The sequence below is a fragment of the Bariatricus sp. SGI.154 genome (genome assembly GCF_050313795.1).
In the GTDB taxonomy this organism is placed as follows: Bacteria; Bacillota; Clostridia; order Lachnospirales; family Lachnospiraceae; genus CAMBRQ01.
The window spans coordinates 1-56,164 of sequence record NZ_JBNPMC010000023.1 but is presented as its reverse complement, the minus strand read 5'-3'; the positions used below and the strand labels follow the sequence as shown (position 1 = coordinate 56,164).

General features: G+C 44.3%; 52 protein-coding genes, 3 tRNA genes and 1 pseudogene. 45 read left to right on the top strand and 11 right to left on the bottom strand.

Annotated features, from left to right (window positions below):
• The first annotated feature begins 24 nt into the window (after positions 1-24).
• The 3 genes from modA (at position 25) to ACQRBN_RS11285 (ending at position 2,843) form a co-directional block, all read left to right on the top strand.
• Positions 25-918: a molybdate ABC transporter substrate-binding protein gene (gene modA / locus ACQRBN_RS11295; protein WP_427739096.1), complete on the top strand. Its 894-nt coding sequence runs from the start codon at positions 25-27 to the stop codon at positions 916-918.
• A gap of 101 nt (positions 919-1,019) precedes the next feature.
• Entirely contained in the window at positions 1,020-1,715 is a 696-nt protein-coding gene (gene modB, locus ACQRBN_RS11290; protein WP_427739095.1) for a molybdate ABC transporter permease subunit, read from the top strand.
• 15 nt (positions 1,716-1,730) lie between these two features.
• Positions 1,731-2,843, top strand: a complete 1,113-nt coding sequence (locus ACQRBN_RS11285; protein WP_427739094.1) for a sulfate/molybdate ABC transporter ATP-binding protein — start codon at positions 1,731-1,733, stop codon at positions 2,841-2,843.
• Positions 2,844-2,975: 132 nt separating this feature from the next.
• Here ACQRBN_RS11285 and mgrA read toward each other — a convergent pair whose 3' ends face one another.
• Positions 2,976-3,965, bottom strand: a complete 990-nt coding sequence (mgrA, locus tag ACQRBN_RS11280) for an L-glyceraldehyde 3-phosphate reductase (protein WP_427739093.1) — start codon at positions 3,963-3,965, stop codon at positions 2,976-2,978.
• 433 nt (positions 3,966-4,398) lie between these two features.
• Between mgrA and ACQRBN_RS11275 the strand changes: the two genes are divergently transcribed.
• From ACQRBN_RS11275 to ACQRBN_RS11265, 3 genes are all read left to right on the top strand, one after another.
• A complete protein-coding gene (locus ACQRBN_RS11275; RefSeq protein WP_427739092.1) occupies positions 4,399-4,623 on the top strand; it encodes a CNNM domain-containing protein in 225 nt (74 codons plus the stop codon).
• 64 nt (positions 4,624-4,687) lie between these two features.
• Positions 4,688-5,104, top strand: a complete 417-nt coding sequence (locus ACQRBN_RS11270) for a prepilin peptidase (RefSeq protein ID WP_427739091.1) — start codon at positions 4,688-4,690, stop codon at positions 5,102-5,104.
• A gap of 212 nt (positions 5,105-5,316) precedes the next feature.
• Positions 5,317-5,913: a nicotinate-nucleotide adenylyltransferase gene (locus tag ACQRBN_RS11265; protein ID WP_427739090.1), complete on the top strand. Its 597-nt coding sequence runs from the start codon at positions 5,317-5,319 to the stop codon at positions 5,911-5,913.
• Between the two features lie 136 nt (positions 5,914-6,049).
• Here the strand turns inward: ACQRBN_RS11265 and ACQRBN_RS11260 are convergent, their stop codons facing one another.
• Both ACQRBN_RS11260 and dapB read right to left on the bottom strand, forming a co-directional pair.
• A complete protein-coding gene (locus ACQRBN_RS11260) occupies positions 6,050-6,364 on the bottom strand; it encodes a YbjQ family protein (protein WP_427739089.1) in 315 nt (104 codons plus the stop codon).
• 27 nt (positions 6,365-6,391) lie between these two features.
• Positions 6,392-7,189, bottom strand: a complete 798-nt coding sequence (gene dapB / locus ACQRBN_RS11255) for a 4-hydroxy-tetrahydrodipicolinate reductase (protein ID WP_427739088.1) — start codon at positions 7,187-7,189, stop codon at positions 6,392-6,394.
• A 216-nt stretch (positions 7,190-7,405) separates the two neighbouring features.
• Between dapB and ACQRBN_RS11250 the strand changes: the two genes are divergently transcribed.
• The 9 genes from ACQRBN_RS11250 (at position 7,406) to ACQRBN_RS11210 (ending at position 13,549) form a co-directional block, all read left to right on the top strand.
• Positions 7,406-8,362, top strand: coding sequence for a D-2-hydroxyacid dehydrogenase (locus tag ACQRBN_RS11250; RefSeq protein ID WP_427739087.1), 957 nt, complete (start codon positions 7,406-7,408; stop codon positions 8,360-8,362).
• A gap of 56 nt (positions 8,363-8,418) precedes the next feature.
• Positions 8,419-8,493: transfer RNA gene (locus tag ACQRBN_RS11245), tRNA-Pro, on the top strand.
• 264 nt (positions 8,494-8,757) lie between these two features.
• Positions 8,758-9,681 (top strand): alpha/beta fold hydrolase, encoded by a 924-nt coding sequence (locus tag ACQRBN_RS11240; protein ID WP_427739086.1) that lies wholly within the window; start codon positions 8,758-8,760, stop codon positions 9,679-9,681.
• 127 nt (positions 9,682-9,808) lie between these two features.
• Positions 9,809-10,738: a carbamate kinase gene (gene arcC, locus ACQRBN_RS11235; RefSeq protein ID WP_427739085.1), complete on the top strand. Its 930-nt coding sequence runs from the start codon at positions 9,809-9,811 to the stop codon at positions 10,736-10,738.
• Between the two features lie 120 nt (positions 10,739-10,858).
• Positions 10,859-11,044 carry a ferredoxin gene (locus ACQRBN_RS11230; protein ID WP_427739084.1) on the top strand — a complete coding sequence of 62 codons (186 nt, stop codon included), beginning with the start codon at positions 10,859-10,861 and terminating at the stop codon, positions 11,042-11,044.
• An 87-nt stretch (positions 11,045-11,131) separates the two neighbouring features.
• Positions 11,132-11,374 (top strand): YlmC/YmxH family sporulation protein, encoded by a 243-nt coding sequence (locus ACQRBN_RS11225; protein WP_427739083.1) that lies wholly within the window; start codon positions 11,132-11,134, stop codon positions 11,372-11,374.
• Positions 11,375-11,444: 70 nt separating this feature from the next.
• Entirely contained in the window at positions 11,445-11,894 is a 450-nt protein-coding gene (gene nrdR, locus ACQRBN_RS11220) for a transcriptional regulator NrdR (protein WP_427739082.1), read from the top strand.
• Between the two features lie 122 nt (positions 11,895-12,016).
• A complete protein-coding gene (gene truA / locus ACQRBN_RS11215; protein WP_427739081.1) occupies positions 12,017-12,751 on the top strand; it encodes a tRNA pseudouridine(38-40) synthase TruA in 735 nt (244 codons plus the stop codon).
• A 42-nt stretch (positions 12,752-12,793) separates the two neighbouring features.
• Positions 12,794-13,549, top strand: coding sequence for an exodeoxyribonuclease III (locus ACQRBN_RS11210; RefSeq protein WP_427739080.1), 756 nt, complete (start codon positions 12,794-12,796; stop codon positions 13,547-13,549).
• Between the two features lie 78 nt (positions 13,550-13,627).
• Here ACQRBN_RS11210 and ACQRBN_RS11205 read toward each other — a convergent pair whose 3' ends face one another.
• From ACQRBN_RS11205 to ACQRBN_RS11195, 3 genes are all read right to left on the bottom strand, one after another.
• Entirely contained in the window at positions 13,628-14,563 is a 936-nt protein-coding gene (locus ACQRBN_RS11205) for a D-2-hydroxyacid dehydrogenase (protein WP_427739079.1), read from the bottom strand.
• 78 nt (positions 14,564-14,641) lie between these two features.
• Positions 14,642-14,712 (bottom strand) — tRNA-Gly (locus tag ACQRBN_RS11200).
• An 8-nt stretch (positions 14,713-14,720) separates the two neighbouring features.
• Positions 14,721-14,795: transfer RNA gene (locus ACQRBN_RS11195), tRNA-Pro, on the bottom strand.
• 424 nt (positions 14,796-15,219) lie between these two features.
• Between ACQRBN_RS11195 and ACQRBN_RS11190 the strand changes: the two genes are divergently transcribed.
• A complete protein-coding gene (locus ACQRBN_RS11190) occupies positions 15,220-16,086 on the top strand; it encodes a C39 family peptidase (RefSeq protein ID WP_427739078.1) in 867 nt (288 codons plus the stop codon).
• A 96-nt stretch (positions 16,087-16,182) separates the two neighbouring features.
• On the opposite strand, the gene ACQRBN_RS11185 is transcribed toward ACQRBN_RS11190, so the two are convergent.
• Complete coding sequence (locus ACQRBN_RS11185) at positions 16,183-17,640, bottom strand: RyR domain-containing protein (RefSeq protein WP_427739077.1); 1,458 nt, start codon at positions 17,638-17,640, stop codon at positions 16,183-16,185.
• Positions 17,641-17,791: 151 nt separating this feature from the next.
• Between ACQRBN_RS11185 and ACQRBN_RS11180 the strand changes: the two genes are divergently transcribed.
• The 6 genes from ACQRBN_RS11180 (at position 17,792) to ACQRBN_RS11155 (ending at position 28,178) form a co-directional block, all read left to right on the top strand.
• Entirely contained in the window at positions 17,792-22,015 is a 4,224-nt protein-coding gene (locus ACQRBN_RS11180) for an SNF2 helicase associated domain-containing protein (protein ID WP_427739076.1), read from the top strand.
• 43 nt (positions 22,016-22,058) lie between these two features.
• The gene (locus ACQRBN_RS11175) at positions 22,059-22,208 is read left to right on the top strand and encodes a CD1871A family CXXC motif-containing protein (RefSeq protein ID WP_427739075.1); all 150 of its coding nucleotides are present in this window, start codon (positions 22,059-22,061) and stop codon (positions 22,206-22,208) included.
• A 7-nt stretch (positions 22,209-22,215) separates the two neighbouring features.
• A complete protein-coding gene (locus ACQRBN_RS11170) occupies positions 22,216-23,061 on the top strand; it encodes a 4Fe-4S binding protein (protein WP_427739074.1) in 846 nt (281 codons plus the stop codon).
• A 223-nt stretch (positions 23,062-23,284) separates the two neighbouring features.
• Positions 23,285-25,864: an ATP-dependent chaperone ClpB gene (clpB, locus tag ACQRBN_RS11165; RefSeq protein ID WP_427739073.1), complete on the top strand. Its 2,580-nt coding sequence runs from the start codon at positions 23,285-23,287 to the stop codon at positions 25,862-25,864.
• 7 nt (positions 25,865-25,871) lie between these two features.
• On the top strand, positions 25,872-27,071 hold the full coding sequence (locus ACQRBN_RS11160; RefSeq protein ID WP_427739072.1) for a Y-family DNA polymerase: 1,200 nt from the start codon (positions 25,872-25,874) through the stop codon (positions 27,069-27,071).
• Between the two features lie 243 nt (positions 27,072-27,314).
• On the top strand, positions 27,315-28,178 hold the full coding sequence (locus ACQRBN_RS11155) for a YitT family protein (protein ID WP_427739071.1): 864 nt from the start codon (positions 27,315-27,317) through the stop codon (positions 28,176-28,178).
• A 268-nt stretch (positions 28,179-28,446) separates the two neighbouring features.
• Here ACQRBN_RS11155 and pepT read toward each other — a convergent pair whose 3' ends face one another.
• Positions 28,447-29,667 (bottom strand): peptidase T, encoded by a 1,221-nt coding sequence (gene pepT, locus ACQRBN_RS11150; protein WP_427739069.1) that lies wholly within the window; start codon positions 29,665-29,667, stop codon positions 28,447-28,449.
• Between the two features lie 126 nt (positions 29,668-29,793).
• Here pepT and ACQRBN_RS11145 point away from each other — a divergent pair, with 126 nt between their 5' ends.
• From ACQRBN_RS11145 to lgt, 14 genes and pseudogenes are all read left to right on the top strand, one after another.
• On the top strand, positions 29,794-31,260 hold the full coding sequence (locus ACQRBN_RS11145) for a UDP-N-acetylmuramoyl-L-alanyl-D-glutamate--2,6-diaminopimelate ligase (protein WP_427739068.1): 1,467 nt from the start codon (positions 29,794-29,796) through the stop codon (positions 31,258-31,260).
• On the top strand, positions 31,250-33,478 hold the full coding sequence (priA, locus tag ACQRBN_RS11140) for a replication restart helicase PriA (RefSeq protein ID WP_427739067.1): 2,229 nt from the start codon (positions 31,250-31,252) through the stop codon (positions 33,476-33,478). The genes ACQRBN_RS11145 and priA overlap by 11 nt, the downstream gene beginning before the upstream one ends.
• A gap of 18 nt (positions 33,479-33,496) precedes the next feature.
• Entirely contained in the window at positions 33,497-33,970 is a 474-nt protein-coding gene (def, locus tag ACQRBN_RS11135; RefSeq protein WP_427739066.1) for a peptide deformylase, read from the top strand.
• Positions 33,971-34,909, top strand: a complete 939-nt coding sequence (gene fmt / locus ACQRBN_RS11130) for a methionyl-tRNA formyltransferase (RefSeq protein WP_427739065.1) — start codon at positions 33,971-33,973, stop codon at positions 34,907-34,909.
• 308 nt (positions 34,910-35,217) lie between these two features.
• Entirely contained in the window at positions 35,218-35,925 is a 708-nt protein-coding gene (locus ACQRBN_RS11125) for a zinc metallopeptidase (protein ID WP_427739064.1), read from the top strand.
• 15 nt (positions 35,926-35,940) lie between these two features.
• The gene (rsmB, locus tag ACQRBN_RS11120) at positions 35,941-37,254 is read left to right on the top strand and encodes a 16S rRNA (cytosine(967)-C(5))-methyltransferase RsmB (RefSeq protein ID WP_427739063.1); all 1,314 of its coding nucleotides are present in this window, start codon (positions 35,941-35,943) and stop codon (positions 37,252-37,254) included.
• 60 nt (positions 37,255-37,314) lie between these two features.
• A pseudogene (gene rlmN, locus ACQRBN_RS11115) lies at positions 37,315-38,386 on the top strand (23S rRNA (adenine(2503)-C(2))-methyltransferase RlmN).
• Complete coding sequence (locus tag ACQRBN_RS11110) at positions 38,364-39,107, top strand: Stp1/IreP family PP2C-type Ser/Thr phosphatase (RefSeq protein ID WP_427739062.1); 744 nt, start codon at positions 38,364-38,366, stop codon at positions 39,105-39,107. The pseudogene rlmN and the gene ACQRBN_RS11110 overlap by 23 nt, the downstream one beginning before the upstream one ends.
• Positions 39,101-41,206 (top strand): Stk1 family PASTA domain-containing Ser/Thr kinase, encoded by a 2,106-nt coding sequence (gene pknB / locus ACQRBN_RS11105; protein ID WP_427739061.1) that lies wholly within the window; start codon positions 39,101-39,103, stop codon positions 41,204-41,206. Before ACQRBN_RS11110 ends, pknB begins: the two co-directional genes overlap by 7 nt.
• A gap of 51 nt (positions 41,207-41,257) precedes the next feature.
• The gene (gene rsgA / locus ACQRBN_RS11100) at positions 41,258-42,136 is read left to right on the top strand and encodes a ribosome small subunit-dependent GTPase A (protein ID WP_427739060.1); all 879 of its coding nucleotides are present in this window, start codon (positions 41,258-41,260) and stop codon (positions 42,134-42,136) included.
• Positions 42,137-42,138: 2 nt separating this feature from the next.
• Positions 42,139-42,801: a ribulose-phosphate 3-epimerase gene (rpe, locus tag ACQRBN_RS11095; protein ID WP_427739059.1), complete on the top strand. Its 663-nt coding sequence runs from the start codon at positions 42,139-42,141 to the stop codon at positions 42,799-42,801.
• Positions 42,794-43,462 carry a thiamine diphosphokinase gene (locus ACQRBN_RS11090; RefSeq protein ID WP_427739058.1) on the top strand — a complete coding sequence of 223 codons (669 nt, stop codon included), beginning with the start codon at positions 42,794-42,796 and terminating at the stop codon, positions 43,460-43,462. Before rpe ends, ACQRBN_RS11090 begins: the two co-directional genes overlap by 8 nt.
• Positions 43,463-43,566: 104 nt before the next feature.
• Positions 43,567-44,667, top strand: coding sequence for a redox-regulated ATPase YchF (gene ychF / locus ACQRBN_RS11085; RefSeq protein ID WP_427739057.1), 1,101 nt, complete (start codon positions 43,567-43,569; stop codon positions 44,665-44,667).
• A 17-nt stretch (positions 44,668-44,684) separates the two neighbouring features.
• The gene (lgt, locus tag ACQRBN_RS11080; protein WP_427739056.1) at positions 44,685-45,557 is read left to right on the top strand and encodes a prolipoprotein diacylglyceryl transferase; all 873 of its coding nucleotides are present in this window, start codon (positions 44,685-44,687) and stop codon (positions 45,555-45,557) included.
• Between the two features lie 274 nt (positions 45,558-45,831).
• Here the strand turns inward: lgt and nagB are convergent, their stop codons facing one another.
• Positions 45,832-46,557: a glucosamine-6-phosphate deaminase gene (nagB, locus tag ACQRBN_RS11075; RefSeq protein WP_427739055.1), complete on the bottom strand. Its 726-nt coding sequence runs from the start codon at positions 46,555-46,557 to the stop codon at positions 45,832-45,834.
• Between the two features lie 293 nt (positions 46,558-46,850).
• Between nagB and ACQRBN_RS11070 the strand changes: the two genes are divergently transcribed.
• From ACQRBN_RS11070 to ACQRBN_RS11030, 9 genes are all read left to right on the top strand, one after another.
• A complete protein-coding gene (locus ACQRBN_RS11070) occupies positions 46,851-47,537 on the top strand; it encodes an N-acetylmannosamine-6-phosphate 2-epimerase (protein WP_427739054.1) in 687 nt (228 codons plus the stop codon).
• A 126-nt stretch (positions 47,538-47,663) separates the two neighbouring features.
• Positions 47,664-48,584 (top strand): dihydrodipicolinate synthase family protein, encoded by a 921-nt coding sequence (locus ACQRBN_RS11065; protein ID WP_427739053.1) that lies wholly within the window; start codon positions 47,664-47,666, stop codon positions 48,582-48,584.
• 36 nt (positions 48,585-48,620) lie between these two features.
• Positions 48,621-50,126: a sodium:solute symporter gene (locus tag ACQRBN_RS11060; RefSeq protein ID WP_427739098.1), complete on the top strand. Its 1,506-nt coding sequence runs from the start codon at positions 48,621-48,623 to the stop codon at positions 50,124-50,126.
• Between the two features lie 40 nt (positions 50,127-50,166).
• Positions 50,167-50,616 carry a YhcH/YjgK/YiaL family protein gene (locus ACQRBN_RS11055; protein WP_427739052.1) on the top strand — a complete coding sequence of 150 codons (450 nt, stop codon included), beginning with the start codon at positions 50,167-50,169 and terminating at the stop codon, positions 50,614-50,616.
• A gap of 82 nt (positions 50,617-50,698) precedes the next feature.
• Complete coding sequence (locus ACQRBN_RS11050) at positions 50,699-51,493, top strand: sialate O-acetylesterase (protein ID WP_427739051.1); 795 nt, start codon at positions 50,699-50,701, stop codon at positions 51,491-51,493.
• A gap of 2 nt (positions 51,494-51,495) precedes the next feature.
• Positions 51,496-52,383, top strand: a complete 888-nt coding sequence (locus tag ACQRBN_RS11045) for an ROK family protein (protein ID WP_427739097.1) — start codon at positions 51,496-51,498, stop codon at positions 52,381-52,383.
• Positions 52,384-52,386: 3 nt separating this feature from the next.
• Complete coding sequence (locus ACQRBN_RS11040) at positions 52,387-53,229, top strand: MurR/RpiR family transcriptional regulator (protein WP_427739050.1); 843 nt, start codon at positions 52,387-52,389, stop codon at positions 53,227-53,229.
• 147 nt (positions 53,230-53,376) lie between these two features.
• Entirely contained in the window at positions 53,377-54,543 is a 1,167-nt protein-coding gene (nagA, locus tag ACQRBN_RS11035; RefSeq protein WP_427739049.1) for an N-acetylglucosamine-6-phosphate deacetylase, read from the top strand.
• Between the two features lie 136 nt (positions 54,544-54,679).
• Entirely contained in the window at positions 54,680-55,432 is a 753-nt protein-coding gene (locus tag ACQRBN_RS11030) for a DUF5714 domain-containing protein (RefSeq protein ID WP_427739048.1), read from the top strand.
• Positions 55,433-55,506: 74 nt separating this feature from the next.
• Here ACQRBN_RS11030 and ACQRBN_RS11025 read toward each other — a convergent pair whose 3' ends face one another.
• Entirely contained in the window at positions 55,507-55,716 is a 210-nt protein-coding gene (locus ACQRBN_RS11025; protein WP_427739047.1) for a zinc ribbon domain-containing protein, read from the bottom strand.
• Between the two features lie 63 nt (positions 55,717-55,779).
• Positions 55,780-56,139 (bottom strand): YccF domain-containing protein, encoded by a 360-nt coding sequence (locus ACQRBN_RS11020; RefSeq protein WP_427739046.1) that lies wholly within the window; start codon positions 56,137-56,139, stop codon positions 55,780-55,782.
• Positions 56,140-56,164 lie beyond the last annotated feature (25 nt).

The following is a 56,164-nucleotide window of genomic DNA, read 5'->3' as shown; positions in this document are numbered from 1 at the left end:
AAGGAATAAAAGGAGGACAAGACGATGTTCAAAAAAGTAGTGAGCAGCCTGTTAATTGCTGCAATGGCAGGAACTATGCTGGTAGGATGTGGAAGTGATTCATCCGAAGAGAAAAAAGAAGATACGGCAGCAGAGGAGCAGAAGGAAGATTCCGAAGAAGCCAAAGAAACCGAGATTCAGGTGTTTATCGCAGCCAGCCTGAATACCGTTATGACGGAACTTGCAGAAAAGTACAATGAAGAGCATCCGGAAGTGAAGATTACATACAATGCAGACAGTTCCGGCACATTGCTGACTCAGATTGAGGAAGGTTATGAGTGTGACATCTTCTTTTCGGCAGCTCAGAAGCAGATGGATCAGTTGGAAGAGGACGGGCTTGTAGTAGACGGAACCAGAGCGAATGTAGTAAATAATCAGGTAGTAGTTGTTACGCTGAAGGACAGTGGCACGAAGGTAACCGGTCTTGAGAATATGGGAGACGCAGAAAGTATCGCACTTGCTGGTGGAAGCGTTCCAGTTGGAAAATATACTAGACAGGCATTAGTGAACCTTGGTAAACTGGATGCAGTAGATGACGTGTCGACGATTACGACAGAGCAGGTATCAGAAGCACTTGGGGGTACAGAGATCAGTGAGCAAGACAATGTAAGTAAGGTATTGGCAGCAGTCGTAGAAGGCTCTTGTGAGGTTGGAACGACCTATTACTCAGATACTTATGGATATGAAGATGATCTGGATATTCTGGAGACTGTAAGTTATGACCTGACAGGCAACGTAATCTACCCAATCGCACAGGTGGTAAATGAAGAGGCCGATGATGCACAGGCTAAAGCAGCAGAAGACTTCATAAAATTCATTCTGTCCGATGAAGTAAAGGCAGTATTCGATTCTTATTATTTTGATACAGACGTTGAGTAAGTAAAGAGAAGGCAGAGCAAAATGAAGTCTGCATGGATATGGAGAGTATGTATCTGTTGCATGACCATAGGATATAAGATGCGGGAGGTGGCGAAAAGAAGATGATAGAGATATTGGAGAATCTGGACTGGAGTCCATTATTTATCTCGTTGAAAACGGGAGTAGTAGCAACGATTCTCTCTTTTTTCCTGGGGATATTTGCGGCGCGAAAGGTAATAAAGACCACGCCTGGGAAGAAGGCGGTCATTGATGGTATCTTAACACTTCCGATGGTACTTCCACCTACGGTTGCAGGCTTCTTTCTTCTGTTAATCTTCAGCAGGAGAAGACCGCTTGGTATATTCCTGTATGAGACATTTGACCTGAAAGTGGTACAGACCTGGCTTGGCTGTATTATTGCAGCGACGGTGATTGCATTTCCGCTGATGTACCGGAATGCCAGAGCAGCGTTCGAACAGATTGATGTAAATCTTGTCTATGCTGGAAGAACCCTTGGTATGACGGAGGCACAGATCTTCTGGAAAGTAGTTGTTCCGTCTGCAGGACCAGGAATCGCATCAGGAACGATTCTGACTTTTGCCAGAGCATTAGGGGAATATGGAGCAACATCTATGCTGGCTGGGAATATTTCGGGCAAGACTGGAACTATCTCCCAGAAGATTGCAATGGTAATTCAGGATGGTGATTATCTGACTGCCGGGATATGGGTTATAATTGTGATAATGATTGCACTTGTAGTCATTATTCTGATGAATCTGATCTCGGGCAAGAAAATGAAGACTGTGAAGAGATGGTAGGGAGGAATACATACGATGGGACTTTCGGTAGATGTAAAGAAGAAGATGGGAAATTTCTATCTGAATATGCAATTTCAAAGTGAATCCTCCCGCATAGGGATTCTTGGTGCATCCGGCTGCGGAAAAAGCATGACGCTGAAAAGTATTGCAGGGATTGAGGCACCGGATGAAGGGGAGATTGTGATCAATGATAAGGTATTGTATCAGTCTTCTCAGAAGATTAATATAAAGCCCCAGAAGCGTAACATTGGATATCTGTTCCAGAATTATGCGCTATTCCCTACTATGACGGTAGCAAAGAATATTGGCGCCGGACTTAGGGGAACGAAGCAGGAGAATCAGAAACGGGTTGCAGAGATGATCCGGACGTTTCGGTTGGAAGGGCTGGAAGAACATCTTCCGGGGCAGCTTTCTGGTGGACAGCAGCAGAGAGTGGCACTGGCCAGAATCATGGCATATGAGCCGGATGTGATTCTGCTGGATGAGCCTTTTTCGGCTTTGGATATGTTTTTAAAAGACCGGCTTCAGCAGGAATTGGTGGAGATGTTGAAGGGATATCAGGGAATCGTCATTATGGTTTCTCATAGTCGGGATGAGATATATCGGTTTAGTGAAGACCTGATCATTATGGATCAGGGAACGGTTGTGACATCTGGCAAGACGAAAGAGATATTCGATAATCCGAAGCGAAAGGAAGCAGCGAGACTTACGGGTTGTAAGAACTTCTCCAGGGTCCGGAGAATGGATCCGCACAGGATGAAAGCGCTTGACTGGGGCGTTGAGTTCTGCTTGGAGCGCAAGATACCGGAAGATATCTCATATGTGGGATTCCGTGCCCATGAGTTTATTCCGATATGGGGGGAACGTAGGAAGAATTGCATCAGATTCCAGTTGGCAGGCAGCGCGGATCTGCCTTTTGAGAAGAATTTTTATCTGAAGCCGGAGACTGGTTATGAACAGGGAACAAAGGATGAGAGAGAGGCAGAGTCAGGAGGAGAATCAGAGGGAAAAAAGAAAAAAGAGAATATCTGCTGGTTTTTGCAGAAGGATAAATGGAATATTCTGGATGAGAAAGGACTGCCGGATTATTTGCAGTTTCCAGAGGAACAGTTGTTGTTTTTGAATTAAATATGAAAAATTCTCAATAGACTTTAGAGTATAGTAAGAAGGCAATGATATGGATATGACTCATCCGTATCATTGCCTTTTGAGGTTGCCAAAGCATCCGGAGGGAACTGTCGGTGGCTGATTCTGTAGGTATTACAAAGACAAAGCGTCTATCTTCTTAAGTTCTTCTTCTGTAAATCTGATATTTTCCGAAGCCTTGATATTATCAAGTATTTGTTCCGGCTTGGATGCACCGATTAATACGCTGGTTACCATATCGTCTTTCAGTACCCATTTTAATGCCATCTGAGCCAATGTCTCTCCACGTTCTTTTGCAAGGTTATTCAATTCCTGAATAGAATGCAGTCGCTCCGGAGTAAGTTGACCGGCTTTCAGGAAGCGCCCGTCTGTCATAATACGGCTGTCCTGAGGAATGCCGTTAAGATAACGGTCTGTAAGCATTCCCTGTGCCAGTGGGCTAAAGGAGATGATACCCTTGCCCAATCTATATGAAGTCTCTTTCAATCCATTTTCTTCAATCGTACGGTTAAAGATATTGTAGGAATTCTGATTAATGATGAATGGGCAATTTAGATCATCCAAAATCTTACATGCTTTTTCCAGTGTAGGTCCATTGTAGTTGGACAGACCGACATAAAGAGCTTTGCCGCTTACAACTGCCTGATTCAGAGCACCCATAGTCTCTTCCAATGGCGTGTCTGGATCCATGCGGTGATGGTAGAAGATGTCTACATAATCAAGCCCCAGACGTTTCAAACTCTGGTCAAGGCTTGCCAGAAGATATTTTCTGCTTCCCCAATCACCATAAGGACCTTCCCACATATCGTATCCGGCTTTGGTGCTGATGACCAGTTCATCTCTGTATGGTGTAAAATTCTCTCGTAGAATTCGTCCAAGATTCTTTTCGGCACTTCCCGGCTCTGGACCGTAGTTATTTGCCAGATCAAAATGGGTGATGCCGTGGTCGAAAGCAGTAAAGCAAAGTTTTTCCATGTTACCGTAAGCAGAAGTATCTCCAAAGTTATGCCAGAAACCAAGAGATACGGCGGGAAGTTTTAAGCCGCTTTTTCCACAGCGGTTATATGTCATAGATTCATATCGGCTTTGATTTGCTTGATACATAGTGTTGCCCTCCTAATATATTGTAGATATTTCCTGTAAGAATAATTGATATTAATCATATCGCCTGTCTGGAAATCTTGTCAATATGTTTCCGGTGATATGTTCTATATTTCCCTTGAGGTAGAGGATTCAGAGTAGGTGGTTGACACAGGAATTATTTTATGATATCTTATTTTTCAATATATATAAAGGGAGTGTGATTACTTACATGGAAGACGGTTCGGAAGCGGGTACGAAGGGCGGTATTCTTATTTCTCCATGTAATGTTATGAATAGATAGAGGTGTAGTCTATGTTTGGCAGAGAATATAGACTATGCCTTTTTGTTGTTAAATATCCGGAAGGAATTGCTGATGGCAGTTTCTGTAGGTGAATTCATAACATAACTGTATGCAATGATTGATGATGATTAGACTGATTGAAGGAGAAGAAAGATGATAGGAACTATTATATTACAGGTAGTATTAATATTTTTGAATGCAACATTTGCCAGTGCGGAGATTGCGGTAATATCTATGAATGAGACAAAACTTAGAATGCTGGCATCGGATGGAGATAAAAGAGCGGTGAAACTGTCGGCGCTTACAGAGCAGCCGGCAAGATTCGTGGAGAATCATGTTATTGTGGAAGCGGAAGTGCGTGTTGATAATAAGGAATAACAGATAGTTGGCAAATAACAAGCGAAATAGTTGGTCAGGAGTCATTGATAGGGGGTAATCATCTATGCTTATGTATCTATTTCTTGTGCTGCTGGCGATTGTGGCTTTTGTAGATATGAATGCGATGAAGGTCCCTAATTGTCTGGTGGCTGCAGTAGCATTGCTTGGAGCACTGTCAATTCCGCTTTTCCCTGAGATTAGTCTGTGGGCGAGAGGAATAGGAATGCTATGTATCAGTCTGCCGATGTTCATAATTACATTGATTGTGCCGGGAGGATTCGGAGGCGGCGATATCAAGTTAATGGCGGCTTGTGGATTGTTCCTGGGATATAGGAAGATTGCTTTGGCTTTTGTTGTGGCGATAATGGCTGCCGGAATTTATTGTATCTGGATGCTGGTGAAGGGGAAGATGGAGCGAAAGTCAAGGTTTGCATTTGGACCGTTTCTGTGTCTGGGGATGTCAATTGCTGTCACGTTATAAAGGAATACTACTATTGTGGAAAATGAAGAGAGTTTACTGTGGAAATATTAATTCAAAGGACTTTTAACAGAAATAAGCAGTAGATTCTTGCATTCATCTCATATATCAGAGTATACTAAAAGTGTAGCAAAGACGAGATTAACTATACGCTGCATAATTAGTAAGGATAAAAATGAGAGGTCTGTTGCCTTTCGGAATGGGGAGAGATGCATATGATAGAAACAGGAATCGTACATGGAAGGTTTCAGGTATTCCATTTAAAACATATGGAGTATATACTGGCGGCCAAGATGCGGTGCAATAGATTATATATAGGGATTACGAATCCGGACAGTCTGCACACTAGGGATTCTATCCATGATATCAATCGTTCAGCAAGGTCAGCGAATCCGTTATCCTATTTTGAGCGTTATGAGATGATTCGCGGAGCCATGCAGGAATTCAAGATCCCGGAATCAGCGTATGATATCATTCCGTTTCCTATTAACTACCCGGAATATATCCAGCAATATGTGCCCAAAGACGGGACGCATTTTATGCGGATCTATGATGAATGGGATGAAGAGAAATACAAGATGCTGAAAAGCCTTGGGCTGGATGTGGAGATTCTCTTAAAGAAGCCATTGAAGGATAAAGGTATTACCGGTTCCTGGATTCGCAGTTGTATTGCGACAAATCAGGAGTGGGCGCATATGGTTCCAAAGAGCGTGTACCAGTATCTGACGGAGAATCATCTGGATGAGCGGATTGGTCGCCTGGAGAAGATGAGAATGGATGAAAAAGATATTAATCTGATAAAGAGCGAATAAGATAATCCGGCGAGGCATATTGACAGTAATCGGTATGTCTCACCGGATTTTTTTATATCTTATATCATAGGAAATTTTGTTCCCATGTGGGTATTACTGATAACAGGCATGGTGCATTAGCAAGGCGCACGTTTTACTAGTCTATGAATTTGACAGCGGTTCCATACGCCAGAATCTCAGCAGCCCCCTGCATGATAGCACTGGAGGCATAGCGGATATTTACAACTGCGTCGGCTCCCATAGCCGCCGCATCTTCAGCCATACGCTTTGTTGCAATTGCCCTTGCTTCATTCATCATCTCGGTGTAAGAAGTAAGTTCGCCGCCTACCAGTGTCTTGAAACTGTTCATGATGTCTTTCCCTAAATGAACGGACTGAATCATTGTTCCACGTACAAGTCCGATCATCTCGAATTTTCTTCCGGTAATGTAATCAGTATTTACTAATATCATAGAGAATCTCCTTTTCTGTCTTTTTCGTTATAGGTTCAATACGTCTTTAATTGTGTAGAATCCAGGTTCCTTATCTGCAAGATATGCTGCACAGTCACAGGCGCCCCTTGCGAAACATTCCCAGTTATAAGAGTGATGGGTAATCTCCAGGCGTTCGCCCATACCACCGAAGAATACGGTGTGGCTGCTTGGAATATTGCCGGCACGAAGAGAGTGATAGCCAATGGTTCCGGGTTCTCTCGGAGATGCTCCTTCACGTCCGTATACTGCGATATCTTTTAACTCTTTGCCAAGGGCATGAGCCATAATCTCACCCATCTCTTTTGAGGTACCGCTAGGTGCATCTTTCTTCCACTGGTCATGCATTTCCAGAATCTCAATGTCAATCTCATCCTTTAATGTAGTGGTTACTAGTTCCAGCAGTTTGTTCATAATATTGACAAGTTTGGAAGTGTTGGCAGCATAAAGCATAGGAATCTCTTGTGCGGCATCGGTGAATCTTTGCATCTCTTCAGGACTAAATCCTGTGGTTCCGCATACCAAAGCCTTTTTATGAGCAATGGCAAGATCCAGAACTTCCATTGCCATCTCTTTGGTAGAGAAGTCGATAATCACGTCGCAATTATCAATGACGCTCTCAAGATCATCCGTTACAGGCACGCCAAGTTCATATCCGGTCATCGCGATGGCGCCAAGATCTTTCCCGATATAATCGCGTCCTTTGGGACCGATACCGGCAACTAATTCCATATCCTTGCGAGATGCGGCAACTTGTGTGATTAATTTGCCCATCTTGCCCCTTGGACCTACAACAATTACTTTCATAATGTGAACTCCTTTCGCATACAATAATCTATCTTATGGTATATTGTACCACAGAATATAAGGAAAATGGGGGAAATCATTATCGTCAGGAATCGTACCGTCAGAAATCGTAACAGAAGCACAAAAGAAGCAGAAGGTGAATGACAAATGCTTTGTGAGATGTTACAATATAAAAATCAGAGAAAATAGTGCAGATAACGGAAAGGATACAATATTATGAAGAGAGTTCTGGTGGTACTGCCGGTACAGGAAAGACATAAAGAGAAACTGGAGAAAGCCGGAGAAGGATGTATATTTACATATTCACCGGTGAAGGAAGTAACAGAAGATATGATTGCCGAAGCAGAGATTATCATAGGGAATGCTCCAGCAGCAAAGATTGGGGCTTCGGATAGACTGGAACTCCTGCAGCTTAATTCTGCGGGAGCGGATCAGTATATTAAGCCGGGAATATTAAGTGATAAGACAATTCTGACGAATGCAACGGGTGCTTACAGTAAGGCGGTTGCGGAGCATATGTTTGCCATGATGTTCATGCTGCAGAAGAAACTGCATCTGTATCGTGATGCCCAGGCAAAAGCCCAGTGGACGGATGAAGGGACGGTTTGCTCCATTACGGATGCGACCGTATTGGTCGTTGGATTGGGAGATATCGGACTTCATTTTGCGCGTATGGCAAAGGCTTTGGGTGCTTATACGATTGGTGTTAAGCGTAGGATAAGTGAATGCCCGGAAGGTGTTGATGAGTTATACACAACAGATCAGTTGGACGAAGTGCTGCCAAGGGCTGATGTGATCGTATCATTCTTGCCTGGAACTAAGGCGACCTATCATATATATACGAAAGAACGTTTTGCGCTGATGAAGAAGAATGCCCTCTTCTTAAATGGCGGAAGAGGGAATGCGGTGGATGCGGATGTGTTATATGAAGTTCTCGGTGGGCATCAGATAGCGGCAGCAGGTATAGATGTGACCGAGCCAGAGCCACTGCCGTCGGAGCATCCGCTTTGGAGCCTTGCCAATGTGATGATAACACCGCATATCTCGGGACAGTATCATCTGCCAGAGACATTTGAGAGAGTAGTGGATATCTCTGCGGAGAATTTGTCTGCCTATCTGAATGACAGACCTCTAAGGAATATTGTTGATTTTACAACGGGCTATAAGAAATAACGGCTATCAGAAATAATACTTGCATTATCGGACATAATTCGCTAGAATATGTCTATCGGGGTATGGCTCAGTTTGGTTAGAGCGCACGGCTGGGGGCCGTGAGGTCGCAGGTTCGAATCCTGTTACCCCGATTAAAGAAAGCCTAACTCGATGGGAGTTAGGCTTCTTGTGCAGATAGAGGATGTATACATCTATGGATCTGTTTTATACTATTTCAAGAAAAATGTTTAGTTTTTTGAAAAATTATTGCTGGAATTATTATTGTATGTTAAAATAATAAATGAGACGTGGAGCAGAGTGATTATACAGCATATGGCTGTATTATTTCTCTGCTTTTTGTTTACGGAAAATATATAATGCTGTCAGATGGACAGAAAGATTAGGAGGTATGTTACATGTTACACGAAGTGAAATTTCAGTCATTTAATGAGCGGGATGAGGTGTATGGATGGATCTATGTACCGGCAGCAGAGCCGAAGGGAATTGTGCAGGTGATTCATGGATACGGGGAACACTCAAGAAGATATCTGCATATGATCGTGAAGTTCTTGGATGCCGGATTCATCGTTGCGGCAGATGACCATGTCGGACATGGCAAGACAGCGCTTGAGAATGATACCTGGGGCGATTGGGGCGATAAGGGCTGTCATACTATGATGGAGGATGAACATAAGTTAAAAGAACTGGTATGCGAGAAGTATCCGAATCTTCCGTATTTTATCTTTGGACACAGTATGGGATCTTTCATTGCCAGGGATTATATCAGCAAATATGGGGATGAACTTGCGGGAGTCACCTTGTGCGGGACATCTGGCGTATTCCCAGGACTGGAAGAGTCTGAGAAAGCACTGGAGCAGGCAATTGCAGACGGAAAAGGTAAGGAATCTGATCCTGCTTACACGGTTCAGTTGATGGGGTGGATGTGTGAGCGATGCGGAGAGATCAGCATTGGAAATGAATGGATCTGTGCTGATCCTTATGTGCAGAAAGACCATGCTTTGGATCCGTTCGATGCATTTACTAAGCCGACAACGAATCAGTCGCTGCTTTACTTTGTTCAGATGTTCCAGGTAATCACTGGTACAAATTGGGCGGAAAAAGTACCGACAGCGTTGCCGATTTATAATATTGGCGGAGACCAGGATCCGGTCGGACAGTATGGAAAAGGCGTGTATGAAGTTAGCAATTGGCTGTATGATACGGGTCACAAGGTGGAGACGAAGTTGTACTCCGGATATCGACATGAGATTCATAATTATAATAAGATTAAAGATGAAGTAGAGGCGGGCATCATTGCATTCATGAATAAGAATCTGTAAAAAGCAGAGAAATCCGCAGCCAGCAGAATTCAGACATTGCAATTTACATAGAAAGATACTATAATTTCTTTATATTTATTTTTTTACATTTAGAACAGGAATATAAAGAAAAGCAGAGGTATAGATTATGAAGAAAAGAGTTGTAGTTGCATTAGGACACCGCGCTTTAGGTACTACATTGCCAGAGCAGAAGGAAGCAGTAAAGAAGACAGCGAAGGTGATTGCAGATCTGATCGAGGCAGGATATCAGGTTGCCATTACTCATAGTAATGCACCGCAGGTCGGGATGATTCATACAGCGATGAATGAATTCGGCAAAGCACATCAGGATTATACCGCAGCGCCAATGTCTGTATGCTCTGCCATGAGTCAGGGATATGTCGGATATGACCTTCAGAATGGGATTCGTGAGGAACTTGTGAATCGTGGAATCTACAGGACGGTAAGTACGATCCTTACACAGGTAATCGTGGATCCATATGATGAAGCCTTCTATACGCCTACGAAGATTCTTGGACGTTATATGAATGTGGAAGAAGCGAATGAAGAGCGCAAGAAAGGTAATTATGTTGTGGAGGAGCCGGGAAAAGGCTATCGCCGTATTGTATCTGCTCCGAATCCGGTCAGCATTGTGGAGATTGATGCAATCAAAGCACTGCTGGATGCAGACCAGGTCGTAATTGCCTGTGGAGGCGGCGGAATTCCGGTATTGGAGCAGGATCACCGTCTGAAGGGTGCCAGCGCGGTCATTGAAAAGGATCTGACGGCCGGCAAGATGGCAGAAGATGTTGATGCAGATGAACTGATCATTCTCACCAGTGTTGAGAAAGTTAAGATTAATATGGGAAGACCGGATGAAGAAGAACTGGGCGAGATTAATCTGGAACAGGCAAAACAGTATATGGAAGAAGGACATTTTGGCGAATACAATATGCTGCCGAAGTTCAGCGCATCCGTATCCTTTATTGAGAAGAGAGAAGGAAGAAGCGCGCTGATCACATCTTTTGATAAGTTAAAAGATGCATTGAAAGGGAAGACCGGAACGATGATTCGATAGATATGTATATTCATTCGAGTATCCCGTAATGCATGCCTTCGGCTGGCGGGCTCTGCCCGATAATGTATATTTTGGCAGGATTGGGACATACTACTTGAAAAATGCAAGGAGGAATGACTCATGAAAGCAAAAGTAAATGATGGATGTATCTCTTGTGGAGCATGTGTGGCAACGTGCCCGGAGGTGTTTCGGTTTGACGATGATGGTATTGCAGAAGCCTATGCAGATGTAACGCCGGAGTATGAGAGTGCAGCGATTGAGGCAAGAGATGGCTGCCCGGTATCCGTAATTGATATTGATGAATAATGAGGCTGGGATAAACCAGAATGGAGAATTCCGCATATACTATGAATAAGTAGTATATGCGGAGTTTTTGCTGAAGGCGGTGTTGATATGCGGTTGTGTGAATTAGAGAATAAGGAAGTGATTAATGCCTGCGATTGCAGGAAATTGGGGTATGTGGTGGATCTGATTATTGATGAGTGCAAAGGGTGCATTGAGGCATTGGTGATTCCAAAGGCGGGGAAATTCTGTGGATTTTTTAGTGATGGATCAGAGTATGTGATTCCATTTAAATGTATCAAAAAGATCGGGTCAGATATCATCCTTGTGGAGATACATGAGGAGAAGAAATGAAAAGTAGTTTGACTTCTGCCGATTTAACAGATATACTGTATACAAGAAAAGAAGAAAGGAACAATACAAGATGAAGTGTCCATATTGTAACCAGCCAGATACCAGAGTTATTGATTCCAGACCTGCCGAGGATGGGAATTCTATCCGTCGCCGCCGCTCCTGTGACGTGTGTGGAAAACGTTTTACAACATATGAGAAGGTCGAGACGATTCCACTTATTATTATTAAAAAGGATAATAATCGCGAACAGTATGACAGGGGCAAGATTGAGAATGGAATTTTAAGTGCATGCTATAAGCGTCCGGTCTCAGCGGTGGATATCCAGCGTGTGATCGATAAGGTTGAGACGAGAATATTCAGCCTGGAAGCCAAAGAGATTCCGAGCAGCAGAATCGGCGAGATTGTTATGGAGGAATTGAAGAATCTTGACGAGGTTGCATATGTAAGATTCGCATCGGTATACAGAGAGTTTAAAGATGTGAACACTTTCATGGATGAACTGAAGAAGATATTGAAATAATAGATATAGAAGGTATTTACTAAGAGTATAATAAAGTGATAGAATAAAAGGGAGAAGCGATATTGAAAAGTTTGCTTCTTCCTTTTTAAATATTCGGGTAATTAGATTGGGTGAGAAGATATATGAGAACATACAAATTAACCATCTCTTATGATGGCAGCAGATATCAGGGCTGGCAGCGCCAGGCAACAACGGACAATACGATCCAGTTTATTCTGGAATGGAGCATTGGCAAATTAGTAGGCTACCGCGTGCAGGTGGATGGCTCGGGAAGAACGGATGCAGGTGTTCATGCCCGCGGACAGGTGGCCAGTGTAAAACTGTCCAAATTATACGATACGAAAGAATTAAAAGATTCATTGAACCGATATCTTCCGGAGGATATCCGGATTGTGAAAGTAGAACTTGTGAAGAATGGCTTTCATGCCCGCAAGAGTGCCAAGGGCAAGAAGTATGAATATTATATTGACTGCCGGGAGAAGCCGGATGTATTTTCACGAAGATATTGCTATCATTATCCGGAGAAACTGGATATTGAAGCCATGCGGGATGCGACGAAATACCTGATTGGACCTAAGAATTTCACTAGTTTTACAGACGACAGGGAGTGTAAAGATCCTGTCCGCAGGATTACCAATATCAAGATTGTGCGAAGCGGAGAGAAGGTTCGGATTACCTATTATGGGACAGGCTTCTTGTATCATATGGTTCGGATTCTGACGGGGACGCTTTTGGAGATTGGAACCGGCAAGCGGGATGCGTCTATGCTTCCGGTAGTAATCGCGGCAGAGGATAGGAGCCTCGCAGGATTCCTGGCTCCGGCGAGGGGATTGTTCTTGCGAAAAGTCTATTATTAAAAGATAGTATGTTATGGAAATATGAATAATGGAGGATCATAAATGAAGTTTATTTCATGGAATGTAAATGGAATCCGTGCATGTGTGCAGAAAGGATTTTTAGATTTTTTTAAAGAAGCAGATGCGGATATCTTCTGTATCCAGGAGTCGAAGATGCAGGAGGGACAGTTGGAACTTGATACTCCGGGATATCATCAATATTGGAATTATGCCAAGAGGAAGGGGTATTCAGGAACGGCGATATTTACGAAAGAAGAGCCTTTATCTGTGTACTATGGAATCGGAATAGAAGAACACGATCAGGAAGGCCGCGTGATTACATTGGAATTCGGGGACTATTATTTTGTCACGGTATATACGCCGAATTCCCAGAATGAACTGGCAAGGCTTCCTTACAGAATGCAGTGGGAAGAGGATTTCCTCGCATATCTGAAGAAGTTAGAGGAGAAAAAGCCTGTTATCTTCTGTGGCGACTTGAATGTAGCGCATAAGGAGATTGATCTTAAGAATCCGAAGACGAATCGTAAGAATGCCGGCTTCACAGACGAGGAGAGGGAGAAGTTTTCGACGCTTCTGGATGCAGGCTTTATTGATACCTTCCGGTATTTCTATCCGGATATGGAAGGAATCTATTCTTGGTGGTCTTACCGTTTCAGTGCAAGGGCTAAGAACGCAGGGTGGCGTATAGACTACTTCTGTGTATCGGAGGCATTAAAAGAGCGCTTGAAGGATGCGAAGATTCTGACGGATGTGATGGGATCAGATCATTGTCCAGTGGAATTGGATATCGAATTATAATCAGATAAAAGATGGATGGCGAGAAAATTGACAAGATATAATCTTGAATTCTTCTCGCCGTTTTTATTGCTTATCGTTTTAAAACTGAAAGAACTCCCTGATCTGTTCAAGGATAATTTCCATCAGTCGTGTTCTTGCTTCAACACTTGCCCATGCTATGTGTGGAGTGATGAAGAGTCTTCTGCTGTCTTTAAACTCAAGTAATGGACTATTTGGATTCATCGGTTCTTCCCGTAATACATCCAGTCCTGCTGCGGCTATCTCATGATGTTTTAACGCTTCTGCAAGGTCCTGTTCAACAACGATTGCGCCGCGTCCGAGATTAAGAAAGATACAAGAGTCCTTCATCTTCTGAAAAGCGGCTGCATCAATCAGATTCTCTGTATATTGGTTGAGTGGTGCATGAACGGAGATGATATCAGAGGATACCAGTAATGTATCCATATCCGTCTGATGATATCCATCTTGTGGAGCACTGCCGGACGGAGAAGTGTAGATTACTTTTGCACCGAAACACTCGGCGATAGATGCAATCCTTCTGCCGATATTGCCAAGACCGATAATTCCCCAGGTCTTGCCCTTTAATTCATAAAAATGTTCTTGAAAATGAGTAAATAAAGTATCGCCGGCATATCGCTCTTCTTTTACGTAATCATCATAGAACCGAAGTTTTTCCAATAGATAGAAAAGCATGGCAAAAGTATGCTGTGCGACGGATTCTGTGGAGTATCCGGCAACATTTCTCCAGGCAATATGGCGGCTGTCCAGATAGTCTTTCTCCAGATTATTCGTTCCGGTACCGGTTACGCAGACTAATTTTATGTTTTTTGCTTTGCCGATCGTTGTCTCGTTGATCTGCATTTTATTTGTTACGATTACGTCAGCGTCAGCGACCCTTTCCGGGATATCTTCCGAAGTGGAAAAAGGGTATTTGATTACTTTGCCTAATTGTTCATAGCCAGACAAGTCAATGTCCTCGCCGATAGTTTTCACATCCAGAAAAACAATCTTCATTATAATCCTCCGTTCAAATCCTCAATTCATAGATTGGCATGTTAAAACAAAAAAGCCCTGATTAACGGGCATGAAAAGAGCGGGTGATGGGAATCGAACCCACGTATCCAGCTTGGAAGGCTGGTGTTCTACCATTGAACTACACCCGCATAAAGTATCGGGGTGACAGGATTCGAACCTGCGACCTCCTGGTCCCAAACCAGGCGCTCTAGCCAAGCTGAGCCACACCCCGACCGGTATTCTGTTGGAGTCGTTCTTACGACCGAGGTATATGTTAGCACTTTTGGAGAGAAATATCAAGTGCTAATTTGAAAAATGTTAAAAAAATAGTAACAGTTCAGCCCGCGCCATTCGCAAAACGCATCTGCGATACTTCTCCGCTGCTACGCAGCTCTTTTTGCTCATAAAATGGCGCTCTGCTCATAAGCCGGATTGTGTGTTCATTCATGCAAGCATGATTCGCCCACAATCCGGCTTATGGCTGAACTGTTACAAAAAATACCAGAATATGAAAAAACAGGATTGATTTGCATGGAGAATTAAAGAATTCTTAAGTTGCCTCGCATATGGCGGTAGAGTATAATTAACAGCATGAAGTTGTATGAATGCATATTATAAATAGATGAAATAATTACCAAACGAGAGGATGAGTATAGATGAGTAACAATAGGAGGAGGAATTCCCGGCGCAAACAGCAGGTGCGCCGTCAGTTGCTATTGTTGGGAATGATTGTGATTCTTATCGTTAGTGCACTGGTTTGTTGTCATATACGAAGGAATAAAAAGGAGGCATTGGCAGGGGCTTCTAAGATAGAACAGCGAGATGAGACGAAAAAGGCTGTAGATAAGACTGAGTCGATTGAGACGGATGCACAGAGGGTTGAGCGGGTCAAAAAAGAGGTGCGGAGCAAGGGGTGTCCAACAAGCGTGATTGAATTATTGGATAAGAATGAAGAGACATTGGATTTTGTTGAAGATTATGAAGAAAAGAAGGATCTGCCGAGTGCGGATACGATTGGAGAAGATCTGGTAGAAGGTCAGATTCCTAAGTTATATCAGTGGGATGAGCGCTGGGGGTATGCCGGATATGGGACGAGTATTGTGGCTGTCAGCGGATGCGGACCTACATGTATGGCGATGGTTGCGGCAGGGCTTACCAACGATGCTTCGATTACTCCGGCGAAAGTAGCAGCATACGGGACCGAGCATCAGTATATAGATGAGAATAATGATACATACTGGAGATTCATGAATGAGGTAGGGGCTAACTGGAACTTGTCTTGTTATGATGGACAGTTGACGGAGGATCAGGTAAGAGCGGAACTGAATGCAGGACATCCGATTATCTGCAGTGTGGGTCCTGGTGATTTTACGCAGAACGGGCACTTTATTGTGCTGACAGGATATAAAGATGGCAGTGTTACGATCAATGATCCGTTTAGCAGGAAGAATAGCAGCCAGCCGTGGGTATATGATGAGATTGCAGATCAGATTAAGGCAATGTGGGTGTATTCGGTTCGATAAATCAAAGTGCATGAAGAAGGCGGTAGTTTCACATGGAATTACCGCCTTCTATTGATGAATGATGCTTATAGTTTTATAGCATTTTAACAGATAAAATTAGTCCATAATGATATTTAAGAGGATTCTTATATTCTCACGGTCTTTTTCTTTATCCTCTTCACTCAGAGAATCATAGGGAATCAGGTCTGTATGAATCCGCAGATTCTTGTCTTTGTTCTTTCCATTAGCCGGAACGCCATATGTCCAGTTATTCAGATAATGATAACGGCACCAGCGAATATGCTCCAGTTCTGCCAGCAGTTCCATCTGTGCGGAAGTAAGTTCGCTAAGCAACTTATTGTCAGAAGAGTGTTTATCAGCAGGGATTCCCCAGGTTTCCAACATCTGTAGGCGGATCTCATGGTAATCTGCGGAACTGATATTAGAGTAACGCGTGAAGGAATCCAGTTTCTTCCACTCTGCTTCTTTTGTTTTATCATCTTCCGGTACACCCATATAAATATGGCTATATCTAAGGTTGATTCGTTTGGCTCGCTCAAGAAGCGGCTCATCCAGGAGATTGGACAGGCGCAAAGCCTCGCGCCTCCATGGGAACAGCCGGATTCGTTCTTGTGCCTCCAGAAAATCTACGGAAGCATCCTCAGCCATAAATACATCGAATATTTTGACCGGTATGGTGAATAAGAGGTCTTTGAGCAATTCTGTCTGGGAGGCTTGGGTACAGAGGATGATTCGGTCAGAATCTCTCATCAGAGAAAGATTCTGATACCATTCCTCCTTGTGGAAATATACTTTATCACCGATGGAATCCATCTCTCTATGCATACAGGAGAAACCTTCGCTATCACCAAAGATATGGTATTCGATCAATTGATCTGGTGAGAACAGGTTATCCTGAAGTCCCCATAAGAGAAGTTCTTCACCTAATTTCCCGAATCCTAAGATCACAATCTTCAACTGATGGTCAGAATCACAGGACTGCTGATAGAGTCTTGCCTGTTTCCAGAAAAGGCGGGCGGCAGTTTCTTCCGGACAGAATAATTTCAAATCACCGCCGATTACAGTCTGTGCCTGTAGAGAAGAACATTCAAGGTAGACGGTTTTTCCGGTCAGGCGTGACTGGTTCGTGCGGTAGAATGAGAAGTTCTTGCTCTCATCATCCAGAAGAATGTATCGGTCCGCTTTCACGAAGGACTCTTTGCCTTTAATCCCTTTCCTGCCAAGTTCATTCAGAACATCTGCAGTCTGATCTGGTTCTCCGTATACCGCGATGCTGCCGCCGCGCAGGTATATGATCCAGTTATGCCATCTGGTGTGGAGTACAGAAACAGCGAAGATGATTCCGCTGGCTGTCATAAGCGGGGCAGTCCATCTGGCAATCTCTATATAGATATTGGCCGGGGTATCCCCGTAATTCAGGAAATACATGGCAACGCTGGAGAAAAGAGCATCCTGCAAGGGGATATGTTCCAGCCAGAAGAGACCATAAGTGCCAAGGATGAATGGCAGGATGAAAATGAATGTTTTTTTAATATTGATTCGATTGTTGGACATGGGTCACCTCGTTAAAATGATATATAAGATTATGCTACAATTACTTTTAATTGTAACAGATTAGAGAATTAATTGCCATCAGTTTGATAAATTACGGTGACATAGGATAAGGCAAATGATATAATATGGCGCAGGAAAGGAAATTGCTAAGATGGAATGGGAACAAAAGTTTGATAAAGATACATTAGAAAGAGGGAAGGCATCTTTTCAGAAGAAAAGAGTTGCGGATCTGAAGGAGACAAATGTTGGTTATGAAGGAGTCGTGTTAGGAAAAGAGCGGTTTGAAGTATCTATTCGGATTCGTGATGATCAACTGGGACGGATGCGGTGCAGTTGTCCGGTATCAAAAGTCGGAAGAAACTGTGAGCATATGGCGGCAGTGCTATACGCTATTGAGGAGCATAACAAGACGGAAGAAGAGAAATCAGCAGAAGCGATGCTTATGGAACAGTGGCTGAAGATGGATCAACTTCTCAGGCAGCAGGAGAAAGAGCGGCAGGCTGAGGAAAGACGACGTCTGGAGCAAGAAGCGCAAGAAATAAGAGCGGCAGAGTTGAAAAGCAGGCAGGAAGCGGAGCGTGCGGCAAAAGCGGCAGAGAAAGCGAAAGCCGCCGAGGAAGCCCGGCAACAAGAGCAGGAGAGAGAAGACCGCCGTCGTGCCCGAAAGGAACGAAAGGCAGAGATGGCAAGGAAAAAAGAGGAGCAGAAGAAGCGGGCAGAAGAGGTGAGCAGACAGGAGAACGAGAAACGTCTGGCTGAAGAAGCCAGACGTCAAAAGATTCGAGAGCAAAAGGAGGAAGAGGCTCGTCATAAAGCCGAAAAGAAACGAAAGGAACAAGAAGAAGCAAAAAGACTTGCCGATCGGAAACGAAGAGAAGAGGAAGAAGCGAGGCGTCTTGCCGAGCAGAAGCGTAAGCTGGAGGAGGAAAAATATCGTAAGAAGGAAAGCCGCAAGTTGGAATATACATTGCTGGGTAATCCGGGGGTCGAAGAGATGGAGGCAGAGGGCCCGGAAGATTATCGTAAGAGCATGGATGAATTGGAAAACTATAGTTTTTTCAATGGAACTCGTATTAAGAATTCAATGGTGATTCCGGCAGATGCCTTCCGCAGAGGAAAGAGACTCTATCAGGAAGGAACTATTAAGTTGGGAAGAATTGTATCCGGCTATGACAGTTATAATGGTGAACCGCTGGGACAGATTGAAGCAGTAGGGATATCCGAAAGTGAGGAATTTCCAATTCGTATGATATTCTCTTCCACAGAGATTAAAAATTCGGAGTGTGAATGTCCGCAGTGCAGACGTAGCTATTATACATGGAATTCCAGAAAGACAAACTGTCCTTATAAGGCAGGAGTATTGAGCGTTCTGGAGGAGTATCTGAATACACATAATTTTGAAGATGCAACGAATCAGAATGGTCAGATGATCATGAATTATTACGGGGAACAAAGGGCGAATCTGATAGCGGAGGATGTGAATGTTAAGAAAGAGAGTTTGCGATTGCAGCCAAGACTGACACGTAAGGATGGAGAATTATCCATATCTTTTAAAGTCGGAGATGGGAAAATGTTCGTTGTCAAAAAGTTGGATGATTTCTGTGAAAATGTCAGGAATTCAGCCACGGATACATACGGATCGAAGACGGAGATCAATCACAGCCTGGATAATTTTACCGAAGAGGGAAAAGCCTGGATACGGTTTGTCAGCCGGATCGTGCGTGAAGAAGAGGAGTTCCAACAGAGATTGTTGGAGTCAAGAGAGTATTATTATTATCGGAAAAAGGGAGTTGGAAGCACACTGCATTTGTTTGGATGGAGATTGGATGAGTTCTTTGACCGGATGGCAGAGGGAGATATCGAGTTCGAGGATAAGGATTGTGCCGAAAAGAAGAAAAGGGGAATCTTGTCTCATGCCATGCGTAATCCCCAAATATCCATGCGTATTATGCCAGAGCGGATAGAAGAAGATGAGGGATTCCATGGAGTGCGTGTAGAGGGAAGCCTGCCGGAATTATATTATGGAATGGATTCGGCTTATTTTATTGAAACTGACTGCCTCTGTCGGGTGGAGGAGGATTTTGTTAAGAAGATTGAACCTTTCGCTAATCTGGCAGTTGACGGTACGTTTTCTTTTGTTGTAGGGCGAAAGCATATGGCAGAGTTCTACTACAGGATATTGCCGCAGTTAGAGGGTGTGGCAGATGTTATGGAGACAGATCCGGAAGTATTCAGAACCTATCTGCCGCCGGATGCACAGTTTACCTTTTATCTTGATGCCGAGGCGCAGAATGTTACCTGTCAGGTGAGTGCGAGATATGGTGATAAAGAAGTATCGGTATTGGAAGGTATTCGTATGCGTCACGAAGGAGAACTTGAGTCTTTTCGGGATGCTTCCAGGGAAGAAGAGATCTTGTATCAAGTTCTGCAATGGATACCGGTGATTGACTGGGAGAAAGAAGAACTGCATTGTGATGGGGATGAGGAACAGATATATCAGGTTATGGAGCATGGCACAGAGCGGCTGATGGAGTTGGGAGAAGTGCGGTGTACCAAGCGGTTTCTTAATCTTCATGCAATCAGGAGAGTGAAGCTATCGGTAGGAGTCTCTGTTTCTTCGGGGCTTTTGGATCTGGATATTCAGACTGAGGATGTTCCTGCAGATGAACTTCTGGATATCCTGAACAGTTATCGCAAGAAGAAGAGATATTATCGGCTGAAGAATGGATCTTTTGTGAATATGGAAGATTCGTCTCTTGCCATGCTTGCTGAGATGCTGGATGCCATGCATCTGAAGCCGAAGGAACTTCTGAAGGGACGGATGCATCTTCCGATGTATCGTACGCTGTATCTGGATAAGATGCTGGAAGAACATGAAGAGGTCTATAGCAACAGAGACAGCCGTTTCCGGGAAGTGGTGAAAGGTTTCAAGACTATTAAGGATGCAGATTATGAGGAACCGGCAAGCCTTTCAAAGATCATGCGCAAGTATCAGAAGAATGGATATAAGTGGCTGCGTACTCTGGAATCCTGGCAGTTTGGCGGAATTCTTGCGGATGACATGGGACTTGGCAAGACTTTGCAGGCGGTTGCGGTATTATTGGCGGCAAAAGAGGAGAGAAGAGAGGGACCTTCTCTTGTTGTGGCACCGGCATCTCTGGTATTCAACTGGGGAGAGGAATTCATAAGATTCTCACCGGAACTTAAAGTGTCTCTGATCGTGGGCAATCAGGAGGAACGTCAGGCTAAGATTGCGGTGTATCAGGATTATGATGTTCTAGTGACATCTTATGACCTTCTGAAGCGGGATATAGGATTTTATGAGGAGATACAATTCTACTATCAGATTATAGATGAAGCACAGTATATTAAGAATCATACCACGGCAGCGGCAAAGGCAGTAAAGGTAATACACAGCAGGATACGCTATGCTTTGACCGGCACACCAATCGAGAACAGGCTGAGTGAGTTATGGAGTATTTTCGACTACCTGATGCCCGGCTTTCTGTATGGTTATGATGTATTCAAACGAGAGATAGAGACTCCAATTGTAAAGAACAATGATGAAGTGGCAATGAACCGCCTTCAGAAAATGGTAAGCCCGTTCATTCTGCGAAGAGTGAAAGAGGATGTGTTGAAAGATCTGCCAGAGAAACTGGAAGAAGCACGCTATGTAAGGTTCGGAAGTGAGCAGCAGAAACTGTATGATGCACAGGTGTTGCATATGAAAGAAGATATTGCAAGGCAGGATGATGCGGAATTTAATAAGAATAAGATGCTGATTCTGGCAGAACTGACAAGGCTTCGGCAGATATGCTGCGATCCGTCACTTTGTTTCGATAACTACAAGGGTGAGACCGCCAAACTTGAGGCATGCCTCCAGTTGATTCAAAGCGCGGTTGATGGCGGTCACAGGATGCTTGTATTCTCGCAGTTTACTTCGATGCTGGAGATTCTTAAGAATAGGCTGGAGGAATCGGGAATCTCATACTATATGATTACAGGCAGTACTTCGAAAGAAAAAAGGTTGCAATTGGTGAAGGAGTTTAATGAGGGAAATGTGTCTGTATTCTTGATCTCATTAAAAGCAGGAGGCGTGGGCCTGAACCTTATCGGAGCCGATGTGGTGATCCACTATGATCCATGGTGGAATCAGGCGGTACAGAATCAGGCGACTGACCGCGCCCATCGTATCGGGCAGACGAAGAAGGTAACGGTCTACAAACTGATTGTTAAAGACACTATTGAAGAGAAAATACAAAAACTTCAAGAGACGAAAAAGAATCTGGCAGATCGGATCGTTGGCGGAGAGACGGCACAACTTGGCAGCCTTGGAAGAGAAGAGATATTGGAATTGTTGGGAGTGGAAGGATAGAGATCGTGAAGACAGAACTTAAAGGAGTAAAAGGAGAATAGTAATGGCGAAAATAAGGGAATCCAGATGGATAGGAATTGTGATAGCTATGCTGGGGATTCTGATGATGGGATATGGAATCTGTCGTGGCGAAGTGGATGTTGTGTTGGCAAAAGCAGTAAGAATATGTTTGGAGTGTATAGGAATTGGATAAGCAAAAGATGAAAATCAATGAATGGTCCCGTCATGGAATTCAGGCACTGTGGGCATTGCTGACGAACAGTTATCTGGCTGGATTCCTTCAGGGGAAGATTTACAAAGGAAATTTAAAGAAAATCTGCGTTCCCGGACTTAACTGCTATTCCTGCCCTGGGGCGGTCGGAGCCTGTCCGATTGGGGCGATACAGGCAGTTGTGGGTAGTTGGAATTTTAAAATGGCATATTATGTGATTGGCTTTCTGATCTTTATAGGAGCGATGATCGGACGAGTGGTATGTGGATTCTTGTGCCCATTCGGGCTGATTCAGGAGTTGCTGCATAAGATTCCATTTCCGAAGAAAATCAGGACTTTTTACGGGGATATATTATTAAGAAAGTTGAAATATGTGATCTTCGCGGTATTCGTGATCTTGCTTCCGCTGTTCGTTGTGGATATCATGGGGCAGGGAGCGCCGTATTTCTGCAAATTGATCTGTCCGGCAGGGATGCTGGAGGGGGGAATCCCGCTGGTTCTGATGAATCAGTCCCTGCAAAGTGCAGTAGGATGGCTGTATGCGTGGAAGGGTGTGCTGCTGATGATCACAATCATACTTTCGATGATCATCTATCGTCCGTTTTGTAAATATATCTGCCCGCTGGGGGCGCTGTATTCTGTTTTTAATCCGATCTCGATTTTCAGATATCGGGTAGATGATGAGAAGTGTGTGCATTGTGGAAAGTGTGCGCAGACGTGTCAGATGCAGGTGAATCCGGTGGAGAATGCGAACCATCCGGAGTGTATCCGGTGTGGAAGGTGTAAGAAGGCTTGCCCGGTGGGAGCGATTAGTTGTGGGATGAGAAATAGGTAAGTTTATTAATTTTTAGGAAGGTAGATTGGACAGCGAGTAGAGAAAAACCATAGTTGATAGTGAGTTTTAAGTTTAGTGAAACTAGGACTTTAGAGGTTTCACTAAATTTTTATAATCTTTTTGGCACTCACCACTTGACAGTGCTAACAAAAAGCGTTAATGTTATATTGCAAATAGAACAAATCACTAATTTAAGATAACGTTATACGAGGAGGTTGTCACTATGAATATAAATAAATTTACGCAAAAATCCTTACAAGCAGTCCAGAACTGTGAGCGCGTGGCATTAGAGTACGGCAACCAGGAGATTGAGCAGGAGCATCTGCTCTATGCATTGCTCACACAGGACGACAGTCTGATTCTCAAACTCTTGGAGAAGATGGGAATCGATAAGAACAATATCATTAACCGCACAGAAGAAGCATTAAGGAAGCGTACCAAAGTTCAGGGCGGTCAGCAATATGTCGGTCAGGACTTAAACAAAGCCCTGATTCATGCGGAAGATGAAGCAAAGCAGATGGGAGATGAATATGTATCTGTTGAGCATCTCTTTTTGTCGCTGATAAAATATCCGAATAAAGAGATGAAGTCCCTTTTCCGGGAAATGGGTATCAAGAGGGATGAGTTCCTGCGGGCATTGTCCACTGTTAGGGGAAACCAGCGTGTAACCAGCGATAATCCGGAAGATACCTACGATACGCTGAACAAGTACGGCTCAGATCTTGTAGAACGTGCAAGAGAGCAAAAACTAGATCCTGTGATCGGACGTGACTCCGAGATACGTAATGTAATTCGTATCCTTTCCAGAAAAACGAAGAACAATCCGGTATTGATCGGTGAACCTGGTGTTGGTAAGACTGCAGTTGTCGAGGGACTGGCACAACGAATCGTCCGTGGCGATGTACCGGAGGGCTTGAAAGATAAGACAATCTTTTCCCTGGATATGGGAGCGCTTGTGGCAGGTGCCAAGTATCGTGGAGAATTCGAAGAGCGTCTGAAGGCAGTGCTGGAAGAAGTGAAGAACAGTGACGGCAAGATTATTCTTTTCATCGATGAACTTCATACGATCGTAGGTGCCGGTAAGACGGACGGTGCTATGGATGCGGGCAATATGTTGAAACCGATGCTTGCCAGAGGAGAACTTCACTGTATCGGTGCGACAACTTTAGATGAGTACCGTCAGTATATTGAAAAGGATGCGGCTTTGGAGCGTCGTTTCCAGCCGGTAATGGTAGATGAGCCGACGGTTGAAGATGCAATTTCTATTCTTCGAGGCCTGAAAGAGCGTTATGAAGTGTTCCACGGCGTTAAGATTACAGACGGTGCGCTGGTTGCGGCAGCGACACTTTCTGATCGTTATATCTCAGACAGATTCCTGCCAGATAAGGCGATTGACCTTGTTGATGAGGCTTGTGCCTTGATTAAGACGGAACTGGATTCCATGCCGACAGAATTGGATGAATTGCAGCGTAAGATTATGCAGTTTGAGATTGAAGAGGCGGCGCTTAAGAAAGAAGAAGACCGCTTAAGTAAAGAAAGGTTAGAGCATCTGCAGCAGGAATTAGCGGAACTTCGGGAAGAATTCGCCGGAAAGAAAGCCCAGTGGGATAATGAGAAAGTAGGAGTAGAGCGCGTTCAGAAGATTCGTGAAGAGATTGAACAGGTGAACAAAGCCATTGAGAAAGCGCAGCATTCCTATGATCTTGAGAAGGCGGCAGAACTTCAGTATGGAAGACTCCCGCAATTGCAGAAGCAATTGGAAGCAGAAGAAGCGAAGGTGAAAGATGAAGACCTGTCTCTGGTACATGAGAGTGTGACAGATGAGGAGATTGGAAAGATCGTATCCCGATGGACAGGAATCCCGGTAGCGAAGTTAAATGAGAGCGAAAGAAGCAAGACACTGCATCTGGCAGATGAACTCCATAAGCGTGTGATCGGTCAGGATGAAGGTGTAGAACTGGTGACAGAAGCGATCATCCGTTCCAAAGCCGGAATCAAAGACCCGACAAAGCCAATTGGATCATTCCTGTTCCTTGGACCGACAGGTGTTGGTAAGACAGAACTTGCGAAAGCGCTTGCTGAGAGTCTATTTGATGATGAGGGCAACATGGTGCGAATTGATATGAGCGAGTACATGGAGAAATACTCCGTGTCCAGACTGATCGGAGCGCCTCCGGGATATGTAGGATATGATGAAGGCGGTCAGTTGACAGAGGCTGTTCGTAGGAAACCATATTCCGTTGTACTGTTTGACGAGGTCGAGAAAGCGCATCCGGATGTATTCAACGTACTTTTGCAGGTATTGGATGATGGACGGATTACGGACTCTCAGGGACGTACCGTAGACTTTAAGAATACGATTCTGATCATGACATCTAATATCGGTTCATCCTATCTTCTGGATGGAATCGATGAGCAGGGCAATATCAGTGAGGCAAGCCAGCAGGCGGTTATGAATGACTTAAGAGCACATTTTAGACCGGAGTTTCTGAACCGTCTGGATGAGATGATTCTCTTTAAGCCATTGACGAAAGAAAATATTTATGACATTATTGATTTATTAGTAGCAGATGTTAACAAACGTCTGACAGACAGAGAGATTCAGATTGCACTGACAGATGCCGCCAAGAATTATGTAGTAGAAGGCGGATATGATCCGACTTACGGAGCAAGACCACTGAAGCGTTACTTGCAGAAGAATGTGGAAACACTTGCGGCAAGATTAATGCTTCAGGGAGATATCGGTGCAGGCGAAACGATTGTGATAGACGTAGTAGATGGTAGATTAATGGCAAGGAGTTAAGCCCGAAGTGTCAGTAATATTTCATATTGATGTGAATTCCGCTTATCTTAGCTGGACAGCGGTGGAACAATTGAAGAACGGAGCAAAGACAGACTTAAGAACCATTCCGTCTATTATTGGCGGAGATCAGAAGTCCCGGCACGGAGTGGTGCTGGCAAAGTCTATCCCTGCCAAGAGATATGGCATTCGTACAGGAGAACCTGTTGCGAATGCCATTCGTAAATGCCCGAATCTCGTAATGCAGTCGCCAGATCACAGGATGTACCGGCAATACAGCGACAAACTGATGGAGTTCCTGAAAAGTTACACTCATAAGATTGAGCAGGTCAGTGTCGATGAATGTTATATGGATTTTACCGAGATTGCAGGAAGATATACTTCTTCGGTAGAAGGTGCGATGGAGATTAAGAACGAGGTGTATCGAAGATTCGGATTCACAGTGAATGTTGGAATCTCCAGTAATAAATTGTTAGCGAAGATGGCATCGGATTTTGAAAAGCCAAACAAAGTCCATACCCTGTTCCCGGAAGAGATAGAGGTGAAAATGTGGCCGCTTCCGGTGTCAGAACTCTATATGGCAGGTCGTTCCAGTGCGGAGACTTTGCAGAAATTAGAGATCCTTACCATAGGTGATCTGGCACAGGCAGACCCGAAGATCTTAGAATTACATCTGAAAAGCCATGGGAGAAAACTCTGGGAATTCGCCAATGGTGTCGGCAGTGCTGTGGTGGAGGCAGAACCTGCGGAAGCGAAAGGAATCGGGAACTCTACAACACTTTCGCAAGATGCTGTCACGGAAGAAGAAGCAGGAAAAGTGCTGAAAGAACTTGCGGCAAGTGTGGGGAGAAGACTTCGAAAAGCCGGACAGAAGGCAGGAATGCTGAGTGTGGAGATAAAGTATTATACTTTCGACAGTGTGTCGCACCAGAAGCAGATAGCGAAGCCAATGAATCAGGATGAAGGGATCTATAAAGAAGCGATGACTCTTTTCCGGGAATTGTGGGACGGAACACCGATCAGACTGTTGGGAATCCGAAGTTCCAAATTGGTGGAAGAGAGCGAGCCGGAGCAGTTGAGCCTCTTTGATATGCAATTCCAGCCTGATCCGAAGAAGGAGAAAAGGGATAAGATTAACAAAGCATTGGAAGGGGTTCGGCATAAGTACGGAGAGGATATTGTGACAAAAGGTTCTAAGAAGACTTATTGACAAAATAAAGTTTTATGGATATACTAATAATCAGAAGAGCAGTTGCGAATTATATTTTTATAGTTTGCGGCGGCTCTTTTTTTGTAAGACTAAAATTAGGGGAAAATATTTGTCTTACAAAGATTCTTTATACATTATCGGGCAGAGCCCGCCAGCCAAAGGCATGAATTACGGGATGCTCGAATGAGTATAACATAATTTTACTTTTTACAAATGAAAGTTGACGATTAGGAGGTTTTTGTGATGAAAAATGTAAAATGGAAAGAATTGGGGATTGATGTTCTGATTGATATTGTGGCAGGAATGCTGATTGCTGTCGGAATCTATAATTTTGCGTTGAATGCGAATTTCCCTGTGGCTGGTTTTTCGGGTATTGCGATTATTCTGTATCATTTGTTTCGTATTCCTGTGGGAATTGGGACGATTGTACTGAATATTCCGGTTGCTATTTTTTGTTATAAGTTTTTGGGAAGAACATTTTTCTTGAAATCAGTGAAAACAATGATTATATCCTCGCTGTTAACGGACTATGTGGCTCCGCTTCTTCCGGTATATACTGGGGACCGTTTGCTTGCTGCTATCTGTATGGGTGTTCTGTGTGGAGTTGGATATGCTATGATATTTATGCGGGGATCTTCTACAGGTGGCCAGGATTTTATCAGTATGTCTATTAAGAAAGTAAAACCACATTTTACATTGGGAATTATTAATTTTGTGATAGACTTTGTTACGATTGTGTTGGGAGCCCTTCTTGTATTTAAAGATGTCGATGGAATGCTGTATGGTATTATTGTTACTTATCTGCTTGCAGCTGTGATGGACCGAATCATGTATGGTATCGATGAAGGTAAGATGACGCTGATTGTAACCGAGCATGGAGATAAGATTGCAGAGCGGATTGACGAATATTCTGGCAGAGGATCGACAATTCTGCAGGGAATCGGCAGTTATTCAAAGCGGAAAAAAGATGTCGTAATGTGTGCATGCAATAACAAGCAAATGTATACGATTAAAAAGATGGCACGTCAGATTGATCCAAAGTCATTTACGATTATTATGGAATCTAATGAGGTTGTGGGAGAAGGGTTTAAGGAAGATGTGCAGTGATTAGGATGGGGTGATTGGCTGCCGCCATGGAAGACGGTTGGTGAAGTGGCTGCGAGGTTCCGCTCTACCTCAGCTAACGCAGGAATTCCTAAACTTGCGGGATAGTCGCAGAATGCTGCTCCCATCCCGCAAACCAAGGACTTCCGCGTGGATCTTCGGAACGCTCCACTTAACCTTCGCCACTCCACCAACCGTCTTCCACGGCTGCGTCAATTACTGGCAGCGTGGGGCGGGAGTGAGAGTAGAAGGATATTGGTGGGGTAACATGTTATTTTGCGTACAATCTTACAATTTCTAGTGCTACTTCTACAGCTTTATCCATACCTTCAACCGTAATATGTTCATATGGTCCATGATAAGCGTGGCCGCCGGTTCCGAGGTTCGGGCAAGGCAAGCCCTTGAAACTTAACTGGCATCCATCGGTGCCGCCGCGGATCGGAAGAACCAGTGGTGTTACGCCGGCATTCTCGCATGCGGTTTTGGCATTGTCGATCAGATGCATGCATCCGGCGATAATCTCTGCCATGTTCTGATACTGCTCGGTGAGAGTAAGTGTCACTGTTCCTTCTCCCCATTTGGCATTCATATTTTTCTCAATCAGTCTCAGAGTATCTTTTCTGGCTTCAAAGTAATCTTTGTTGTGGTCTCTTACAATATAGTTCAACTGAGCTTCGCCGCATTCGCCGGACATGCTCATGAGATGATAGAAGCCTTCATAACCTTCTGTGCCGCGTGGAGTCTCCATGCCAGGCAGAAGAGAGTTGATCTCCATAGCTACCAGGCTGGCATTGATCATCGTGTCTTTTCCGGAACCTGGATGTACATTGAAGCCTTTGACATCGAATCTTGCTTTGCAAGCGTTGAAGTTCTCATACTGAATCTCGCCTTCTGTGTCACCATCCAGCGTATAAGCATAATCAGCGCCGAATTCTTCTACGTTAAAATGATCCGGACCAAGTCCAATCTCTTCATCCGGTGTGAATGCAACACAAAGCGGACCATGAGGAATCTTCTCTTCCTGAATCTTCTCAATCATCGTAAGGATCTCGGCGATTCCAGCCTTATCATCAGCACCCAGAATCGTAGTTCCATCGCTGGTGATCAGTGTACGGCCTTTCAGACCTTTTAGATGTCCAAAAGTCTCAGGGCTTAAGGACAGCCCGCTATCTCCAAGTGCAAGTTCTTCTCCGTCATAATTCTCTGTAAGGATTGGCTTAATGTCATGGTCACAGAAGTCAGCAACCGTGTCCATATGAGCGATAAATCCGATTGCAGGCTTAGTTTCCAGTCCTTCGGTGGCTGGTAGTTTGCCATATAGATAACAGTGCTCATCGAGATGCACATCAGATAATCCCAGTTGTTTCATTTCTTGCTCCAGAATTCTTGCAAGATCAAACTGACATTCCGAAGACGGAACCGTCCCACTATTCTCATCACTAGGTGTCCTCACCACAACATACTCCAATAATCTTTCATACGCTCTTTTCATCGTAATAGTCCCCCTTTTCTAATGTATAGCGCATTATTTCTTAGATTATAACATAAGAAATCCTTTGCTGCATCTATAAAAAATGTTATACTGTACAATAAACAAATATCCAGGAGGCAATAGACCATGAGATTAACCCAGTTGTTAGAACGTTTACAATATGAAGTCATCCAGGGAAGTGACGAGATAGAGATTACCGAATTGATCAATGATTCCCGGAAAGTAACTGAAGGAAGCGTATTCGTCTGCATCAGCGGAGCCGTATCAGATGGACATGTATATGTACAGGATGTGGCATCCAAGGGCGCAGCAGCAGTGATTGTACAAAAAGAGGTGGAAGCACCGGAAGGCTTAACCGTGATCCGTGTAGAAGATACCCGTTATGCATTGGCTCTGATGTCAGCAGCATATTTCGGATATCCGGCTGAGAAATTAAAAGTAATTGGAATTACCGGAACGAAGGGAAAGACTACTACCACCTACATGGTGAAATCTATTCTGGAAGGCGTCGGTCATAAAGTAGGATTGATCGGTACGATTGAAGCACTGATCGGAGACAAGAGCATCCCGGCGAATAATACGACTCCGGAATCTTACACGATTCACAAGTATTTTGCAGAAATGTTAGAAGCAGGATGCGACAGCGTTGTAATGGAGGTGTCTTCACAGGGCTTGATGCTTCACCGTACTGCCGGTATCATGTTTGAGATCGGTATCTTCACGAATCTTGGCGAGGATCACATCGGACCGAATGAGCATAAAGACTTTGATGATTATAAGCGCTGCAAGGGAATCCTCTTCACACAGTGTAGACTTGGCATTGCCAATGTGGATGATCAGTGGTATGAAGATGTATTCAGGAATGCGACCTGCAGGGTTGAGACATTTGGCTTTTCTGAAAAGGCAGACCTGCGTGCAACAGATATCCAGCATATTACAAGACCGGGATACCTGGGGGTAAAATACCATGTGAATGGTCTGATGGATTTTGACGTGGAGATCAATATTCCGGGAGATTTTAGCGTATATAATTCACTGACAGCCATTGCGGTATGCAGACATTTCGACGTACCAATTGAAAATATTAAGAAAGCATTGAAAGTAGCGAAAGTAAGGGGGCGTATTGAGATGGTGAAAGTCTCCGATCATTTCACCATGATGATAGATTATGCGCATAATGCCATGAGTCTGGAAAGTCTTCTGCATACGCTTAGAGATTATAATCCGGAGAGGATTGTGACCATTTTCGGCTGTGGTGGTAATCGCTCCAAGACCCGCCGGTATGAGATGGGAGAAGTATCAGGGAATATGTCTGATTTCACCATTATTACATCGGATAATCCGCGCTTTGAAGAGCCGGAGGCAATCATTGCTGATATTGTTGTAGGAATAGAGAAGACGGATGGAAAGTATATTGCCATCTGTGACAGAAAAGAAGCCATTCGATATGCCATCGAGCATGGACAGCCGGGAGATGTCATTATCCTGGCAGGAAAGGGACACGAGACCTATCAGGAGATTAAGGGTGTGAAATATGATATGGATGACCGTGTTCTGATTAAAGAAGTATTAGAGGAGTTACATGTACGTTGATATTATTATAGACATCACACATGAAAAACTGGATAAAGTATTCCAATATAGCATCCCCTCTTCTTTGGAGGGGATGCTTAAGATTGGAACGGAGGTTGTCGTGCCGTTCGGAAGAGGCAACAAGGAGACGAAGGGATACGTGATCGGCTTCTCCAAGAAAGCGAACTATGACGAGACAAAGATAAAGGAGGTCATAGGAGTTGCGCGGGGAAGCGTTGCAATCGAGGCGAAACTGGTAGCCTTGGCGGCATGGATGAAGGAGTATTATGGCGGAACAATGATCCAAGCGCTGAAGACGGTGATTCCGATTAAGAAGGAGGAGCGTGTCAGGGAGAAACGGCGCCTTCGCCTTCTGTTAGAGGAAGAGGAAGGAAAAAAACAACTGGATATCTATCTCCACAAGAATCAAAAGGCGAGAGCAAGGCTTCTGGCAGCAATGTTAGATCAGCCGGAGCAGGATTATGATTTCCTTACGAAGAAATTAAATATTACGAGAGCCGTTGTGAGATCCTTAGAGGAGCAGAAAGTGCTGGCGCTGGAATCTGAGAAGGTATTCCGCAATCCAATTAAGCATAAGAACTGTGCAAGAGAGGCGGTATGTTTTAATGATGAGCAGCAGCAGGCAATTGATACATTCTGGGAGGATTACAGCCGGGGAATTCGGGGAACCTATCTTGTGTATGGTGTCACAGGAAGCGGTAAGACAGAGGTCTATATGGAGATGATCGGGCGTGTTCTCAAGGAAGGAAAGCAGGCAATTGTGCTGATTCCGGAGATTGCCCTGACCTATCAGACGGTCATGCGGTTCTATGGGAGATTCGGTGACCGGGTATCCATCTTGAATTCCAGAATGTCTCAGGGAGAGCGTTACGATCAGATGGAGCGGGTGAAAGCAGGAGAAGTGGATGTTATGATCGGTCCGAGATCTGCACTATTCACTCCATTTTCGAACTTGGGTCTGATTGTCATCGATGAGGAACATGAGACGACTTACAAGAGCGAGCAGGTGCCAAGATATCATGCCAGAGAGACGGCACTCAAGCGTGCCGAGATGGAAGGCGCGAGTGTGATTCTTGGTTCGGCCACACCGTCTCTGGAATCATTCTATGCATGTCGAAGTGGGCGTTTCCGGATATTGGAATTGAAACAGAGGGCAAGCAGGCAGGAACTGCCTCAAGTATATGTGGAAGATATGCGAAAAGAATTAAAATCAGGGAATCGTTCAATCTTGAGTGACCATCTGAAGGAATTGATGGAGATACGCCTTGCAAAGAAGGAGCAGATGATGTTATTCTTGAACCGCAGGGGCTATGCAGGGTTTGTTTCTTGCAGAGCCTGCGGATATGTAGTAAAATGTCCTCACTGTGATGTGTCGCTTTCGGCCCATCGAAATGGGAAACTGGTATGCCACTACTGTGGGTATGAGGAATCACAGATTCATATCTGTCCATCCTGCGGTTCGAATTACATCGGCGGCTTCAAAGCCGGTACTCAGCAGGTAGAGGAGATGGTGAAGCGACAGTTCCCACAGGCACGGGTGCTGCGGATGGATATGGATACTACCAAGTCTAAGGATGGGCACGAGAAGATCCTCGAAGCATTTGCAAATGAAGAGGCGGATATTCTGATTGGCACGCAGATGATTGTAAAGGGACATGATTTCCCGAATGTGACGCTGGTTGGGATTCTGGCGGCAGATATGTCCTTGTATTCCAATGATTATCGGGCAGGAGAGCGTACTTTCCAACTGCTTACTCAGGCGGCAGGACGTGCAGGGCGTGGCAAGAGTAAGGGAGAAGTAGTGATACAGACATATAGCCCGGAGCATTATAGTATTGAGAGGGCGGCAGCCCAGGATTATGAAGGTTTCTATGAAGCGGAGATGAATTATCGGGAGTTGATGGGATATCCTCCGGTAGAGCAGCTTCTGGCAGTATTGATGATGGGACCGGATGAGCAGGTGCTTGAGACAGCGGCAAAGTATCTGAAGGAATTCGCTCTGAGAGTAGATAAGAACCGAAAATTGCAGATCATAGGTCCGGCAAGTCCCTATGTGGCGAAGGTCAGCGATGTATACCGCCGGGTGCTGTATCTGAAAGGAGAAGACTATAGGATTCTGATAGAGATGAAGAACCGAATGGAGCAGTATATAGAGATTAATAGTGGATTTCAGTCATTGCGGATTCAATTTGACTTTAATCCGATGAATGTATTTTAAGAGAGGAGAGAAAGGATTATGGCAATAAGAACGATTAGAGAACTTGGAGATGAGGTTCTGACGAAACCGTGTAAGGAAGTAACGAAATTAACGTTGAGAACGAAGATTTTGATTAACGATATGCTGGATACGATGTATGAGGCGATGGGAGTTGGACTTGCAGCACCGCAGGTGGGAATTCTTAAGAGAATCGTGGTGATTGATATAGGGGATGGACCAATCGTGCTGATCAATCCTGAGATCATTGATACAGACGGAGAGCAGACTGGGGAAGAAGGCTGCCTGAGTGTTCCGGGCAAAGCAGGAGTGGTAACCAGACCGAATTATGTGAAGGTCAGAGCCTTGAATGAAGAGATGGAAGAGATTGAACTGGAAGGAGAAGGATTGCTTGCGAGAGCATTCTGTCATGAGATCGATCATTTGGACGGGAAGATGTATGTGGAACTGGCAGAAGGCGGGATTCACGATGTGACTTACGAGGAGGAAGAATAGATGAAGGTTATATTCATGGGAACGCCGGATTTCTCTGTGGGAACGTTGGAAGCGTTGATCGAGGCAGGGCATGAGGTGGTGCTTGTGGTTACTCAGCCGGATAAACCGAAGGGCAGAGGTGGCAAGATGCAGTATACGCCGGTAAAAGAAGTGGCGCTTGCGCATGGAATCCCGGTATTCCAGCCAAAGAAGGTAAGAAATCCGGAATGTATCGAAGAACTGAGAAAATATCAGGCTGACATTATGGTAGTCATTGCATTTGGTCAACTCCTGCCAAAAGAGATTCTTGAGATGACTCCATACGGATGTGTGAATGTTCACGCATCACTACTCCCCAAATATCGAGGAGCGGCACCGATCCAGTGGGCGGTCATAGACGGTGAGGGAATATCAGGCGTAACCACTATGCAGATGGACGAAGGGCTGGACACTGGTGATATGATCCTGAAGACAGAGGTTGTACTGGATGAAAAAGAGACCGGTGGAAGCCTTCATGATAAACTGGCAGCAGCAGGTGCCAAATTATGTGTGCGTACGCTGAAAGCCCTGGAGGATAAGACCGCCACATGGGAAAAACAGGGAGAAAGCCCGACAAAATATGCCAGGATGTTAGACAAAAGCCTTGGAAATATTGACTGGAGCAAAGATGCGGTATCCATCGAGCGCTTAATCAGGGGCTTAAATCCGTGGCCTAGCGCATATACAAATTGGAATGGCAAGGTAATGAAAATCTGGGAGGCAGAAATATCAGAAACACAGACCGAGGCTGCCCCAGGAACTATTGTAACTGTAGAAAAAGATGGATTCTGTGTACAGACAGGAAAGGGACTTCTAAAAGTACTGTCACTACAGATTCCAGGCAAGAAGCGAATGGAAGCAGATGCGTTCCTGCGCGGATATCAGATTGAAGAAGGAACAGTATTATCCACCGGTATCTGAGGAATTCATTAATAATTGTTAAATTTATATGAAAAACAGGTATTCCACCTGTTTTTCGTATATAATATCCGTATGACAATGAGTCGTGCGAAAATAGGCAGTGATAATTAAGGCAGCTTGCAGCCTTAATTATAAGTGAATATTTTCATAGGGCGAAGCCCGCGACCCCAGGGACTGAAAGTTCCTGGGGTCAGCACGACGGAGTTCCCAGCAGAAACAAGCAGTGATAATTAAGGCAGCTTGCAGAATTAATTATCAGTGAATATTTTCATAGGGAACCCTAATTATTAAAACAGGAGGCATCTCATATGTTTTTTCCAATGTATTTTGATCCGACATATATACTGGTTCTGATAGGCGTAGTGATCTGCTTGCTTGCCTCATCCAAGATGAATTCGACTTTTAACCGATATTCCCGTGTCCGCAATCATTCTGGCATCACGGGGAGAGAAGCGGCAGAACAGATATTAAGGCGTGCAGGAATCTATGATGTAAGAGTAGAACACGTATCCGGTAATCTGACGGATCATTATGATCCAAGATCGAAGGTATTAAGATTATCCGATGCGACCTATCATTCGACATCTGTTGCGGCATTGGGCGTGGCAGCCCATGAGTGCGGACATGCAATGCAGCATGCTACCGGTTATGCACCGCTTCAGATCAGAGGGGCATTGGTTCCGGTTGCTAATTTTGGCAGTGCGATTGCGTGGCCATTGATATTAATCGGACTCTTCTTTGGAGGTCAGTCTTCAGTAATGTTATTGAATCTGGGCATCTTGGCGTTTTCGATGGCAGTTCTGTTCCAGATTGTAACCCTGCCTGTTGAATTTAATGCTTCTAACCGTGCAATCCGTATCCTGGGAAGCAGCGGCATGCTATATGAAGATGAAGTGAATGCTACGAAGAAGGTTCTGACAGCGGCCGCCCTTACTTATGTGGCAAGTGCAGCGTCAGCGATACTGCAATTGCTTCGTATTTTGATTCTGACAGGGTATCGCAGAAACGACGAATAGTAGAGGGAGAGAGTTATGGCAGCATCTATAAGCGGGCGTGAACTTGTGCTGGAAATACTGCTTCAGATTACAAGAGATGGGGAGTACAGCCATATTGCACTTAAGAATGTTCTGGATCAATATCAATATCTGGATAAGAAAGAGCGTGCGTTTATCACGAGAGTGGTAGATGGCACGCTTGAACGCATGATAGAGATTGACTATATCATCAATCAATTTTCCAAAGTAAAAGTGAATAAGATGAAACCTGTGATCCGCACCATCCTAAGAAGTGCGGTATATCAGTTAAAATATATGGATAGCGTACCGGATTCTGCGATATGCAATGAGGCGGTAAAACTTGCCGCAAAGCGCGGATTTACGAATCTAAAAGGGTTCGTTAATGGCGTGTTGCGTAATATTAGCAGGAATCTTGCGGATGTTACATATCCTTCAGAAGAACAGTCTGTCTACAGCCTTTCTGTTAGGTATTCTATTCCGGAGTGGATTCTGAACCAGTGGCTTGCAGTGTATGACAAGGCTACAGTATGTGCGATGGCAGAAGAATTCCTAAAAGAGAAACTGCTTACGGTTCGGTGCAACTTGGAAAAGATTGGGAAAGAAGAATTAATGCAGATGTTGGAGGATGAAGGAGTTACCGTAGAGGAAGTTCCGGACCTCCCTTATGCATTGTATTTGTCAGGTTTTGATTATCTGGCGGGACTTATGAGCTTTCGGAAGGGTTATTACCAGGTGCAGGATATCAGTTCTATGCAGGTTGCTGAGTGGGCAGCTGCAAAAGAGGGGGATTATATTATCGATGTATGCGCTGCGCCGGGAGGTAAAGCGATTCATATAGCAGAGACTCTGAAAGGAACCGGATATGTTGAGGCAAGGGACCTGACGGACTATAAGGTGGGCTTGATCCTGGAGAATATTATAAGAAGTGGTCTTATGAATATAGAAGCGGTACGGCAGGATGCTACTGTGATGGATGAGAAGTCCAGAGGTAAAGCGGATATCGTGATTGCAGATCTCCCGTGCTCCGGTCTTGGAGTACTGGGGAAAAAGCCGGATCTTAAGTATAAGATGACGGAGAAGATGCAGAAAGAGTTAGTGATGCTTCAGCGTCAGATATTGTCCACAGTGCAGGCGTATGTTAAGCCGGGCGGCAGGCTTCTCTATAGCACTTGCACGATCCATCAGGGAGAGAACGAAGAGAATGCCAAGTGGTTCTTGGGAGAGTATCCGCAGTTTGAACTGATTGAACAGAAGCAGATGCTGCCGGGACGGGAACCTGGAGATGGATTTTATATTGCGATGTTTAAGCGGCGACCTCAGGCAGAATGATATGGGTGTTATGATAGAAATGTTATGATAGATAAATGCGAAGAAGATTGCGGAGGATTCATGAGCAAGAAGGATATATGCTCTTATAATTATGAAGAACTAAGAGCAGAGATAGAGAGTATAGGTGAGAAAACATTTCGCAGCAAACAGATCTATGAATGGCTGCATGTGAAACTGGCGGGCAGTTTTGATGAGATGACGAATCTCTCCAAAGCATTGAGGGAGAGGCTGGAAAAAGAATATGAGATTCCCAAAGTGGAGATGATCGACCATCAGATATCTCAGGTAGATCCGACGGAAAAGTTCCTGTTCGAACTGGCAGATGGCAATATGATAGAGAGTGTGCTTATGAAATACAATTACGGGAATTCCGTGTGCATCTCATCACAGGCGGGATGCCGTATGGGATGCAGGTTCTGCGCGTCTACGATTGGCGGTCTGGAGAGAAGCCTTGCACCGTCTGAGATGTTAAGGCAGATCTATCAGATCCAGAAGATGACTGGAGAGCGGGTATCCAATGTGGTAGTTATGGGAACCGGAGAGCCGCTGGATAATTATGATAACTTCGTAAAATTCATCCATATGCTAAGTGATGAACACGGACTGAATATCAGCCAGCGCAATATCACTGCATCCACTTGTGGCGTCGTACCAAATATGCGAAGGTTGGCAGAAGAAGGGCTTCAGATTACACTGGCATTATCACTTCATGGCTCCAGTCAGGAGAAGCGCAAGAAATTAATGCCTGTCGCGAATAAGTATGAATTAGAGGAAGTGTTGGAAGCCTGTGATTATTATTTCCGGAAAACAGGACGCAGAATCACTTTTGAGTACAGTCTGGTGGCGGGGGTGAATGACCAGCCGGAGGATGTAAAGGAGTTGACAGGCATCCTGAAAAAACGGAACTGTCATCTGAATCTGATACCGGTGAATCCGATCAAAGAGAGGGATTATAAGAAGCCAGACAGGAAAAATGCACTGGAATTCAAAAATAAACTTGAAAAAAACGGAATTAATGTTACTATAAGAAGGGAAAGAGGCTCAGATATAGATGGAGCCTGCGGTCAACTTAGAAGACGTCATGCGACCGCGGATTAAAGGAGAACCAGATGAAAATATATGCAATGACTGATGTAGGGAGAAAACGCGAGGTCAACCAGGACTACGTATATGTAACGGACAATCCGATCGGACCATTTCCGAATCTTCTTGCGGTTGCCGATGGAATGGGTGGCCACAAGGCAGGGGATTTTGCGTCCAAATATACGGTGGGTGTATTGAAAGAGGAATTAAAGAATACGCCGCTTGATAAGCCCGAAGAGATTCTGCGTAATGTAGTCAGCATTGCGAATCATAAACTGATTGAAGTAGCATCTACGGATATTAAATTGGAAGGAATGGGAACAACACTGGTAGCAGCAACGGTTGTTGGCAATACTTTGTATTTTGCCAATGTGGGAGACAGCAGGCTCTACCTGATCAATGATAAGATCCGGCAGATATCCAAAGACCATTCTTTGGTAGAAGAGATGGTAAGACTTGGAGGTATCAAGGCTGAAGAAGCAAGAAACCACCCGGACAAGAATATTATCACACGGGCAATAGGGGTAAAAGAGGATGTAGAGGCAGATATCTACGAGTATCGGTTGAAAAAGGGAGATATTATCCTGATGTGTACCGATGGTCTGAGTAATATGGTGGAAGATGAGGATATGTTTGATATCGTGAAAGGTTCCCGGGATGTCGTAGAAGCAGTGCAGATGTTAATCGAGAAGGCGAATAGTAACGGTGGGAGAGATAACATAGGGGTTGTTATAGCAGAGCCACTTGCAGATGAGGTGAGTATATGGTAAAAGATGGTATTTTTCTAGGGAAACGTTATGAGGTGCTTAGTAAGGTTGGAGCAGGGGGGATGGCTGATGTCTATAAGGGCAAAGACCATATGCTGAATCGTTACGTGGCAATTAAGGTTTTGAAGAAAGAATATAAAGAAGACGAGAATTTTGTACGTAAGTTCCGGTCAGAAGCGCAGGCTGCGGCTGGACTGATTCATCCGAATATAGTTAATGTATATGACGTGGGCGAGGATCGCGGATTATACTATATGGTCATGGAATTAGTCGAAGGGATTACGTTAAAGGAGTATATAGAGAAGAAGGGGAGATTATCCCATAAAGAAGTGATTAGTATCGCGATCCAGATGTGTACGGGTATCGGGGTTGCACATGCGGCGAATATTATCCATCGTGACATTAAGCCGCAGAATATTATTATATCCAGAGATGGTAAGGTGAAAGTAACGGATTTCGGTATTGCGAAGGCGACAACTTCGAATACCGTTAGTTCGAATGCAATGGGATCTGTCCATTATACATCCCCGGAGCAGGCAAGGGGTGGATTCAGTGATCAGAGAAGTGATATCTATTCTATTGGTATTACACTTTTCGAGATGGTGACAGGTCAGGTGCCTTTTGACGGAGATTCTACAGTGTCGGTAGCAATCAAGCATCTTCAGGAAGAGATTACGCCGCCGTCAAAACTGGTGCCGGATATTCCGTACAGTCTTGAGCAGATTATTTTGAAATGTACACAGAAGAACAGTGAGAGAAGATATAGGAGCACGGATGATCTGATCAAAGATCTGAAGCGTTCACTGGTTGATCCGAATGGCGATTTCGTTGTGATACCGCCGCTTCGTAATGCAGATACAGTTATCATCACAGATGATGAGTTGGATGATATCAGAGATTCATATGAATCGGGTGATGAAGATTATGATGAATATGATGACTACGACGATGATGACGATGATTATGATGGCGATGACTATGGTGATGCCGGATATGATGACGATACCGAGTATGACGATGATGATTACGATGAGGAAGATGACGAGTACGACTCCAGAAGAGGAAAGAAAGGGAAGGACTCTGATGAAGTAAATCCTCGGATGAATAAGATTATGAAGATTCTGACAATCGTCGTTGCGGTAATCATTATCTTTATTCTGATATTTACGATTGGAAAGGCTGCTGGTGTGTTCAAATTCGGACCGAGCCTTAAGATGAGTGAAGAGACAGAAGAGATGGTAAAGGTTCCAAATGTATTAGGTAAGACCGAAGAAGAAGCGAAAAAGATTTTGAATGATAAGGGACTGGGTTTCAAGGTGGATACACGTGAAGAATCTAAGAAATACGCGGAAGGGTTAGTTTCGAAGCAGAAGACAGAAGCAGGCGAGAAAGTTGCAAAGAATACGACGATTCATGTCGTAATCAGTTCTGGGCTGGTAGGTGATAAGATTCCGGTACCGGATGTCAGTGGTATGAGTGAAAGTGATGCCCAAAAAGCACTGGAGAATGCAGGATTTAAGAAAGTTACCTCCGAGTTTGCGTATAGTGATACCGTAGAGAGCGGCAATGTTATCGAGACGACTCCGGCTGCGAAGACGGAAGCGACGGAAGATACAGAGATTGTGATGAAAGTCAGCAAAGGTGCTGAAAAGAAGACCGTTCCGAATGTAGTTGGCCAGGAGGATGCAGCAGCACAGAATGCGATTACAAGCGCTGGACTTTCGGTTACAACTACGTATGATTACCATGATAGTGTACCAAAAGGTCAGGTTGTGTCCCAGAGTGTAAATGGGGGCAAGAAAGTAGCAGCGGGTACAAATATTAATCTTGTAATTAGTAATGGACCAAAGCCAGATGAGAGAATTGATATTCAAAGTTTTGTCGGACAGTCCGAAGGTAATCTGACAAGTTGGGCTTCCGGAAATGGATTGTATACCAGCAGAAGCGGCTCTGATTATAGTGATACAATTCCGAGGGGAGCGATTATCTCTCAAAGTCCTGCATCGGGTAAGGTTGATAAGGGAACAACGATCACTTATGTGGTCAGCAATGGACCAAGACCAGCTCAAGGTGGTGGAGAGACGGATGAACCTTTAGACTAAGCCGATTAGGCTGAAGCGGCAGGGTGTCAGATGAGTGAGACGGGATAAGGTATGCAAGGAAAGATAGTAAAAGGGATTGCCGGATTCTACTACGTACACGTAGTAGAATTCGGTGTTTATGAATGTAAAGCAAAAGGTGTATTCCGAAAAGAGAAGATTAAGCCGTTGGTAGGTGACAATGTAGAGATAGAAGTACTGGATGAAGAGGAGAAGACAGGCAATATTATTGATATTATTCCAAGACGCAATGAACTGATACGTCCGGCAGTTGCGAATATTGATCAGGCATTGGTTGTGTTTGCAATCGCAAAGCCTGACCCGCATTTTAATCTGTTGGACAGGTTTCTTGTGATGATGGAGAGGAAAGAGATTCCAGTCATTCTTTGCTTCAACAAAGAAGATATTGCGACGGATCCTCAGGTGACGGAGTTACAGCAGATTTATGGAGGCTGTGGATATCCGCTGATATTTACAAGTGCTTTGGAGGGGAAGAATGTGAATCAGGTTAAAGAGGTGCTAAGAGGCAAGACGACAGCCATTGCCGGACCCTCTGGCGTGGGCAAATCCTCCATTATCAATATATTGCAGCCTGAAGCGAATATGGAGACTGGTGCAATCAGTCAGAAGATTGAGAGAGGCAGGCATACAACCAGACATTCAGAACTGTTTCCGGTTGATGAGAATTCTTATATTATGGATACTCCGGGATTCAGTTCATTATATGTGAATGATTTTGACAAAGAAGAGTTAAAGTATTATTTTCCTGAGTTTGCAGAGTATGAAGGGACATGCCGATTCAATGGATGTGACCATGTTCATGAGCCGGGATGTGCGATAAAAGAAGCCGTGGAGGCAGGGAAGATACATGCGATACGTTATCAGAATTATATAGAGATGTATGAAGAACTGAAGAATAAGAGGAGGTATTGAGTATGGACTATATATTAGCTCCATCCATTCTGGCGGCGGACTTCAAGGTGCTTGGCCAGGAGATGAAAAAGACTGAGGAAAATGGTGCCAGATATTTGCATTTTGATGTCATGGACGGGATGTTTGTGCCGAGTATCTCGTTCGGTATGCCCGTGCTGGCTTCTATTCATGATGTAACAGATCAGGTGATGGATGTACATCTGATGGTGCAGGAACCGATTCGTTATATCGAGGCATTTAAGAAAGCAGGAGCAGATCTGGTGACAATTCATCTGGAAGCATGTGAAGATGTGAAGACAACCATTGATAAGATCCGTGAGTGTGGGCTGAAGGTGGGATTATCCATCTGCCCGGAGACGGAGGCAGAGGCAGTAGAGCCTTATCTGAAAGATGTCGACATGATACTTGTTATGAGTGTGCATCCTGGATTCGGCGGACAGAAGTTTATTCCGGAATCACTGGATAAGATTCGTAAGATTCGTGCGATGATTGGGGAAAAAGAATTATCTGTAGATATTCAGGTAGATGGAGGAATCTATCTTACGAATGTCCGGGAAGTGCTGGATGCAGGAGCGAATGTGATTGTAGCAGGATCTGCCGTATTTGGCGGAGATCCAGGGAAGAACACAAAGGAGTTTATGGAGATATTGAAGGATTATGAGTAAACGAATTGTAATTGTAAGTGGCGGAGAACTGGATGAAGAATTGACCCTTTCTATCTTAGAGAAGCAGGAAGGGGAATATGTGATTGGTGTGGATAAAGGAATGGAATTCCTTTATAGACATCAGATCATGCCAAGTTATATTGTAGGAGATTTTGACAGTGTGAAGGCAGAGATTGCGGATTATTATAAGAATGAGACGAATGTTCCGATTCGTGAATATAATCCGGTAAAAGATGCTTCTGATACAGAGATTGCAATCAGACTGGCTATGACACTTGGATGCAGCGAACTGATCATCCTTGGGGCTACAGGGGGAAGATTAGACCATCTCTGGGCGAATGTACAGAGCCTTACCATTCCGTTCAAAGCGGGAGTTGATGCGAAGATCGTGGATCGGCAGAATATGATCTGCCTAATCGGTGATGGAGAGACGCATCTTAGGAAGGACGAGATGTATGGTCCGTATTTTTCTGTATTCCCGCTAGGGGAAGAGATCTTCGGCTTCAATATCAAAGGGGCGAAGTATCCGCTTCGGAATCATATATTGACACCATATGACAGCCTTTGTGTCAGCAATCAGATTGCTGAGGATGAAGATGAGGCTGTAATCAGTTTTGCAGCGGGAATCGTAATCTTGATGCAGACCCGTGACAAGAAGTAATAAAAGTGATACACTGTTGTGTGTTTCGAAGTGTCGGCTGGCAAGGAGAAGAAATTCTAGGTCGGTTGATCATTAAAAGTAACTTTAGAAAGAGGACATAATAGATGAAATTAGGAATCGTGGGATTACCCAATGTAGGAAAAAGTACATTATTCAATTCGTTGACCAAAGCAGGGGCAGAATCAGCTAACTATCCATTCTGTACGATTGACCCGAATGTGGGAGTTGTAACCGTACCGGATGAAAGATTGAATGTGCTGGGAGAGATGTATCATACGAAGAAGATTATTCCGGCGGCGATTGAATTCGTAGATATCGCCGGACTGGTAAAAGGAGCGTCAAAAGGAGAGGGACTTGGCAATCAGTTTCTTGCCAATATCCGTGAGGTGGACGCGATTGTCCATGTAGTAAGATGCTTTGAGGACAGTAATATTGTCCACGTAGATGGCAGTATTAATCCGCTTCGTGATATTGAGACAATTAATCTGGAATTGATCTTCTCGGATCTGGAGATACTAGAGCGTAGGATTGCCAAGACTACGAAAGTAGCAAGAAATGACAAGACCGCTGCAAAAGAACTGGCACTTTTGGAGAAGATTAAAGCGCATCTGGAGGAAGGAAAACTCGCGAAGACATTCGAAGGAGCCGATGATGAGGATGAAGAGGCATGGCTGAAAGGCTATAATCTACTGACTTATAAGCCTGTAATCTATGCGGCGAATGTAGCAGAGGATGATCTGGCAGATGACGGTGTGTCCAATGTGGGTGTACAGGCAGTTCGCGAGTATGCCAAAGAAGAATTAAGCGAAGTCTTCGTTGTATGTGCGCAGATTGAACAGGAGATTGCAGAGCTGGATGATGATGAGAAGAAGATGTTCTTAGAAGATCTGGGATTATCTGAGTCTGGTCTTGAGAAATTGATTAAGGCAAGTTACAGACTGCTAGGATTGATCAGTTATCTGACGGCCGGAGAGCCGGAGGTACGTGCATGGACCATCACCAATGGAACCAAAGCGCCACAGGCGGCAGGAAAGATTCACTCTGATTTCGAGCGTGGCTTCATTCGTGCGGAGGTTGTATCTTATGATGATCTGATTGCGTGCGGCAGCCATAATGCAGCGAAGGAAAAAGGCTTGATCAGATTGGAAGGCAAGGAATACGTTGTAAAAGATGGGGATATTATGCTATTCCGCTTTAACGTATAGGAAGGAAGACGATAATCATGCACAAAACGATAGATTTTCCCAATATTGGGATACATCTGAAGTCGGTAGGTGATCATATTACGGTATTTGGCTTTGATATTGCGTATTATGGCATTATTATAGGTTTAGGGATTCTGGTTGGTATCTTCATCGCAGCGGCAGAGGCGAAAAGAAGCGGACAGAACCCGGAGGATTACTATGATCTTGCGATTTATGCGGTCATATTCTCAATTATTGGAGCCAGAATCTATTATGTGATCTTCTCCTGGGATATGTATAAGGATGATCTCATCAGTATCCTGAAAATACGGCAGGGAGGACTGGCGATTTATGGAGGCATCATCGCTGCAATTATTACGGTAATTATATTTGCAAAGGTCAAGAAGATGTCGGCTCCGTTAATATTTGACACTGCGGGGCTTGGACTTGTGGCAGGTCAGATGATCGGACGTTGGGGCAACTTCTTTAACCGGGAAGTATTCGGCGAGTATACGGATAATCTATTGGCTATGAGGCTCCCGGTAGATGCGGTCAGAGGCTCCGATATCTCAGGACTGATGCGTGATCATATGGAGACGGTAGACGGTGTGTCTTATATCCAGGCACATCCGACATTCCTCTATGAATCACTGTGGTGCCTGATGGTATTGATTATTATGTTGTTGTACCGGAAGCATAAGAAGTTCGATGGCGAGGTATTCCTGGTGTATTTGCTGGGATATGGGCTTGGAAGATTCTGGATTGAAGGAATCAGGACAGATCAGTTATTGCTGCCGGGTCTGGGAATTCCGGTATCGCAGATGCTCTCTGGCATTCTGGTTGTGGTGGCGATCGTGCTGATCGTGTATAATCGGAGGAAGAGAAAAGGGAGAATTTTCAGTAAGAAATAAAGGGTGTTGGAAGTGGACGGTATCGTGGAATGTGGCTGGCGGGGTTAGAACCGGAGCATTTCGTTAAGAAACTATAACCATAAAACTGGCTGGAAATTGGCAACCGAGCATATTCGACGAGAAGATTTGATATCTTCTCGCCTCAGATGCTCATGAGAATTTGATTTGAGATCAAATTCTCATGCCAGTTTCCGGCCATTTTTATGCTAACAGTTTCTAAGACTCATGCTACGCCCCTGACCCCGCCAGCCACATTCAAGCAACAATTTTCTCCCTAAATTCTCCCTAATGCCGCTTCATCTGCCACAATAGTCACATCATTATGCAACTGCAGGATAGAAGCCGGAACTGCCGGAGTAATAGGTCCTTTCAGTACTTTTTCAAGGATCTCAGCCTTATCAGCCCCGCTTACTACTACGAGGATCTTCCGTGCCTGCATAATATTCTTAATTCCCATTGTATAAGCCTGTCTTGGCACATCTTCTTCTGACTCAAAGAATCTCTTATTCGCTTCGATTGTACTTTCCGTTAAGTCTACACAGTGTGTCTCGCGCTCGAATGCTTCTCCTGGCTCATTAAAGCCGATATGTCCGTTGTGTCCCAGACCAAGAAGCTGCAGATCAATGCCGCCAGAAGCGGTGATAATATGATTGTAGTCGTTACACGCTTTTTGGGAATCTGCTTCAAGTCCATTTGGAACGAAAGTGCGAGTCTTATCTATATTAATATGATTGAAGAGATTCGTATTCATAAAATAACGATAACTCTGATCATTTTCCGGGGATAATCCTTTGTACTCGTCCAGGTTGATACTGCTTACCTGCGAGAAGTCCAGGTCTCCTTTCTTATACCATTCAATTAACTGCTGGTAGGTTCCGACTGGGGTAGAGCCTGTTGCAAGTCCCAAGGTACAGTTTGGTTTCATAATTACCTGTGCGGAGATAATGTTAGCAGCCTTGCGGCTCATGTCCTGATAGTCTTTTGCTCTGTAAATAATCATAATTTTTTCCCTTTCTTAAGATAATAGATAACAGTGATTCTACTGTTCAGTATAGCGATGAAATCATAGTTTTCAAGTGGAATGAGATGGATTGAAGTTACTTTCAAAGATGGAAAGAAGTAACCTCGATTTGTGCAAATTGACTAAAAAAATAATAAAAAATTGTGCATGAATCAAGGACGTTTTGAAAAGTTTGAAAGAACTTTCAGAACATGAATATGGTATTGAAAATAAATTCTTCCACAGATATACTGAATGCCAGAAACGAGAAACGACAAGGAGGGAGCAGAGAGATGAAAGCGAACGTGGAACAGTTAAAGGGCAAATTAGTAGTATCCTGTCAGGCTTTGCCGCATGAGCCGCTGCATTCTTCTTTCATAATGGGAAGAATGGCGCTTGCAGCAAAAGAAGGGGGAGCCGTTGGTATCCGTGCTAATACGAAGGAGGATATTAAGGAGATCCAGTCTCAGGTAGATCTTCCGATCATCGGCATCGTCAAGAGAGATTATGACGATAGCAAAGTCTACATTACGCCGACGATGAAAGAAATTGATGAATTGATGGAAGTAAAACCAGAGATCATCGCAGTGGATGCGACTGGCGCACTTCGTCCAGGCAATGTAACATTGGATGAATTCTTCGCCCAGATTAAGGAGAAGTATCCGGATCAGCTTCTAATGGCAGATTGCTCTACTGTAGAAGAGGCAATCCATGCAGATGAGTTGGGATTTGATTTTATCGGAACAACGATGGTTGGTTACACTGAGCAGAGCAAAGGCGACAAGATTGAGGCGAATGATTTTGAGATATTAAGAAAGATCACTGCACAGGTGAAGAACAGAGTCATCGCAGAGGGTAACATCAATACCCCGGAAAAGGCTAAGAGAGTGATTGAACTTGGCGCATTTAGCGTAGTAGTAGGTTCGATTATTACCAGACCGCAACTGATCACGAAGGCATTTGCAGAAGCCCTGGGCTAAGAGGAACAGAGCTAAAAGCGGATGAAGGCAAAGTAAGAACATAATATTTTAAGGCATAAAGCAACCCGACAATCTAAAGATTCAGGAAAGAATCAATGATTCAAACAAGAGAAGGAGAGAAGAATTATGAGAAACTTGGACAAGTACAAAGGCGTGATCCCGGCATTTTACGCATGCTATGATGAGGCAGGAAACATCAGCCCAGAGGGCGTACAGGCTTTAACGAAATATTTCGTTGAAAAAGGTGTAAAAGGAGTTTATGTAAATGGCTCTTCCGGAGAATGTATTTATCAGAGCGTAGAAGATAAGAAGATCGTTCTGGAGAACGTAATGAAAGCAGCAGAAGGAAAACTTACGGTTATCGCTCACGTTGCATGCAACAATACAAAAGACAGTATGGAACTTGCAAGACATGCAGAGAGCCTTGGCGTAGATGCGATTGCGGCAATTCCTCCGATCTATTTCCGACTGCCGGAATATGCGATTGCACAGTACTGGAATGACATCAGTTCTGCAGCACCGAATACAGATTTCGTAATCTACAATATCCCACAGCTTGCAGGTGTTGCGCTTACTATGAACTTATTTGCAGAGATGAGAAAGAATCCAAGAGTCATCGGTGTAAAGAACTCTTCTATGCCGGTACAGGATATTCAGATGTTCAAGCAGGCAGCAGGAGAAGACTATGTGATCTTCAATGGACCGGACGAGCAGTTCATTAGCGGACGCGTAATCGGAGCAGAGGGGGCAATCGGCGGAACATACGGTGTTATGCCGGAGTTATTCCTTAAGATGGATGAGTATGTGAAGGCTGGAGAACTTGGTAAGGCAAGAGAAATCCAGTATGCAGCAGATGCAATCATCTACAAGATGTGTTCTGCTCACGGCAACATGTACGGAGTGATCAAGGCAATTCTTAAGATCAACGAAGGTCTGGAACTCGGCGGAGTAAGAGAGCCATTGCCATCCCTGATCGATAGTGATATGGCAATCGTAGAAGAAGCAGCGAAGATGATCCGTGATGCAAAGGCAGCATATCTTGCATAGAAGACAGAACGAATGAGAATTATAGGAGGAGAGAAGATGCAAGGCTTTACAGTAATTGATTTAGTAATCTTAATTGTATATCTGGCAGCAGTATTGTTTGCCGGGCTTCATTTCGCGAAGAAAGAGATGAAGGGAAAAGAGTATTTTAAGGGAGACGGAACTGTACCGTGGTGGGTAACTTCCGTATCTATCTTTGCAACTTTATTAAGTCCAATATCCTTCCTGTCATTAGCAGGTAACTCTTATGCAGGAACATGGATCATGTGGTTCGCTCAGTTGGGTATGCTCCTGGCAATTCCGCTGACGATCAAGTTCTTCCTTCCAATCTATAGTAAGCTGGATATTGATACCGCATATCACTATCTGGAACTGAGATTCGGAAGCAAAGGGCTTCGTGTATTGGGCGCTGTTATGTTCATCATCTACCAGGTAGGACGTATGTCTATCATTATGTATCTGCCATGTATGGTACTTGGAAGCCTGACTGGAATCAGTGTAAATGTACTGATTATCATCATGGGTGTGATTGCGATCATCTATTCTTACACTGGCGGACTTAAATCCGTACTTTGGACAGACTTTATCCAGGGTTCCGTATTATTAATCGGTGTAACATTCGCGTTAATCTTCCTGTTTGCACACATTGACGGAGGAGCAGGTGCAGTATTTAACGCACTTACAGAAGGACATAAGTTCCTGGCAACCGACCAGCCAATCTTTGACATTAACATTTTAAAAGACAGCGTATTCATCATGATCGTAGGTGCTGGCTTCAATACGATGGGATCTTATGTATCAAGTCAGGATATTGTACAGCGTTTTACAACAACAACTGATACGAAAAAACTGAATAAGATGATGCTGACAAACGGAGCATTATCTATCTTTATCGCAACTGTATTCTACTTGATCGGTACTGGATTATATGTATTCTATCAGCAGAATGCACTTCCGCCGGCAGCAGCGCAGGATCAGATCTTCGCATCCTACATTGCATTCGAACTTCCGGTAGGTATTACAGGACTTCTTCTGGCAGCCATCTACGCGGCATCTCAGTCTACACTGTCTACAGGACTGAACTCTGTAGCAGCAAGCTGGACGCTGGATATCCAGGCTCGTCTGACGAAGAAGGAATTAAGTTTTGAGAAACAGACAAAGATTGGACAGTATGTATCTCTGATCGTAGGTATCTTCTCTATCGTTGTATCTATGGTACTGGCAAATGGCGGAGTAAAATCTGCATATGAATGGTTCAACGGATTCATGGGATTGGTACTTGGTATCCTGATCGGAACATTTATCCTGGGAGCGTTTACAAAGGTTGCCAACACATTCGGCGCAACACTGGCATTCATCGCAGCATCTGTAGTAATGGTTGGAATTAAGTACTTTGCACCGGCAGGAGCAGTTTCTATCTGGTCATACTCTATCATCTCCATTGCAGTATCACTAGTGGTAGGTATCCCGGCGAGTCTGATCTGGAGAAAGGTAAAAGGAGATACATCCGTACCGGCTCCAAACACAACTGTTTACAAGAATTAATCGGATTCTTAATTAGTTGAATTCGAAAGGAGAGAAGAATATGATATTCGGAAATGTGCAGAATCTTGAGGAGTATCCATTCCTTGAGGAACAGGTAAAAGAATGTTTCGAGTATGCGAAGGAGCATGACCTGGCAGGCTATGAAAAAGGAAGCCACGAGATTGATGGGGACAGATTGTTCGTCAACATTGTAGAATATGAGACAGTGGCGGCAGAAGAGCGTTTCTGGGAAGCACATAAGAACTATCTGGATGTGCATTTGATGCTTCATGGCACAGAGCAGATTGATCTGAACTTTATCCAGAATATGGACGTGAAAGAGTTCGTCCCAAAGGATGATTTCCTTCCGATGGATGGAGAGAAGAATAGTTCTGTGATATTAAGAGATGGTGATTTCCTGATCTGCTATCCAAGTGACGGACACCGTACGGCAGTTGCAGTGAACGGTTCCGAGAAGATTAAAAAAGCGATTTTCAAAGTACGTATATAATACCCGGCGGGGAGGCAAAACGGAAGGGGTTCCGCTTTTGCCTCTTCGTGCTATATTTTTATGCATAGACAGAGGTGGTAAAATGGATCTGGTATTACTGATCGGACAGAGTAATGCAAAAGGATGCGGCAATCCAGAAGAAAGTGTGCGCCCAGGAGAACATGCATGGGAGTATGTAGAGAATTTTACGGGAAATGCATTGATTCCTATGGGATATACCTTGCAGTTATCCGAGGGAAGAGGGACGATTGCCCCGGCTTTTGCGAATCGATATTATGAAAACATGCAGGAGGATGTATGTGTGATACATTGTGCGGTAGATGGAAGCAGGATTAAAAACTGGCTGCATGACACAAACCGTTATCTTGAGGCGGCACAGGGGAAATTCATTCATGCACAGGAACATATAGAGAAAAAATATCCCATTGGCAGAAGAGTTGCTATATGGATTCAGGGAGAAAGTGACGGGAAATATGGAACGGATCCCGTGTATTATAAAGAAAAACTGATTGAGATCGGACGGTCATTGGAAGAAAAGTGTGGGATACGGGAGGTGTTTGTAAGCCGTACAGGACACTGGCTTCCGGATGAAGAGAATCTTGCGCGGATCAGACGGATTGGCGCCGCCCAGGAAAGAGCGTGTGAAGAGGAAAAGAATCTGATCCTTGTAAGCAAGATGGCTTCAGGGTTCCCTAAGAAGGGATATCTTCAGGATAATGTGCATTATAACATGGAGGCACTGAACCTGCTTGGAAGTGAGATTGCGGAAAATATTGGAATATATTATAATGAAGGGAGGATGCCTGTACTCGAAGAGACAGATGATATGGAACAGGCAAGAAAGTTCCTTATGATGCTGGAGGAGGCAGAGCAGTAATGATGAAAAAATATGTATGTATTGATATAGGCGGAACGGCGATTAAGTATGGACTTCTGAATGAGGGCGGAGAGATTATCTGCCGTAATGAGATGCGGACGGAAGCCTACAAAGGAGGTCCATCGATTCTTGCGAAAGTAGTTGGAATTGTGGAAGAATTTGCCAAGTCAGAAACAATCCGTGGAATCTGTATCTCTACGGCTGGTATGGTAGATACTAAGAAAGGGGAGATCTTCCATTCGGCACCTCTGATACCGCAGTATACAGGAACTCAGTTTAAAGCGACGATGGAACGGCGGTTTGGAGTTCCCTGCGAGGTAGAGAATGATGTGAACTGTGCGGGTCTTGCGGAATATATGACCGGAGCATCTAAAGGGAGTCAGGTTGCGCTGATGCTGACGATTGGGACTGGCATTGGCGGCTGTATTGTGATGGATGGAGAAGTATTCCACGGGTTCAGCAACAGTGCCTGTGAAATCGGCTATATGCACATGGCGGGCAGTGATTTCCAGACTTTGGGGGCGGCAAGTATTCTTACAAGAAAAGTTGCGGAGTGGAAGAATGAGTCGGATCAGGCATGGAATGGGTATCGTATCTTCGAAGAGGCGAAGAAGGGTGACGAACTGTGTATCAGAGCGATTGATGAGATGGTGGATGTACTGGGACAGGGGATTGCCAATATCTGTTATGTGATCAATCCGGAGGTTGTCGTGCTTGGCGGAGGAATTATGGCGCAGGAGGAGTACTTAAGAAGCCGGATTGAGGATGCAGTGGGAAGGAATCTGGTTCCAAGTATTGCTGCGCATACAAGGATTGCATTCGCAAAGCATCGCAATGATGCAGGAATGCTGGGAGCGTTCTACCATTTTATGCAGTGCCATGAGGAATAAAAGATGGAATATTATGTAAAATCTGTGGTTCCGATGATTGAATCGAACTATGATAATTTTACCAATGTAGAGAAGAATATTGCGGATTTTTTCATACAGAACCGTAAGAAGGTGGATTTCTCTGCGAAAGCAATTGCGGAGAGATTATATGTATCAGAAGCGTCTTTGTCGCGTTTTGCGAAAAAATGTGGGTACAGGGGATACCGGGAGTTCGTATATCAGTATGAAGAGACGTTTGTAGAGAAGCAGGAGTCTATGACCGGTAATACCAGAATGGTTCTGAATGCCTATCAGGAATTGCTGAACAAGACTTATAACCTTGTAGATGAGGCTCAGATTGCCAGAATCGGCAGATATCTGAATGGGGTAGAGCGAGTGTTCGTGTGCGGTAAAGGAAGTTCTGGTCTTACGGCAAGAGAGATGGAACTTCGATTCATGAGAATCGGTGTGGATATCGATTCTATCCAGGATACGGACTTAATGAGGATGCAGGCGGTGTTCCAGGACAGGCGAAGCCTGGTGTTCGGAATCAGTATCAGTGGCGAGAAGGAGGATGTGCTGTATCTTCTGAATGAAGCACATAAGCGAGGTGCGAAGACGGTACTTTTGACGGCGAAGAACAAGGGAATATTCGATGAATTCTGTGACGAAGTGGTGCTGTTGCCGTCTCTTCGGCATCTGAATCATGGCAATGTTATCTCGCCGCAGTTCCCGGTGCTGGTAATGCTGGATATTATATATTCTTATTATGTTGACCAGGACAAATTTGCCAAAGAGATTCTGCATGATAATACGCTCAGGGCATTGGAAGAAGGCAGCAAGAAGCGCAGGGAAGTTTTTGAATAGGGGTAGATTTGTGGCTTGCTGAAGGAAGATAGTGCTGAGCAAAAAGTTTTGCGGTGGCAGAGAAGTCTGTAGATAGTGAAGAAATCTTGAGATAATAAAGAATGAAAAAGAAAATAAGCAGGAGATCTGCTGTAAGGAGGGTATGATATGATTATCAAGAATGTAAAAGTTTACACAGAAGATGAGACTTTTGTGGATGGCGAGATCGCCATTAGAGGTGGAATCTTTGTGGAGCAAGAAGAAGCCAGGGAGAAACTGGAAGATGAAGAGGTGATTGATGGGGAAGGATGTTATGCAATCCCTGGTCTGATTGATCTTCATTTCCATGGATGTAAGGGGTATGATTTCTGTGACGGGACCAAAGAAGCGATTGCAGAGATCGCAAAATATGAGGCGTCCATAGGAGTAACTGCTATCTCTCCGGCAACGATGACTCTTCCGGTAGAAGAACTGGAGAGAATTCTGTCGGTGGCTGCTGAGTACAAAAAAGACGCGGCAGCGGAAGAAGCAGCGGCAGCAGCAAAAAAGGCAGATTTGATCGGCGTTAACATGGAGGGACCATTTATCAGCGAGAAGAAGAAAGGCGCACAGGATGAGAGAAACATTATTACCTGTGATGCGTCCATCTGCCAGCGTTTCTTAGATGCATCCGAAGGTTTGGTCAAATTCGTCGGTGTTGCTCCGGAGCACAGTGAAAATGCAGTAGAATTCATCCAGAAGATGAAGGATAAAGTGAATATATCTCTTGCGCACACGAATTCAGATTACGATACAGCAATGGAAGCATTTGCGGCAGGGGCGAATCATGCGGTGCATCTGTACAATGCTATGCCGGCATTTACCCATCGCGAGCCGGGTGTTGTAGGTGCTGTATCTGACAATGCACATGTGAATGCAGAATTAATCTGTGATGGCGTACACATTCATCCATCCGTAGTGCGTGCAACCTTCAAGATGCTTGGCGCAGACAGAATGATCTTAATCAGTGACAGCATGCGCGCAACCGGAATGCCAGACGGTCAATATACGTTAGGCGGCCTGGATGTAAACGTGGTAGGCAATCGCGCTACACTGGTATCCAATGGAGCATTGGCAGGATCTGCAACCAATCTGCTGGATTGCATGAGAACCGTAGTGAAGAAGATGGGAATCCCACTTGAGACAGCAGTTGCCTGCGCAACCAAACACCCGGCAAAGAGTTTGGGCGAATATGAGAAGTATGGCTCGATTACACCGGGAAAGAAAGGGAATGTTGTGCTGCTTGACGGGGAATTGAATCTGAAAGCAGTAGTTAAGGACGGCGTCCGCCTTTAATGGGGACGGGGGAAATTGAAAAAACCCCCGTCCCCGATTGAGATGGTGGTGTCCCTTTTTGGATTTGCCCTGTCCCTAATTAAAATAGTGGTGTCCCTTTTTAGATTAATGATGGAGACTATGGAGGTATGAAATAATGAGAGGAGAAGGCGCGTGCCTGATATGCGGCAAGCCGCTTGTGTATTTTGGGAAAGTGCGGAAAATGGAATGTGTGATGTGCCATAGGAGATTGGAGAGTTATTCCAGTTGTGAAGATGGACATTACATATGTGATGAATGCCATGCCAGACAGGGAATTCAGGTAATTATGGATGGGTGCAGAAAGAGTGAATCCAAGAATCCGATTGCTATTATGCAGGAATTGATGGAGGATCCGTATATCTATATGCACGGACCGGAGCATCATGTTATGGTAGGTGCTGTATTGCTTACGGCATATAAGAATTGTGGTGGTTATCAAGGGGAAGGTAGTCATGAGGCATTTGTGAAAGATTTAGAAGAGATGCGGGCAAGAGGAAGTGAATACCCTGGCGGCGCCTGTGGTATCTGGGGATGCTGCGGAGCAGCAGTCAGTACAGGGATATTCATAAGTATTATTACTAAGGCAACACCGCTTACGGGGAAATCTTGGCGCTTGTCGAATCGAATGACATCTCAGGCACTTGGAGCCATAGCGGATCTTGGCGGACCGAGGTGCTGCAAAAGAGATTCATTCACAGCAGTAATAAAAGCGGTAGAATTCACAAAAGAAAATATGGGGATAGAATTAGAACTTCCGGAAAAAATAGAGTGTGATTTTTCAAGAGAGAATCAGCAATGTCTAAAACAGCACTGCCCATATTACAGGGAGGGGACGGGGGAAATTGAAAAAACCCCCGTCCCCAATTAAAATAGAGGTGTCCCTTTTTGGATTTGCCCTGTCCCCAATTAAAATGGTGGTGTCCCTAATTGATATAAGCCGAGTTAATTGATAAGGAAATCAATAATATCCCAAGCATCAGAATTCGCTCGTTTATATAATTCTGTATAACCACAGCGTGTACAAGATACAGTAGTAAATTTTTTGTTCTGTACATCAAAGACTTTTGCAAAATTGCCTCCGGTTGCTTGGAATTGATCGCTTTCATAATGAGTGTTTCCACATTTCGGGCATACATATTGTTGTCTTTCCATAATGATTTCTCCTTTTTTATCAGGTACTCCGAAGTATACCTGATGTAATAAATTCACAATAAGTTAACGCACGGTTGTGCCAAATGGCATCAATGCCAGTTTGGCAAGTTTGAATTGCTGCAGACCAAAGGGGATGCCAACAATTGTGATGCAAAGTAGAACTCCGATAGTCGCTGATTCAACAGCGAGCCAGAATCCGGAGACAACCAGCCAGATCACATTTAGCAGGAGGGAACCTGCACCGCCGCCATAAGTAACCTCTTTTCCAAATGGAAAGAAACTTAAGGCTGCAAACTTAAAACATTGCATTCCCACAGGAATACCAATGATAGTGATACACCATAGGCAGCCGGCAAGCGCCCAACTAAGACCGCTTATGAAGCCTCCAAAGATGAACCATAAAATATTACCTAGACATCCCATATAATCAATCCTCCTTTCTTACTTC

Excerpts from the sequence above, each read along its gene's own strand:
- ACQRBN_RS11040 (WP_427739050.1), top strand. The coding sequence starts at position 52,387 with ATGGAATATTATGTAAAATCTGTGGTTCCGATGATTGAATCGAACTAT.
- ychF (WP_427739057.1), top strand. The coding sequence starts at position 43,567 with ATGAAATTAGGAATCGTGGGATTACCCAATGTAGGAAAAAGTACATTA.
- mgrA (WP_427739093.1), bottom strand. The coding sequence starts at position 3,965 with ATGTATCAAGCAAATCAAAGCCGATATGAATCTATGACATATAACCGC.
- ACQRBN_RS11250 (WP_427739087.1), top strand. The coding sequence starts at position 7,406 with ATGAAGAGAGTTCTGGTGGTACTGCCGGTACAGGAAAGACATAAAGAG.
- ACQRBN_RS11185 (WP_427739077.1), bottom strand. The coding sequence starts at position 17,640 with ATGTCCAACAATCGAATCAATATTAAAAAAACATTCATTTTCATCCTG.
- arcC (WP_427739085.1), top strand. The coding sequence starts at position 9,809 with ATGAAGAAAAGAGTTGTAGTTGCATTAGGACACCGCGCTTTAGGTACT.
- modA (WP_427739096.1), top strand. The coding sequence starts at position 25 with ATGTTCAAAAAAGTAGTGAGCAGCCTGTTAATTGCTGCAATGGCAGGA.
- ACQRBN_RS11175 (WP_427739075.1), top strand. The coding sequence starts at position 22,059 with ATGGCGAAAATAAGGGAATCCAGATGGATAGGAATTGTGATAGCTATG.
- lgt (WP_427739056.1), top strand. The coding sequence starts at position 44,685 with ATGCACAAAACGATAGATTTTCCCAATATTGGGATACATCTGAAGTCG.
- ACQRBN_RS11020 (WP_427739046.1), bottom strand. The coding sequence starts at position 56,139 with ATGGGATGTCTAGGTAATATTTTATGGTTCATCTTTGGAGGCTTCATA.
- ACQRBN_RS11145 (WP_427739068.1), top strand. The coding sequence starts at position 29,794 with ATGAGATTAACCCAGTTGTTAGAACGTTTACAATATGAAGTCATCCAG.
- ACQRBN_RS11045 (WP_427739097.1), top strand. The coding sequence starts at position 51,496 with ATGAAAAAATATGTATGTATTGATATAGGCGGAACGGCGATTAAGTAT.
- ACQRBN_RS11055 (WP_427739052.1), top strand. The coding sequence starts at position 50,167 with ATGATATTCGGAAATGTGCAGAATCTTGAGGAGTATCCATTCCTTGAG.
- rsmB (WP_427739063.1), top strand. The coding sequence starts at position 35,941 with ATGGCAGCATCTATAAGCGGGCGTGAACTTGTGCTGGAAATACTGCTT.
- ACQRBN_RS11265 (WP_427739090.1), top strand. The coding sequence starts at position 5,317 with ATGATAGAAACAGGAATCGTACATGGAAGGTTTCAGGTATTCCATTTA.
- priA (WP_427739067.1), top strand. The coding sequence starts at position 31,250 with ATGTACGTTGATATTATTATAGACATCACACATGAAAAACTGGATAAA.
- nagB (WP_427739055.1), bottom strand. The coding sequence starts at position 46,557 with ATGATTATTTACAGAGCAAAAGACTATCAGGACATGAGCCGCAAGGCT.
- ACQRBN_RS11205 (WP_427739079.1), bottom strand. The coding sequence starts at position 14,563 with ATGAAGATTGTTTTTCTGGATGTGAAAACTATCGGCGAGGACATTGAC.
- modB (WP_427739095.1), top strand. The coding sequence starts at position 1,020 with ATGATAGAGATATTGGAGAATCTGGACTGGAGTCCATTATTTATCTCG.
- fmt (WP_427739065.1), top strand. The coding sequence starts at position 33,971 with ATGAAGGTTATATTCATGGGAACGCCGGATTTCTCTGTGGGAACGTTG.
- ACQRBN_RS11275 (WP_427739092.1), top strand. The coding sequence starts at position 4,399 with ATGATAGGAACTATTATATTACAGGTAGTATTAATATTTTTGAATGCA.
- pepT (WP_427739069.1), bottom strand. The coding sequence starts at position 29,667 with ATGAAAAGAGCGTATGAAAGATTATTGGAGTATGTTGTGGTGAGGACA.
- ACQRBN_RS11270 (WP_427739091.1), top strand. The coding sequence starts at position 4,688 with ATGCTTATGTATCTATTTCTTGTGCTGCTGGCGATTGTGGCTTTTGTA.
- ACQRBN_RS11260 (WP_427739089.1), bottom strand. The coding sequence starts at position 6,364 with ATGATATTAGTAAATACTGATTACATTACCGGAAGAAAATTCGAGATG.
- ACQRBN_RS11155 (WP_427739071.1), top strand. The coding sequence starts at position 27,315 with ATGAAAAATGTAAAATGGAAAGAATTGGGGATTGATGTTCTGATTGAT.
- ACQRBN_RS11065 (WP_427739053.1), top strand. The coding sequence starts at position 47,664 with ATGAGAAACTTGGACAAGTACAAAGGCGTGATCCCGGCATTTTACGCA.
- rsgA (WP_427739060.1), top strand. The coding sequence starts at position 41,258 with ATGCAAGGAAAGATAGTAAAAGGGATTGCCGGATTCTACTACGTACAC.
- ACQRBN_RS11125 (WP_427739064.1), top strand. The coding sequence starts at position 35,218 with ATGTTTTTTCCAATGTATTTTGATCCGACATATATACTGGTTCTGATA.
- ACQRBN_RS11090 (WP_427739058.1), top strand. The coding sequence starts at position 42,794 with ATGAGTAAACGAATTGTAATTGTAAGTGGCGGAGAACTGGATGAAGAA.
- ACQRBN_RS11050 (WP_427739051.1), top strand. The coding sequence starts at position 50,699 with ATGGATCTGGTATTACTGATCGGACAGAGTAATGCAAAAGGATGCGGC.
- ACQRBN_RS11190 (WP_427739078.1), top strand. The coding sequence starts at position 15,220 with ATGAGTAACAATAGGAGGAGGAATTCCCGGCGCAAACAGCAGGTGCGC.
- ACQRBN_RS11225 (WP_427739083.1), top strand. The coding sequence starts at position 11,132 with ATGCGGTTGTGTGAATTAGAGAATAAGGAAGTGATTAATGCCTGCGAT.
- ACQRBN_RS11210 (WP_427739080.1), top strand. The coding sequence starts at position 12,794 with ATGAAGTTTATTTCATGGAATGTAAATGGAATCCGTGCATGTGTGCAG.
- ACQRBN_RS11070 (WP_427739054.1), top strand. The coding sequence starts at position 46,851 with ATGAAAGCGAACGTGGAACAGTTAAAGGGCAAATTAGTAGTATCCTGT.
- clpB (WP_427739073.1), top strand. The coding sequence starts at position 23,285 with ATGAATATAAATAAATTTACGCAAAAATCCTTACAAGCAGTCCAGAAC.
- ACQRBN_RS11240 (WP_427739086.1), top strand. The coding sequence starts at position 8,758 with ATGTTACACGAAGTGAAATTTCAGTCATTTAATGAGCGGGATGAGGTG.
- ACQRBN_RS11060 (WP_427739098.1), top strand. The coding sequence starts at position 48,621 with ATGCAAGGCTTTACAGTAATTGATTTAGTAATCTTAATTGTATATCTG.
- rpe (WP_427739059.1), top strand. The coding sequence starts at position 42,139 with ATGGACTATATATTAGCTCCATCCATTCTGGCGGCGGACTTCAAGGTG.
- ACQRBN_RS11170 (WP_427739074.1), top strand. The coding sequence starts at position 22,216 with ATGAAAATCAATGAATGGTCCCGTCATGGAATTCAGGCACTGTGGGCA.
- def (WP_427739066.1), top strand. The coding sequence starts at position 33,497 with ATGGCAATAAGAACGATTAGAGAACTTGGAGATGAGGTTCTGACGAAA.
- truA (WP_427739081.1), top strand. The coding sequence starts at position 12,017 with ATGAGAACATACAAATTAACCATCTCTTATGATGGCAGCAGATATCAG.
- ACQRBN_RS11285 (WP_427739094.1), top strand. The coding sequence starts at position 1,731 with ATGGGACTTTCGGTAGATGTAAAGAAGAAGATGGGAAATTTCTATCTG.
- ACQRBN_RS11180 (WP_427739076.1), top strand. The coding sequence starts at position 17,792 with ATGGAATGGGAACAAAAGTTTGATAAAGATACATTAGAAAGAGGGAAG.
- pknB (WP_427739061.1), top strand. The coding sequence starts at position 39,101 with ATGGTAAAAGATGGTATTTTTCTAGGGAAACGTTATGAGGTGCTTAGT.
- ACQRBN_RS11025 (WP_427739047.1), bottom strand. The coding sequence starts at position 55,716 with ATGGAAAGACAACAATATGTATGCCCGAAATGTGGAAACACTCATTAT.
- ACQRBN_RS11110 (WP_427739062.1), top strand. The coding sequence starts at position 38,364 with ATGAAAATATATGCAATGACTGATGTAGGGAGAAAACGCGAGGTCAAC.
- ACQRBN_RS11030 (WP_427739048.1), top strand. The coding sequence starts at position 54,680 with ATGAGAGGAGAAGGCGCGTGCCTGATATGCGGCAAGCCGCTTGTGTAT.
- nagA (WP_427739049.1), top strand. The coding sequence starts at position 53,377 with ATGATTATCAAGAATGTAAAAGTTTACACAGAAGATGAGACTTTTGTG.
- ACQRBN_RS11230 (WP_427739084.1), top strand. The coding sequence starts at position 10,859 with ATGAAAGCAAAAGTAAATGATGGATGTATCTCTTGTGGAGCATGTGTG.
- dapB (WP_427739088.1), bottom strand. The coding sequence starts at position 7,189 with ATGAAAGTAATTGTTGTAGGTCCAAGGGGCAAGATGGGCAAATTAATC.
- nrdR (WP_427739082.1), top strand. The coding sequence starts at position 11,445 with ATGAAGTGTCCATATTGTAACCAGCCAGATACCAGAGTTATTGATTCC.